The organism is Celerinatantimonas marina (assembly GCF_046054165.1).
GTDB lineage: Bacteria > Pseudomonadota > Gammaproteobacteria > Enterobacterales > Celerinatantimonadaceae > Celerinatantimonas.
Window position 1 is genome coordinate 115344 of sequence record NZ_JBFNXK010000002.1, and the last position, 57671, is coordinate 173014.

At 45.2% G+C, this 57671-nt stretch carries 49 protein-coding genes, 1 tRNA gene and 1 CRISPR repeat array (1 of these 51 only partly in view); of the genes, 25 read left to right on the forward strand and 25 right to left on the reverse strand.

All coding sequences use genetic code 11. From position 1 onward, the window contains the following. Window positions 1-352: 352 nt before the first annotated feature. On the reverse strand, window positions 353-1531 hold the full coding sequence (locus ABUE20_RS02940) for an ATP-grasp domain-containing protein (protein ID WP_408618338.1): 1179 nt from the start codon (window positions 1529-1531) through the stop codon (window positions 353-355). A gap of 165 nt (window positions 1532-1696) precedes the next feature. Between ABUE20_RS02940 and ABUE20_RS02945 the strand changes: the two genes are divergently transcribed. The 5 genes from ABUE20_RS02945 (at window position 1697) to ABUE20_RS02965 (ending at window position 3969) form a co-directional block, all read left to right on the forward strand. Then, window positions 1697-3088 carry an aminotransferase-like domain-containing protein gene (locus ABUE20_RS02945; protein WP_408618339.1) on the forward strand — a complete coding sequence of 464 codons (1392 nt, stop codon included), beginning with the start codon at window positions 1697-1699 and terminating at the stop codon, window positions 3086-3088. Window positions 3089-3176: 88 nt separating this feature from the next. Further along, window positions 3177-3419: a hypothetical protein gene (locus ABUE20_RS02950; protein ID WP_408618340.1), complete on the forward strand. Its 243-nt coding sequence runs from the start codon at window positions 3177-3179 to the stop codon at window positions 3417-3419. Window positions 3420-3443: 24 nt separating this feature from the next. Beyond that, window positions 3444-3647, forward strand: coding sequence for a hypothetical protein (locus tag ABUE20_RS02955; protein ID WP_408618341.1), 204 nt, complete (start codon window positions 3444-3446; stop codon window positions 3645-3647). Continuing rightward, window positions 3640-3777, forward strand: a complete 138-nt coding sequence (locus ABUE20_RS02960; protein WP_408618342.1) for a hypothetical protein — start codon at window positions 3640-3642, stop codon at window positions 3775-3777. Before ABUE20_RS02955 ends, ABUE20_RS02960 begins: the two co-directional genes overlap by 8 nt. Before the next feature lie 24 nt (window positions 3778-3801). Beyond that, window positions 3802-3969, forward strand: a complete 168-nt coding sequence (locus ABUE20_RS02965; RefSeq protein WP_408618343.1) for a hypothetical protein — start codon at window positions 3802-3804, stop codon at window positions 3967-3969. Here ABUE20_RS02965 and ABUE20_RS02970 read toward each other — a convergent pair. Continuing rightward, window positions 3932-4858 carry a LysR family transcriptional regulator gene (locus ABUE20_RS02970; RefSeq protein WP_408618344.1) on the reverse strand — a complete coding sequence of 309 codons (927 nt, stop codon included), beginning with the start codon at window positions 4856-4858 and terminating at the stop codon, window positions 3932-3934. The two genes, ABUE20_RS02965 and ABUE20_RS02970, sit on opposite strands and share 38 nt — an antisense overlap. 111 nt (window positions 4859-4969) lie before the next feature. Between ABUE20_RS02970 and ABUE20_RS02975 the strand changes: the two genes are divergently transcribed. From ABUE20_RS02975 to ABUE20_RS03000, 6 genes are all read left to right on the forward strand, one after another. Next, window positions 4970-6409 (forward strand): NAD-dependent succinate-semialdehyde dehydrogenase, encoded by a 1440-nt coding sequence (locus tag ABUE20_RS02975; protein WP_408618345.1) that lies wholly within the window; start codon window positions 4970-4972, stop codon window positions 6407-6409. Window positions 6410-6451: 42 nt separating this feature from the next. After that, window positions 6452-6784, forward strand: coding sequence for a carboxymuconolactone decarboxylase family protein (locus ABUE20_RS02980; protein ID WP_408618520.1), 333 nt, complete (start codon window positions 6452-6454; stop codon window positions 6782-6784). Between the two features lie 62 nt (window positions 6785-6846). Further along, a complete protein-coding gene (locus ABUE20_RS02985) occupies window positions 6847-7827 on the forward strand; it encodes an NAD(P)H-quinone oxidoreductase (protein WP_408618346.1) in 981 nt (326 codons plus the stop codon). 342 nt (window positions 7828-8169) lie between these two features. Further along, entirely contained in the window at window positions 8170-8700 is a 531-nt protein-coding gene (locus ABUE20_RS02990; protein WP_408618347.1) for a DinB family protein, read from the forward strand. Between the two features lie 49 nt (window positions 8701-8749). Next, entirely contained in the window at window positions 8750-9775 is a 1026-nt protein-coding gene (locus ABUE20_RS02995) for a hypothetical protein (protein WP_408618348.1), read from the forward strand. 37 nt (window positions 9776-9812) lie between these two features. Further along, window positions 9813-10178, forward strand: a complete 366-nt coding sequence (locus ABUE20_RS03000) for a hypothetical protein (protein ID WP_408618349.1) — start codon at window positions 9813-9815, stop codon at window positions 10176-10178. 227 nt (window positions 10179-10405) lie between these two features. Here ABUE20_RS03000 and ABUE20_RS03005 read toward each other — a convergent pair whose 3' ends face one another. The 7 genes from ABUE20_RS03005 to ABUE20_RS03035 form a co-directional block, all read right to left on the reverse strand. Continuing rightward, window positions 10406-10654: a hypothetical protein gene (locus ABUE20_RS03005; RefSeq protein ID WP_408618350.1), complete on the reverse strand. Its 249-nt coding sequence runs from the start codon at window positions 10652-10654 to the stop codon at window positions 10406-10408. A 27-nt stretch (window positions 10655-10681) separates the two neighbouring features. Further along, window positions 10682-13546 carry an aminomethyl-transferring glycine dehydrogenase gene (gene gcvP / locus ABUE20_RS03010; RefSeq protein WP_408618351.1) on the reverse strand — a complete coding sequence of 955 codons (2865 nt, stop codon included), beginning with the start codon at window positions 13544-13546 and terminating at the stop codon, window positions 10682-10684. A 68-nt stretch (window positions 13547-13614) separates the two neighbouring features. After that, complete coding sequence (gene gcvH / locus ABUE20_RS03015) at window positions 13615-14019, reverse strand: glycine cleavage system protein GcvH (RefSeq protein ID WP_408618352.1); 405 nt, start codon at window positions 14017-14019, stop codon at window positions 13615-13617. A 27-nt stretch (window positions 14020-14046) separates the two neighbouring features. Then, complete coding sequence (gene gcvT, locus ABUE20_RS03020; protein ID WP_408618353.1) at window positions 14047-15135, reverse strand: glycine cleavage system aminomethyltransferase GcvT; 1089 nt, start codon at window positions 15133-15135, stop codon at window positions 14047-14049. A 504-nt stretch (window positions 15136-15639) separates the two neighbouring features. Next, window positions 15640-15819, reverse strand: a complete 180-nt coding sequence (locus ABUE20_RS03025) for a hypothetical protein (RefSeq protein WP_408618354.1) — start codon at window positions 15817-15819, stop codon at window positions 15640-15642. Window positions 15820-15841: 22 nt separating this feature from the next. Further along, a complete protein-coding gene (locus ABUE20_RS03030; RefSeq protein WP_408618355.1) occupies window positions 15842-16345 on the reverse strand; it encodes an REP-associated tyrosine transposase in 504 nt (167 codons plus the stop codon). Window positions 16346-16556: 211 nt separating this feature from the next. Then, the gene (locus ABUE20_RS03035) at window positions 16557-17063 is read right to left on the reverse strand and encodes an REP-associated tyrosine transposase (RefSeq protein ID WP_408618356.1); all 507 of its coding nucleotides are present in this window, start codon (window positions 17061-17063) and stop codon (window positions 16557-16559) included. 90 nt (window positions 17064-17153) lie between these two features. Here ABUE20_RS03035 and ABUE20_RS03040 point away from each other — a divergent pair, with 90 nt between their 5' ends. Beyond that, window positions 17154-17375: a hypothetical protein gene (locus tag ABUE20_RS03040; RefSeq protein ID WP_408618357.1), complete on the forward strand. Its 222-nt coding sequence runs from the start codon at window positions 17154-17156 to the stop codon at window positions 17373-17375. A gap of 220 nt (window positions 17376-17595) precedes the next feature. Here the strand turns inward: ABUE20_RS03040 and ABUE20_RS03045 are convergent, their stop codons facing one another. From ABUE20_RS03045 to folB, 3 genes are read right to left on the reverse strand one after another with little or no spacing between them, the layout of a single operon-like run. After that, window positions 17596-18393 carry an undecaprenyl-diphosphate phosphatase gene (locus ABUE20_RS03045; protein WP_408618358.1) on the reverse strand — a complete coding sequence of 266 codons (798 nt, stop codon included), beginning with the start codon at window positions 18391-18393 and terminating at the stop codon, window positions 17596-17598. Next, window positions 18344-18898, reverse strand: a complete 555-nt coding sequence (folK, locus tag ABUE20_RS03050) for a 2-amino-4-hydroxy-6-hydroxymethyldihydropteridine diphosphokinase (protein WP_408618359.1) — start codon at window positions 18896-18898, stop codon at window positions 18344-18346. Before folK ends, ABUE20_RS03045 begins: the two co-directional genes overlap by 50 nt. Before the next feature lie 5 nt (window positions 18899-18903). Continuing rightward, window positions 18904-19257, reverse strand: a complete 354-nt coding sequence (folB, locus tag ABUE20_RS03055) for a dihydroneopterin aldolase (RefSeq protein WP_408618360.1) — start codon at window positions 19255-19257, stop codon at window positions 18904-18906. A gap of 153 nt (window positions 19258-19410) precedes the next feature. Here folB and plsY point away from each other — a divergent pair, with 153 nt between their 5' ends. Then, entirely contained in the window at window positions 19411-20016 is a 606-nt protein-coding gene (gene plsY, locus ABUE20_RS03060) for a glycerol-3-phosphate 1-O-acyltransferase PlsY (RefSeq protein ID WP_408618361.1), read from the forward strand. A gap of 698 nt (window positions 20017-20714) precedes the next feature. On the opposite strand, the gene tsaD is transcribed toward plsY, so the two are convergent. Beyond that, a complete protein-coding gene (tsaD, locus tag ABUE20_RS03065; protein WP_408618362.1) occupies window positions 20715-21734 on the reverse strand; it encodes a tRNA (adenosine(37)-N6)-threonylcarbamoyltransferase complex transferase subunit TsaD in 1020 nt (339 codons plus the stop codon). A 183-nt stretch (window positions 21735-21917) separates the two neighbouring features. Here tsaD and rpsU point away from each other — a divergent pair, with 183 nt between their 5' ends. The 7 genes from rpsU (at window position 21918) to ABUE20_RS03100 (ending at window position 28617) form a co-directional block, all read left to right on the forward strand. Continuing rightward, window positions 21918-22133 carry a 30S ribosomal protein S21 gene (rpsU, locus tag ABUE20_RS03070; RefSeq protein ID WP_408618363.1) on the forward strand — a complete coding sequence of 72 codons (216 nt, stop codon included), beginning with the start codon at window positions 21918-21920 and terminating at the stop codon, window positions 22131-22133. A 31-nt stretch (window positions 22134-22164) separates the two neighbouring features. Continuing rightward, window positions 22165-22608, forward strand: a complete 444-nt coding sequence (locus ABUE20_RS03075; protein WP_408618364.1) for a GatB/YqeY domain-containing protein — start codon at window positions 22165-22167, stop codon at window positions 22606-22608. Window positions 22609-22715: 107 nt separating this feature from the next. Then, on the forward strand, window positions 22716-24485 hold the full coding sequence (gene dnaG, locus ABUE20_RS03080) for a DNA primase (protein WP_408618365.1): 1770 nt from the start codon (window positions 22716-22718) through the stop codon (window positions 24483-24485). A gap of 165 nt (window positions 24486-24650) precedes the next feature. Further along, window positions 24651-26501 carry an RNA polymerase sigma factor RpoD gene (gene rpoD, locus ABUE20_RS03085; RefSeq protein WP_408618366.1) on the forward strand — a complete coding sequence of 617 codons (1851 nt, stop codon included), beginning with the start codon at window positions 24651-24653 and terminating at the stop codon, window positions 26499-26501. A 91-nt stretch (window positions 26502-26592) separates the two neighbouring features. Next, window positions 26593-26669 (forward strand) — tRNA-Ile (locus ABUE20_RS03090). 380 nt (window positions 26670-27049) lie between these two features. Beyond that, window positions 27050-27775: a HipA family kinase gene (locus tag ABUE20_RS03095; protein ID WP_408618367.1), complete on the forward strand. Its 726-nt coding sequence runs from the start codon at window positions 27050-27052 to the stop codon at window positions 27773-27775. Then, window positions 27772-28617, forward strand: a complete 846-nt coding sequence (locus tag ABUE20_RS03100; RefSeq protein ID WP_408618368.1) for a DUF3037 domain-containing protein — start codon at window positions 27772-27774, stop codon at window positions 28615-28617. The genes ABUE20_RS03095 and ABUE20_RS03100 overlap by 4 nt, the downstream gene beginning before the upstream one ends. 214 nt (window positions 28618-28831) lie before the next feature. Here ABUE20_RS03100 and ABUE20_RS03105 read toward each other — a convergent pair whose 3' ends face one another. The 4 genes from ABUE20_RS03105 to ABUE20_RS03120 all read right to left on the reverse strand — a co-directional run bounded on the left by ABUE20_RS03105 (window position 28832) and on the right by ABUE20_RS03120 (window position 31924). Beyond that, window positions 28832-30382 (reverse strand): replication endonuclease, encoded by a 1551-nt coding sequence (locus ABUE20_RS03105; RefSeq protein ID WP_408618369.1) that lies wholly within the window; start codon window positions 30380-30382, stop codon window positions 28832-28834. Continuing rightward, on the reverse strand, window positions 30363-30632 hold the full coding sequence (locus ABUE20_RS03110) for a hypothetical protein (protein WP_408618370.1): 270 nt from the start codon (window positions 30630-30632) through the stop codon (window positions 30363-30365). The genes ABUE20_RS03105 and ABUE20_RS03110 overlap by 20 nt, the downstream gene beginning before the upstream one ends. Further along, window positions 30625-30882 carry a helix-turn-helix transcriptional regulator gene (locus ABUE20_RS03115; RefSeq protein ID WP_408618371.1) on the reverse strand — a complete coding sequence of 86 codons (258 nt, stop codon included), beginning with the start codon at window positions 30880-30882 and terminating at the stop codon, window positions 30625-30627. Before ABUE20_RS03115 ends, ABUE20_RS03110 begins: the two co-directional genes overlap by 8 nt. 82 nt (window positions 30883-30964) lie before the next feature. Continuing rightward, window positions 30965-31924: a hypothetical protein gene (locus tag ABUE20_RS03120; protein WP_408618372.1), complete on the reverse strand. Its 960-nt coding sequence runs from the start codon at window positions 31922-31924 to the stop codon at window positions 30965-30967. A gap of 272 nt (window positions 31925-32196) precedes the next feature. Between ABUE20_RS03120 and ABUE20_RS03125 the strand changes: the two genes are divergently transcribed. Further along, the gene (locus ABUE20_RS03125; RefSeq protein WP_408618373.1) at window positions 32197-34185 is read left to right on the forward strand and encodes an STM2767 family DEAD/DEAH box helicase; all 1989 of its coding nucleotides are present in this window, start codon (window positions 32197-32199) and stop codon (window positions 34183-34185) included. Continuing rightward, window positions 34182-34838, forward strand: coding sequence for an STM2766 family helicase-associated protein (locus ABUE20_RS03130; RefSeq protein ID WP_408618374.1), 657 nt, complete (start codon window positions 34182-34184; stop codon window positions 34836-34838). Before ABUE20_RS03125 ends, ABUE20_RS03130 begins: the two co-directional genes overlap by 4 nt. 48 nt (window positions 34839-34886) lie before the next feature. Here ABUE20_RS03130 and ABUE20_RS03135 read toward each other — a convergent pair whose 3' ends face one another. The 8 genes from ABUE20_RS03135 to cas1f form a co-directional block, all read right to left on the reverse strand. Continuing rightward, the gene (locus tag ABUE20_RS03135; protein ID WP_408618375.1) at window positions 34887-35618 is read right to left on the reverse strand and encodes a hypothetical protein; all 732 of its coding nucleotides are present in this window, start codon (window positions 35616-35618) and stop codon (window positions 34887-34889) included. Between the two features lie 101 nt (window positions 35619-35719). Beyond that, window positions 35720-37012 carry a site-specific integrase gene (locus ABUE20_RS03140; RefSeq protein ID WP_408618376.1) on the reverse strand — a complete coding sequence of 431 codons (1293 nt, stop codon included), beginning with the start codon at window positions 37010-37012 and terminating at the stop codon, window positions 35720-35722. 536 nt (window positions 37013-37548) lie between these two features. After that, window positions 37549-38776: a CRISPR direct-repeat array (repeat unit 28 nt; unit sequence TTTCTAAGCTGCCTGTGCGGCAGTGAAC). A 151-nt stretch (window positions 38777-38927) separates the two neighbouring features. Further along, on the reverse strand, window positions 38928-39569 hold the full coding sequence (gene cas6f, locus ABUE20_RS03145) for a type I-F CRISPR-associated endoribonuclease Cas6/Csy4 (RefSeq protein ID WP_408618377.1): 642 nt from the start codon (window positions 39567-39569) through the stop codon (window positions 38928-38930). A 9-nt stretch (window positions 39570-39578) separates the two neighbouring features. After that, window positions 39579-40562, reverse strand: a complete 984-nt coding sequence (gene csy3 / locus ABUE20_RS03150; RefSeq protein WP_408618378.1) for a type I-F CRISPR-associated protein Csy3 — start codon at window positions 40560-40562, stop codon at window positions 39579-39581. Between the two features lie 18 nt (window positions 40563-40580). Beyond that, the gene (csy2, locus tag ABUE20_RS03155; RefSeq protein WP_408618379.1) at window positions 40581-41585 is read right to left on the reverse strand and encodes a type I-F CRISPR-associated protein Csy2; all 1005 of its coding nucleotides are present in this window, start codon (window positions 41583-41585) and stop codon (window positions 40581-40583) included. After that, window positions 41582-42931, reverse strand: a complete 1350-nt coding sequence (csy1, locus tag ABUE20_RS03160) for a type I-F CRISPR-associated protein Csy1 (RefSeq protein WP_408618380.1) — start codon at window positions 42929-42931, stop codon at window positions 41582-41584. The genes csy2 and csy1 overlap by 4 nt, the downstream gene beginning before the upstream one ends. 9 nt (window positions 42932-42940) lie before the next feature. Continuing rightward, window positions 42941-46342, reverse strand: coding sequence for a type I-F CRISPR-associated helicase Cas3f (gene cas3f / locus ABUE20_RS03165; RefSeq protein ID WP_408618381.1), 3402 nt, complete (start codon window positions 46340-46342; stop codon window positions 42941-42943). After that, complete coding sequence (cas1f, locus tag ABUE20_RS03170; protein ID WP_408618382.1) at window positions 46339-47310, reverse strand: type I-F CRISPR-associated endonuclease Cas1f; 972 nt, start codon at window positions 47308-47310, stop codon at window positions 46339-46341. Before cas1f ends, cas3f begins: the two co-directional genes overlap by 4 nt. Before the next feature lie 979 nt (window positions 47311-48289). Here cas1f and ABUE20_RS03175 point away from each other — a divergent pair. The 3 genes from ABUE20_RS03175 to ABUE20_RS03185 all read left to right on the forward strand — a co-directional run. Then, window positions 48290-48571, forward strand: coding sequence for a hypothetical protein (locus ABUE20_RS03175; RefSeq protein WP_408618383.1), 282 nt, complete (start codon window positions 48290-48292; stop codon window positions 48569-48571). Between the two features lie 149 nt (window positions 48572-48720). Continuing rightward, window positions 48721-56943, forward strand: a complete 8223-nt coding sequence (locus tag ABUE20_RS03180; RefSeq protein ID WP_408618384.1) for an RHS repeat domain-containing protein — start codon at window positions 48721-48723, stop codon at window positions 56941-56943. Window positions 56944-57013: 70 nt separating this feature from the next. After that, a protein-coding gene (locus tag ABUE20_RS03185) for a Ca2+-dependent phosphoinositide-specific phospholipase C (RefSeq protein ID WP_408618385.1) crosses the window boundary here: on the forward strand, window positions 57014-57671 show its 5' end (the start). Its footprint extends 818 nt past the window's final position; 658 of the gene's 1476 nt are visible here — the first part of the coding sequence; the start codon lies at window positions 57014-57016; its stop codon lies off the right edge, out of view.

The following is a 57671-nucleotide window of genomic DNA, read 5'->3' on the forward strand; positions in this document are numbered from 1 at the left end:
TTTTAATTGCCATTAATTATGTTATTGATTCCATATTAGGTTTATATTTAAATATAACTAAAAATATATTTACAAATATGGAATTATTTACATTTATTGGAACATATATTATATGCGTTCCTTTAGTCTGTATTTTTATCAAAAAATATCATGATTATTTAACATCTAAGTCAATTAAAACTACTATCTAAATTAGAAATATCCACCCTCTACATATAATACAAGCGTTATCCCATCATAAATGGGATAACGTAGACCCATTCAAATTATAATGGTCTCTTGCGAGCATAAGTACCAGCAATACTAAAGATAAACATCGATGGGTTCATTAAAGCTATCGACGCCAATCAAGTCATAAGTGATGTAATGTCACAAATTCTGTTAAATCAGATCGTAAAATAAACTCCAGCTCCGCTTTATTTTCAACGCACGTCTCGGTGAATAGAAATCCAAAAACAGGATATTGGGTATGATCGATCCGCCGCAGTTCCAGAGGATGTTCAAAACGACTCAGCAATTTTTCATAATCAAATGCCGCTATAGCCGCACCATCAATACCGGTTGAATTATCCAGCACGATGATGCTGTACAACTTACCGGCTTTATCTTGCAGAAGGCTCTCCCAATCCGGTCGCTGCTGTGAAAAATAGTAAAGGTAGGGATTAAAACCATAAGCCAGATGGGTCACATCCGCAGTTGTACACCATCCACCGAAGCGCATGGGGTTGACCTCTATCGGCATTAGCCCCCATTGTTCACTCCGCCTCAGCTCGACATGCATCGGGAAATTGCGCACCTGTGTGAACGCATTAATCTGATTTAAGAATTCCGTAAAAGGCTGCCGATAACGCTCAATGATCGCTTTTGATGTCACATACACCCGATCACTGACATCACTATCCGACGCAAACAAATGTTGAAACATCCCGACAATAACGGCCTCGCCGTTCGCATCAAAATAAGCATCAATGGCAAACTCTTCACCTTCAATACATTGTTCAATGATCCAGATACTCTCATTGACTACTTCGGCAGGATATAGCTGCTGACTTTGAGAACTTTCAGCTTGAATAGCAGCTTTTACAGCATTCCAATCGGCAGCCTTCGACACTTTATGAACCCCCAAGCTAAAAAAGCCAACCGCGGGTTTGATCATAAATGGCATCGGCAGAGCCTCGATATCCAGCTGCTCTAATTCAGCCAACGTGATCGCCTTAAAATAAAAGTCTGGGTACATCGGTTGTAATAATGACCGAAATTTAACTTTGTTTTTAAATCGTTCGATTTGCTGCGGCAGAGAGGTCGCCGTTAAGTGCTCTGCGATCCATCCGATGGAATTCTCAGAAATCGTATAAATCAGCTCTGGCTCAGGGGCCGTAGCCCGAGAAATGGCCTGTTCTTCACTGATCCTATTTAATGATTCCGGGAGTTTAAAGGCGTCTAATGCTGCCGTGTCCACCACGGCCAACGAGTTCTTTTGCAGCGTATCGATTAAAAAATCAGAAACATAGGGTTGATCTAAGAAAATCATTTACCAGTATCCTTACCATGATAGAAGAGAGCATATTCAGTACTAGAAGTATTTGAACTATAAATTGTATCGATACAATTTTAAAAAATAACGGTTTTATATTCCTTATCGCTATTTTTTATGCTATCAACAGATTTAAATAAGCACAAAAGGTTTATTGTCACCATGACAATTTCAAGAATAGAGGTTGAAAAACATTCACCCCAAGCGCTTTATAAACAGATCGCTGATCAATTGGCTCAGCAGATCGAACAGGGATTACTGCATCCTAATGAGAAATTGCCGACCCACCGGGCTCTGGCTGACATCTTGCGGGTGACCGTCGGAACGATCACCCGAGCCTATGCTGAAGCAGAACGACGAGGGTTAATCGAAGCCCGAGTTGGGGCCGGGACTTATGTCGTCGATAAACAAAAAGGCTACTGGGAATTTGAATACACGACTGGCGATCCTCAACAGGAGTGCCATTTTGGCTATAACATGCCACCACTGATAGACCAGAGCGATTATTTCAAAAAAGCCATGCAGGCTTTATCCGATACAACATTTTCGCTGGATCAATTTTTAACCTACCAACAACCGGTCGGCATTGAATCGCACCGCCGAATTGTTGCGCAATGGCTCCAGCAACAGGGGCGAGCAATCCAACCCGAACGAATGTTATTTACATCTGGAGTACAACACGGCATTCAGATGGTACTGGATACCTTCACTGATGTAGGCGATACCATCCTGACCGAAAAGCTCACCTATCCGGGACTCTTCAGTTTGGCCAGACATAAAAAATTGACACTCCGAGGCGTTGAAATGGACGATGATGGGATCCTTCCCGAATCGCTCGATGCGGCATGCCAGCACTATCATCCCCGATTGATCTATTTAATTCCCACGCTCCAAAATCCAACGACGGCCATCATGCCTCGCTCCAGACGACTCGAGGTGATTGCGATCTGTAAAAAACACGATGTATTAATTATCGAAGATGATGTCAGTGGATTACTGCCCGATCATCCCCCCGAACCATTCCTCAATCTGGCTCCGGAACAAGTGATCCATCTGGGGGCATTTTCTAAATGCTGTGCACCGGGGTTACGGGTTGGTTATATCCAATCCCCCGCCCGGCTCTATGCTCGTTTGGAAATCGCCTTAAAAAATCACAGTTGGATGATGAGCCCGTTGCTATCTGCGCTGGTCTGTGAACTGATTTGTTCAGGAAGTATGGATCAGATCGTCGCAAATATCCGCCACGAGATCGCAAAGCGCTCTCAGATGGTTCTCGATACACTCCAACCATTTACACCCCATTATCATCCCAATGGACTGCATTTCTGGTTGCCACTTCCCGACAGCTGGCGCTTAAGTGATTTTGTACAAGCGGCTCAAGAGCAAAATGTCATCGTCTCCTCGGCGGAGAATTTCACACTCCCCGCAGGCCATGTGCTCCCGGCGATCCGGATCTCTATCGGGTCAGTGAATGATCCAGAACAGATGCTTAGCGGCATCCGTTGTTTAAAACAGTTGCTAAGCACCCCCCCAATCGGCGATTTCAATGTATAACGAATATCCGAAACCCACCGGTGAATATGATTGACCAAGAGCCATCCAGCTACATGGTCCTACATTTGAACATGAATTTGAATGTGTAATGCCGGGATTAAACCATGCCCGAATATTCACTGTATCCACACCCCCCGGATTCCATTGCATTCCATCCGGGCTACAGGGTCCTACATTTGAACATGAATTTGAATGTGTAGCCCGGCAGCAGCAACGCGTATGCCGGGATAAAAGCATGCCCGAATATTCACTGTTTACCCACCTCCCCGGATTCCATGACATTGCATCCGGGCTACGTGGTCTTGAATGTGGATGTGTAGCCTGGCAGTAACAACGCGAATGCCGGGATTAAACCATGCCCGAATATTCACTGTATCCATCACCCCCCGGATTCCATTGCATTGCATCCGGGCTACAGGGTCATGAACGTGGATGTGTAGCCCGGCAGCAGCAACACGGATGCCGGGATAAAAGCATGCCCAAATATCCACCGTTTACTCCCCCCCCGGATTCCATGACATTCCATCCGGGCTACAGGGTCATGAACGTGAATGTGTAGCCCGGCAGCAGCGCAGCGAATGCCGGGATTAAAGTATGCCCGAATATTCACTGTTTACCCACCTCCCGGATTCCATGACATTGCATCCGGGCTACGTGGTCTTGAATGTGGATGTGTAGCCTGGCAGTAACAACGCGAATGCCGGGATTAAAGCATGCCTGAATATTCACCGTTTATCCAACTCCCCGGATTCCATGACATTGCATCCGGGCTACAGGGTCTTGAATGTGGATGTGTAGCCCGGCAGCAGCGCAGCGAATGCCGGGAAGAGTCGATCCCCGGGATTAATCGGCCACTGACCAAACAGCAGGATTACCAATAAAGGCCCGCAAAGCATCAAGAAATACAGTGACTCGAGCAGGCGGATGACGTAATGCTCGTAATGCATAAATCCCGGTAGATACAGGGATTTTAGCCGACCAAGGTGAAACTATCGGGGTTAACAGCCCAGCCTGAATATCTTCACCGACCACCCAGTCTGGTAAATAAGCCACGCCCACCCCTGCTATTGCGGCCTGACGCATTCCCTCAAAATCATCACAACCAAATCGAGGGAGCGCCAAACCGTCACCACGACCAGGATGACCTAAAACATCACTCCAGCCGAGCAAATCAGCACCATGCAATTTATCAATGAGGCGATGTTGTTGCATCTCTTCGAACGTTTCAGGAATCCCTGCGACAGCCAGATAATCCGAACTGGCACATAGCACCCTCGTTTGCACTGCAATACGACTCCCTATAAGAGTACTATCGTGCAGATCGCCAATTCGGATCACCAAATCCAATCGGTCTGCCACCGGCTCTGCAAGCCGTTCTGTCAAATCTAGATGAAAACTTAAATCCGGATATTGATGCGCTAACTGCGCCATCACCGGCAGCACATAACGCTTGCCAAAAGTCGGATAACAAGCCAATCGCAGCACCCCGGATACATCCCCTTTCATCGAGGCTAATTCCTGTTGTACATCCACCAGCGAATCGAGGATCTCCCGGGCACGAATCAGCAACGCTTCACCTGCATCGGTCAAAGTCAGGTGCCGAGTTGAGCGTAAAAAGAGGGGCGTATCCAAATGGGCTTCCAATGCATCGATCTGTCGTCCTATGGATGATGGGGAGCGACCTCGTCGGCGTCCGGCTGCGGAGAAGCTACTCTCACGAGCAACATCGACAAACACACCTAAGAATTCTGCGAATTTTTCTGATTGCATCTGTGCGTTTCTTGCAAAGCTGTTGTGGGTAGAAGCTATCTTATCAATAAAGTCCTCCAACCTTAAGATACATCCATCGCCAACGAACACGCTTACAACGAGGACAAAATCATGCAAACATTCACTTACGATCCACTTTACTTATTCATCAATGGACGCTGGTTAGAGGCCGATAATCGCGATACCGTCGCCGTACTCAATCCGGCCAATGGTCAGTCCTTAGGTCGCCTGCCTCTGGCCACCCAAACAGATCTTGAACACGCCCTTGATGTCGCCGCAAAAAGTTTCGATATCTGGCGCAATACCGTGCCAGCACAGCGGTCAGCCATTTTAAAAAAAGCCGCACAACTGATGAATGAACGCGCCGAACATATCGCTACGTTAATGACTCTAGAAGAAGGCAAACCACTTCACGAAAGCCGAGATGAAGTGTTACGCGCCGCCGAATATTTTGAATGGTTTGCCGAAGAAGCACGCCGCATCGATGGCCGTGTCGTTCCCGCTAATCGCCCCGGGGTCTTGCAATTGGTCAAACGTCAGGCGATTGGTCCAGTGGCAGCCTTTACTCCTTGGAACTTTCCAGCCATCACTCCCGCACGTAAACTTTCAGCAGCATTAGCCGCCGGTTGCAGTGTCATTTTAAAACCTGGAGAAGAAAGCCCAGCTACCGCTTTAGCATTAGCCCGCTGCCTTGATGATGCAGGCTTGCCCAAAGGCGTACTGCAAATTGTTTTCGGCATCCCCGATAGGGTATCTAAACAACTAATCGCTTCTCCGATTATTCGCAAAGTCGCATTCACCGGTTCAATTCCCGTTGGCCGATTACTGTCAGAACGGGCTGCAGCTGGCGTCAAACCGATTACCTTAGAACTGGGTGGTCATGGCCCGGTATTAGTATTTAATGATGCGGATATAGACGCGGCTGCCATCGGCGGAGCTGCCAATCGTTTTCGCGGAACCGGACAAGTCTGTATTTCATCGACCCGATTTTTGATCCAACGCGACGCCTACCAACGCTTTACCGAACAGTTCGTTGCGGCCACCAAGCAACTCGTCATTGGTGATGGTTTAGATGCAGGCACCCAAGTTGGCCCATTAGCCAACGAGCGTCAGCTCGATAAGATGACTGCACTGGTTGAGGATGCGCTAGCTCAGGGGGCAAGCTTGCTCACCGGCGGCCATCGAATCGAACGACCCGGTTATTTTTTTGAACCCACTGTACTTGCCGATGTTCCCATGAGTGCCCGTATCATGCATGAAGAACCATTTGGCCCTATTGCAGTGCTGCGCTCATTTAACACCTTAGAAGATGGTTTAGCCGAAGCCAACCGATTGCCCTATGCACTTTCAGCCTATGCATTTACCCGTGATGCCCGAACAGCCCAGGATCTTGGCGATGGTTTAGAGGCGGGCATGATCGGTATTAACCAATATCGCATCATCGCCACCGAACTTCCCTTTGGTGGCATGAAAGAAAGTGGCTACGGTTCTGAAGGGGGTGTGGAAGGGATCCATCACTACCTAACCAACAAATTTATTAGCCAAATCTAACTTTTAACCCAATTTTACTGATTTAAATTTGAGGAACGAATGATGAAACCGATCGATTTTACTAGCCCTCGAGCAGCCGCTCGCCCATTTACGCCGAAACTATCGGACTTTGTTGAACAGCCTTTATATTCAGATGTCTGGACTGATGCCGATTTACCCCCTCGAGATCGCAGCCTGATCACCATCGCCTGCCTGATCGCTTTAAATCATGCCAACGAACTGCCCGCACACCTGCGCCGTGGCATCGAAAACGGGCTAAACCAAACAGAAATTAGTGCAGTGATTACCCACTTAGCCTTTTATGCCGGATTTCCAGCAGCCATCACCGCATCAGCCTACGCCCATGCAACATTTAACGATAACGACGAGCAATAAATGACGTGACCGGCGACCACGGTCGCCGGTAAACCCACAATACAAAATTGAAGGATATAACCATGAAAGCAATTACATTTGAACAATTTGGCCCGAGCGACGTTTTAAACTTAACAGAAGTCGCAAACCCAGAACTTCGCCCCGATGATCTATTGGTCCGAACTCGTGCAGCAGGCGTCAACCGGGCGGACTTAACATTACGCCGCGGAGGATACGGCCGCCCCGACTTTGGAGATTCCAGTATTATGGGACTTGAAATCGCTGGCGATGTGATCGCCATCGGCAGCCATGTGACAGGTTTTAACATCGGCGATCGAGTCATGGGTATTGTGGGCGGCGGTGCTTATGCTGAACAAGCTCGTATTGATTATCGAATGGCCATGCCGATCCCTGAAAGCATGGACTATATTCACGCGGCCGCCATCACCGAAGTGTTTGTCACCGCTCACGAAGCATTAATTCATTTAGGAAAACTCAATGCAGATGAAACAGTATTGATCCACGCCGGAGCCGGTGGGGTCGGCGGCGCAGCGGTACAACTAGCCAGTGCCACCGGAGCCACAGTTATCACAACAGCGAAGGGATCCGCACACGACCTGGTCCGACGCATGGGGGCCGATTATGCTATCGACTATGAACATGAAGACTTTGCTGAAGTGATTAACAAACTTACCGATAATCGCGGCGTTGACTTGATCCTCGATTTTATTGGTGCCCCCTACTTTGAACGCAATGTCAATGCACTCAATTTTGGTGGACGATTGGTTCAAATTGGCATTATGGGCGGCGTAGAAAATGCGAAAATTCCATTGGAGCGTGTACTCTACCGCCACTTGCAAATTCTGGGAACAGTGATGAAATCACGTTCACAAGACGTTAAACATGCAATGTCACAACGCTTTAAACAGCGCTGGCTGGCTCATTTTGGAGAAGCAGGACTCAACCCAATTATCGATAGTGTTTTCCCATTAAAAGATGCCTGTGCAGCCCACCAACGCATGGAAGATGGCTTAAACGTCGGGAAAATCATATTAACGATGTAATCGTGTTCTCAATAGGCGCAGCCCGGCGACACCTTTGCGCTGCCGGGAACTGCCCAAAACATTTAAGCGCATATAAACAACCTAAGATGGGAAAAATCAGGCAAAATGCATTGTATTTCCCACAGCTAAAATCCGATTTTGCATGTTCAAGGCCATGTACGTCTTTAGCATTCATATGACTTAAGCACGTCAAAAGGTCATCATAAGGTTGTGTGTTGAGTCTTTAACTCACAGAGATCATGTTCATCACTCATTTTGAGTTAATCCCGCGTCATCGCGGAGCTGGAATGTAGATGAGTGCCCCTAGGTAGCCAAAATTTCTATTGATAGAGGGAAACAGCCATGAAACAGCAATTTATTCTGATGTCTGACTATAATCAGTGGATGAATAATTCATTTTTTTCACATCTTGCCAAAATGAATGACAATGATATCTACGGTGATAAAAAAGCATTTTGGGGCTCGGCTTTTAATACCGTGAGTCATATTTTTACCTGTGACTTGCTCTGGCTGAATCGTTTTAAAGAGGTGGAAAGCGACTTCAATTTATCTGAAGCACTGCTGCATTTCCCGAATCCGAAATCGAATCAAGAACATTGTTTCAGCACGCTAGCTGAATTGCACCAACATAGAATCGCTCTGGATGCGGTCATTATTGCTTGGGTTAAAACGATCACCGCCAGTGAACTGACGAAGCCCCTCATCTATCAAAACACGGCCGGTAAAAAGTTCAGCGAACCTTTTGCATCCGTCCTTTTGCATTTTTTTAATCATCAAACTCATCACCGAGGACAGGTATCCACCTTAATCAGCCAAAGTGGGGATAATTCATATTGCAGCGATTTAATAGTGCGCATGCGTGAACTGACATAATCCCTGTTGTTTAGGACAACTTAATAAGAAGGATCTTATGAAAAGCTCAATGATGACTTTATGCCTGGCATTCGGAGTTATCGGATGCCAATCCCAAATGCCCGAAGAAAACCAACGCCACAGGGCACCAGCCATCCCCACAAGCCAAGCCAATATGCAAACACCGTTTGACTTAAATGAGCTCATCAAGCAGGCCCGAAGCAGCCAATGTGTAGCCATCCCCGTGCCCGGGCGAGGAGATTACCCCAAAGGTTGGTTCAACGGCATGATCCTAGCCTTTGCTCGTTCAAGCTGCCGAGGAATCACCGCAGCCAATGGAGACATCATCTACTCCAGCATGGTCGGAGCTGTCACGGCCGATGAAACCTTGGGACGCCTCACTCCAAACAATATCAATCAACAAACATACACAAAATCTTATAACAAAGAACTGGCCCCCTATTCAGCGGCCAATCAGCCATCTGGCCAAAACCTACTCTACTTGCCCGTTTATCAAGGCTTAGCGCTAAACACCGAAAATAAACGGCTGGAAGTGCTGTATTCACTGCTTCTCACACTGGGCATGCGTGAATCGAGCGGAGGCATAGATAACGGGATTGATCCTAATGCTGCGTATTATTCAAGATGCATGCGCAAAACTCCCGGACAATGCGAAGCTGGCTCATTGCAGGCCTCTCAGGATTCATCGATATCCCTGAAAATGCAAAAACTGTACTCAGCATTGGCCAGCCAATACTGGATGGCTTTATCCAAAAATTATCAGTCGGCATGCCATTGGAATACTTTCAACGAGGGCATTAGCAATAGAGTAGAAGATCCGATCATGCAAAGTGAAACCCTGCGCAAATTCAACAATAAATATAGCGATTTTCGTAACCTGATGATTGGATGCCCAATGGCTAATGTAGAATACAATGCTATGCTACTCCGACAAACCTACGCACACCACGGGCCAATTAAGCGTTTCGAAGCACCATTGAACGGCGCCTGCATTGATATGTTTGCCGATATTCACGCCTTGATAGAAAAACACGCAGCCGCTATCTGTGATGCGGTTCAGATCCCGTCACCGTAGGCCCCCTACATGGTCATAAATTTGAACATGAATTTGAATGTGTAGCCCGGCAGCAGCGCAGCGGATGCCGGGACCAACCAATGCCAAATATTCACCGCTTATCCAACACTGCCCCGGATTCCATGGCATTCCATCCGGGCTACGTGATCCTAAATTTGAACATGAATTTGAATGTGTAGCCCGGCAGCAGTGCAGCGGATGCCGGGATAAAAGCATGCCCAAATATTCACTGTTTACCCACCTCCCCGGATTCCATGACATTCCATCCAGACTACGTGATCCTAAATTTGAATGTGTAGCCCGGCAGCAGCGCAGCGAATGCCGGGGCCAACCCATGCCAAATATTCACCGTTTATCCAACACCGCCCCGGATTCCATGACATTCCATCCGGCCACATGGTAATACATTTGAATATGTAGCCCGGCAGCAGCGCAGCGAATGCCGGGGCCAATCAATGCCGAATATTTACCGCTTTCCCAACACCGCCCCGGATCCCATGATATTCCATCCGGCCACATGGCCTTGTGGATATGTAGCCCGGCAGCAGCTCAGCGGATGCCGGGACCAACCAATGCCAATATTCACCGCTTATCCAACACTGCCCCGGATTCCATGGCATTCCATCCGGGCTACATGGCCTTGTGGATATGTAGCCCGGCAGCAGCAACGCGGATGCCGGCGCCAATCAATGCCGAATATTCACCGCTTTCCCAACACCGCCCCGGATCCCATGACATTCCATCCGGCCACAGGGTAATACATTTGAATACGTAGCCCGGCAGCAGCGCAGCGAATGCCGGGGTCAACCAATGCCCAATGCCCAATGCCGAATATTCACCACCCACAAAAAAGCGAACCTTTCGGTTCGCCTTTGTCATTCAATATCCATCTCGCTCATCAGAGCATTACTCTTGCTGATACGCTTCCATCGGCAGGCATGAGCAGAACAGGTGGCGATCACCATACACATCATCAATCCGGTTCACACTGGGCCAGAATTTATGCTCGCGTACGGCCGATGTCGGGAAAGCGGCTTCATCACGGCTATATGAATGATTCCACTCACCCATGATGTCATCAATGGTATGCGGCGCATTCACCAATGGATTATCTTCATGCGACCATCCGCCTGTTTCAACTTTCGCAATCTCGGCACGGATCAAGATCATCGCTTCGATAAAACGATCCAATTCACGTTTCGATTCACTTTCAGTCGGCTCAACCATTAAGGTCCCCGCAACCGGGAAGCTCATGGTCGGCGCATGAAAACCATAATCATTAAGGCGTTTGGCGATATCCAACTCGCTGATGCCACTACTTTCTTTCAGCGGCCGCAGGTCGATAATGCATTCATGTGCCACGCGACCATTACGGCCGGTGTACAACACGGGATAATGCCCGGAGAGTTGCGATGCAATGTAGTTAGCATTCAAAATCGCTCCTTCGCTGGCTTGGCGTAATCCTTCGCTGCCGAGCATGGCAATATACATCCACGAAATCGGCAAGATCGAGGCACTGCCATAAGGCGCGGCTGCCACGGCGCAATAGTCAGTCCCGGTGTTCACAACCGAGTGTCCCGCCATAAAGGGTGCTAAATGGCTTTTTACACCAATCGGCCCCATGCCCGGGCCACCACCGCCATGAGGAATGGCAAAGGTTTTATGCAAATTCAGATGCGAGACATCCGCACCGATAAAGCCCGGAGACGTAATTCCGACCTGCGCATTCATATTGGCGCCATCTAAATAAACCTGACCGCCATACTGATGGATCACATCACAAATCTCGCGGATGGCTTCTTCATAAACCCCATGTGTCGAGGGATAAGTCACCATCAGGCAGGAAAGCTGCTGCTGATATTTTTCGGCTTTGGCCTTAAGATCAGCGACATCAATGTTGCCCGATTTATCACAATCGACTACCACTACATTGAGCCCGGCCATATGCGCTGAAGCCGGATTAGTCCCATGCGCTGAGCTTGGGATCAAACAGATATCCCGATGCGCTTCTCCCAGACTTTTCTGATAATGGCGAATGGCCAACAGCCCAGCATACTCCCCTTGCGCCCCGGAGTTCGGTTGCATACAAATGGCATCATAACCGGTGATCTCAATCAGCCATTCACCAAGTTGCTCGATGAGTTTCGCATAACCCTGAGCCTGTTCGGCCGGACAGAATGGATGCAGATTCGCAAATTCTGGCCAGCTAATCGGGATCATCTCCGCCGTCGCATTCAGTTTCATGGTACAGGAGCCCAAAGCGATCATTGAATGGTTTAGTGCCAAATCGCGCCCTTCGAGCTTGCGAATATAACGCAACATATCGGTTTCACTGCGGTATTGATGGAAAACTGGATGGGTCAAAATAGGGTCTCGGCGACGCAACTGTTCATCCAAACGCGGGGCTTCGCTGCAAACACGCTGATCGAGTGCAGTGATATCAAGACGTTGGCCAAACAACACTTCCAGCAATACCGATAAATCATCAATAGTGGTGGTTTCGTCCAAACTCACGGCAACCGCGCCATCCAGATCGAGACGCACGTTGATTTTAGCGTGCTGCGCACGGGCCTGTATGGCGTCTTTATCAACACCATCCAACACCACCGTATCAAAAAATTGCGCATGGCGAACGGTAATCCCCTGCAATTGAGCCGCTGCAGCAACCATGCATGCCATCCGATGGATCCGCTCGGCAATCGTCGCCAATCCTTCCGGGCCATGATAAACCGCATAAAACGAGGCAATATTGGCCAGCAAAACTTGTGCAGTGCAGATGTTGGAATTGGCTTTTTCACGGCGGATATGTTGTTCGCGAGTTTGCAGCGCCATCCGCAGTGCCGGTTTGCCATGGGCATCTTTAGAGACCCCGATAATCCGCCCGGGCATCGAGCGTTTATAGGCATCGCGAGTCGCAAAAAACGCGGCATGAGGACCACCATAGCCCATTGGCACCCCAAAGCGCTGTGACGATCCTAGTACGATATCCGCTCCCATTTCACCGGGCGCTTTGAGCGCTACCAGAGCCATGATATCGGCGGCGACGGCCACAATCCCTTTTTTACTATGAACGGCTTCAATAGCCGTACTTAAGTCCCGGACTTCCCCGGTCGAACCGGGATACTGTAACAGTGCGCCAAAAACATCCATCGCCCCCAGCTGACCCAATGGAGCAATCACCACTTCAAAACCGAAAAATTCAGCCCGTTGACAGACGACATCTTGAGTCTGTGGATGCACATCATCGGCAATAAAAAACAGGTTCGATTTTTTATTTTTCGAAACCCGTTTAGCCATCGCCATCGCTTCGGCCGCTGCGGTGGCTTCATCCAATAATGAAGCACTCGCCAGCTCAAGCCCGGTCAAATCACAGGTCATCTGCTGGAAATTTAACAGTGCTTCGAGTCGGCCTTGAGCAATTTCAGGTTGATACGGCGTATAAGCGGTATACCAGCCCGGATTTTCCAGCACATTACGCAAGATGACATTCGGCAAATGCGTCGGGTAATATCCCATCCCGATGTATGAATGAAAAATCTGATTTAACCCAGCCATCGCTTTAAGTTCGGCTAAGGCCTGCGCTTCGGTTTTAGACTCACCAATCGCGAGAGGCTGCGGCAAACGAATACCGGCGGGGACCGTCTCATCGATCAATGCAGCCATCGATGATTCACCCATAGCCTCAAGCATTGCGATCTGCTCGTCGGTGCCCGGCCCCACATGGCGCCGGATAAAATCTTGTGATTGAGTCAGTTGTTGTAACGGCAACATCTCACTGTCCTGAATAGTTTGCTAAATGGGGGGAAATAAGCCCTGATCATGCATCAGGGCCATTTTGATTAGTCTTCTTCTTCGTCTTCTTCAGCCAAAATGTCATCGTAGGCATTGGCATCAAGCAGATCGTCATATTCGGCACTATCCGAGGTTTTTACCTGAAATAACCAGCCTTCGCTGTAAGGGTCTGAGTTGACTAACTCTGGGCTGTCTTCAAGTTCTTCATTGATAGCGACGACTTCACCGGTAATTGGTGAATAGATATCCGATGCCGCTTTGACAGATTCGGCCACCGCACAATCATCACCACCGGAAACGGCATCGCCCACATCCGGCAGATCAATAAATACCATATCACCAAGTAATTCCTGGGCATGATCACTGATCCCGATGGTATACACACCGTCACCTTCGGCACGCACCCATTCATGGGTATTGGTAAATTTTAAATCACTGGGAGTATTGCTCATGGAAGTATCCTTTTTAATCCTAAAAATTTAGCAAACTGATTGACCGTTACGAACAAATACCGGTTTCACCACTTTTACTGTAACTTGTTTTTTGCGCATTTCCACAATAGCGGTGTCACCGATATCGGCAGGAACTCGGGCCAATGCAATACTAACGCCCAATGTAGGTGAAAAACTGCCACTGGTGATCACACCTGTTGCATCGCTATCAGCAGAGGTTCGAACCGTCAACCCGGTTCGCATCACCCCTTTTTCCTGCATCACCAGCCCGACCAATTGTTCCGTGCCCTGCTGTTTTTGTTGGGTGAGAGCTTCACGGCCGATAAAATCACGAGAGGCCGGTTCCCACGCAATGGTCCAGCCCATATTAGCCGCCAAAGGTGACACCTGTTCGTCCATATCCTGACCATATAAATTCATTCCGGCTTCAAGGCGCAGCGTATCGCGAGCCCCCAAACCACAAGGCACTACACCGGCATCGAGCAACGCCTGCCACAGCGCGGGCGCTTCGCTTTCATCCACGACAATCTCATAACCTGCTTCGCCGGTATAACCGGTTGTCGCAATAAACAGATTGTCACTCTGCACCCCAAAAAACGGTTTCATCCCGGCCACAGCCGTGCGTTGTGCCTCAGAAAAAACGCTCTGGGCTTTAGCTTGCGCATTCGGTCCTTGCACGGCGATCATCGCCAGCTGTGGTTTTTCAATGACCTCAACCTCAAACGGTTCGCTCTGAGTATTGAGCCACGCCAGATCTTTATCATGCGTCGCCGAGTTCACGACCATCCGATACCAGGTTTCATTCATGTAATAAGTGATCAAATCATCTATCACACCGGCCTCTGGGGTCAGCATGGCACTATAAAGGGCTTTTCCGGGAGTTTTGAGTCGGGCGACATCGTTGGCGAGTAATTTCTGGAGAAAGACTTTGGCTTGTGGTCCCTGAATATCCACAATCGTCATATGAGAAACATCAAACATTCCGGCATCACGACGCACACAATGGTGCTCTTCGATTTGTGAACCATAGTGAATCGGCATATCCCAGCCATGAAAATCCACCATTTTGGCGCCGGCTTCCAGATGTTTTGAATAAAGCACCGTCTGATTGGCCATGTTTTTTCCTTGCTAAGTGGAGCTGAAGAACTCTAAAACCAACCTAAAGCCCTCAGAGAATAGCCCGATTATAAACACGGCCTGAGCACAATAAAAAGCACCCATCAACAAATTTAAATAATAGGTATTTAAAAACACCCGATTAGATGAAAATTTTAGATAACATTAAAAAACATTATTTTTGGCAGTTTTTTTCAAAACAAAGGGATTCAAACCTTCATATATAGCATATACACCTAAATTATCTCTTAATAAAAGTGTGAAAATTCAGTTTACCAAAAACAATAAGGATTAGTTTTTATAATGAATGAATCGAGTGAAATTAGAATAAATCATCTAACCTGAGGACAAAAATAGCAGTCTGTGTATGATCCAGCGAACAAAAGGATTGATACATTCCCTTCATCCCTAGCCCAGACACGCCCCGGATTCCATTGCATTCCATCCGGGCTACAATTCCCACACCCGCCGTAGCCCGGCAGCAGCGTAGCGGATGCCGGGATATCACCCGAGCAAAACCTTATCGCACCAAATGCCGCAGCCCCAGATTCCACGTTGTTGCATCCGAGCGACACAATCTAACCACACACCACTGTAGCCCGGCAGCAGCGCAGCGGATGCCGGGATATCACCAGAGCAAAACCCTATCCCGGATGACTCAACCCGGATTCCACGTTGTTGCATCCGGGCGACAATACCTTATAAATTATTCACCAAATAGCCCATCGGATGGATCATCACCTAACCAATTTTCGTCTAACCATCCCTCTGCTACATAACGATGAAAACTAGAATAGGGCCAATTTTTAACCTGAGAGACTTGGTGATGCTTCACAGGATTTCGGTGAATATATTCTAAATGCTGGAGCCAATCAGCCTCACCACGAATACAATGCTCCCAATATCGATCCTGCCAAATTTTATGATTTAAAGACCCACCCTGATGAAGTAAAAAACTAAAGCGGCTTTTAAACGATTGAACAAATTTAGGGTAATAAAGTTGCCCTTGCGGCAATTGCAACAGCATATGTAAATGTTCAGGAAGAACGACAATCGCTTGGAGATGACACGGATAGCGTTCCAAAGCGTATCGAAGCGCTAATTTGAATTCAGATATACATGTTGTCAGAAGAGTTGAATGCCGATTGGCCAGTGTGAGCGTCAAAAAATAGCAGCCACCCGCTTGATAAAAACGCCGATATGCAACCATGAATATCTATTGATTTTTAAATCATTAAAGAATGATGACGTTCCATAGACAAAAATTCAATAGCCTTGCCCCGGATTCCATTGCATTCCATCCGGGCTACAAATTTTCCCCATCATCTTTCCGTGGATATCACCCGCGCCCAACCTTACCACACCAAATTCCGCATCTCCGGATTCCACGTTGTTGCATCCGGGCGACAATACCTTATAAATTATTCACCAAATAGCCCATCGGATGGATCATCACCTAACCAATTTTCGTCTAACCATCCCTTTGCTGCATAACGATGAAAACTAGAATAGGGGCAATTTTTGACCTGAGAGACTTGATGATGCTTCACAGAATTTCGGTGAATATATTCTAAATGCCGGAGCCAATCAGCCTCACCACGAATACAATGTTCCCAATATCGATCCTGCCAAACTTTATGATTTAAAAAATCCCCACCCTGATGAAGCAAAAAACTAAACCGGCTTTTAAAAGATTGAACAAATTTAGGGTAATAAAGTTGCCCTTGCGGCAATTGCAACAACATATGTAAATGTTCGGGAAGAACGACAAGCGTTTGGAGATGACACGGATAGTGTTCCAAAGCGTATCGAAGCGCTAATTTGAATTCAGATATATATGTTGTCAGAAGAGTTGAATGCCGATTGGCCAGTGTGAGCGTCAAAAAATAGCAGCCACCCGCTTGATAAAAACGCCGATATGCAACCATGAATATCTATTGATTTTTAAATCATTAAAGAATGATGACGTTCCATAGACAAAAATTCAATAGCATCGTAGCCTTGCCCCGGATTCCACGTTGTTCCATCCGGGCTACAATCCTCACACATTCACCGTAGCCCGGCAAAAGCGAAGCGGATGCCGGGATATCACCAGAGCCCAACCCTATCGCGACAAATGCCGCATCCCCGGATTGCACGTTGCTCCATCCGGGCTACATAATTCCCGCACACCAACCGTAGCTCGGCAAAAGCGCAGCGGATGCCGGGATATCACCGATGCCAAACCCTATCCCGGATAACACAACCCCGGATTTCACGTTGTTGCATCCGAGTGACACAATCTAACCACACCCGCCGTAGCCCGGCAAAAGCGTAGCGGATGCCGGGATATCATCCGTGCCAACCCCTATTCCGGATAACACAACCCCGGATTTCACGTTGTTGCATCCGAGCGACATAATTCCCGCACACCTACCGTAGCCCGGCAGCAGCGCAGCGGATGCCGGGGATGAGGCTTATTTAAAACACCACTAATGCCAGCACGATTCCCAATAAAATCCGATAAATCACAAATGGAATCATGCCCACCTGCGTAACCCAACGCATGAAATAATGAATACATGCCAGAGCGCTGACAAATGACACCACCAATCCCAATCCTAATTGATGCCAAGGCACAGTGATCGGTGACTGGGCGACCTGCACTGCTAATAGACTTCCCGCGCCTAAAATAACCGGGATCGAGAGCAAAAACGAAAAACGAGCCGAGGCTTCACGGGTATATCCTAACTGCCGAGCGGCGGTCATGGTAATCCCAGAACGAGATGTTCCCGGGATCATTGCCAGAACCTGAGCAATACCTACATAAAGCGCATGTTTCCAACCCATATTATATTCGTCTTGACGCTGCGGCGCTTTAATATCAACCCATCCAAGCAACAACCCAAAAACAATGGTCGTCACCGCAATCACTTTGGCTGAACGAGCATAACTTTCAATCAAATCACTACAAAGCGCACCGACCAAAACCGCGGGGATTGTTGCCAAAATGATCATCCATGCGAGACGACTCTGTGGCGTTGCTTTTTTCCCGGTCAGTGAACCAAACCAAGCTTTAAGCAAACCAAACACATCTTTATAAAAATAAATAACAACCGCGAGCAATGTTCCCAAATGGACCGTCACATCAAAGACTTCCCCTTGATCCGTCCACCCCAGTAATTGAGAGGGCAAAATCAAATGAGCCGAACTGGAAATCGGAAGAAATTCAGTAAGCCCCTGAATGAGAGACAAGATAATTACGTGCATAGTCGTCATAAACAAGACTCGAATCGTTTAAAAAGGCATCGTCGATGCGGATTAAAGGAATAGCATTTTGTTTCATGGACTGCCACATCAGTGCCAGAGGCTGCTGTGTGACCGGATGAATCAACTCGCCAGCTAACTCAGACAAAGGCCTAAGTACATACGCATTAAAGACAATTTCGGCCCGAGGAAGTTCACAAGGTTGCTCACAGACCAAATCATCATAAAGTAAAATATCAATATCCAATGTTCGGGATGAACACTTTTTCGCATGGAGGGGACGGCCACAATCAAATTCAATTTGACGCAACACTGGTGCTAATTCAGCCAACTCTAAATCGGTTTCAAACTGCACCACGAAGTTATAAAAATCAGGTCCATTAAAACCAACGGCTTGCGAGCGATAAATTGCAGAACGACGCAAATGGCCAAACTGCTGCGATAATTTTATCACTCCCAGATGAATCGATTGTTCTCGGTTTATATTGCTGCCGACGCCGATAAAAACCACAGCCATGACATTTAGCTCCGGGTCCGTTCAATACTAACACCCACACACTTGGCATTAGCCACAGCGCCAGGTTTACGAACCGTTACGGCAACATGTTGGATCTGAAAGTCATTCAGTAGCAAAGCCGCAACTTCTTCAGCAACGGTTTCGATAAGCTCAAATGGTTTACCTGACACCAAAGACGTCACCGCCTCACTTACCGCGGCATAATTCAAAGCGTGACGCAGATCATCTGTTGCTGCTGCTGGGTGATTATCCCAATCCATCGATAAATCTAGCAATAACTTCTGTTTAATTTCTTTTTCCCAGTTATAAACACCAATTGTTGCCAGAATATAAAGTTCTTCGATGAATACCTTATCCATAACGTCCTAAACCTATCCCGATTCATCATAGCTTCAGACTCATAAAGTACGTATGATAAGAAGCGCTAAATATACGGATATAACAAGTGAGTGGGCGATAATAGCTCAAATCTGCTAGGTTAGGAATCAGTGAATGAAACTGGGTTATTCAAGATGGGCATAATCGTTTTTCTATTTATTGCCGGAGCCTATTTATTGGGATCGATTTCAAGCGCAGTATTGACCTGTCGTTTGTTTGGGATCGCCGATCCACGTCACCATGGTTCCGGTAACCCCGGAGCCACCAATGTCTACCGTCTGGGAGGACGATTTCCGGCTATTATTGTGCTCATTTTCGACATGCTCAAAGGGGTGATCCCAGTCTGGGGTGCTTATTTTGCTGGCCTTCCTCCGGTGATCCTTGGAGCCGTTGCTATCAGCGCCTGCTTTGGACACATGTTTCCAGTATTTTTTCATTTTGAAGGCGGCAAAGGTGTTGCCACCGCTTTTGGCTCGGTGCTGCCCATTGGCCTAGATTTAGGCGGATTACTCATTGCAACATGGATCGTGGTGTTATTAGTGACCGGGTATTCTTCAGCAGCAGCCCTGATCACAGCCTTATTAGCACCATTATTTACTTGGCTGATCAAACCCGAATATACACTTCCGGTATCGATGCTAGCCTGCTTAATTATTTTGCGTCATCACAGTAATATCACCCGATTATGGAATCAGACCGAATCCAAAATTCTACGTCGCCGTAATAGTCGCAATAAATAACACCCCCGGATTCCACGTTGTTTCATCCGGGCTACACAATTATCAACACCGTCGTCGCCGGATATCACCAGAGCCAAACATATATTTCCCGGACGACATATCCCCGGATTCCACGTTGTTTCATCCGGGCTACACAATTCTCAACACCGTCGTCGCCGGATATCACCGGTGCCAAACATATATTTCCCGGATGACGTATCCCCGGATTCCATGTCGTTCCATCCGGGCTACACAATTCTCAACACCGTCGTCGCCGGATATCACCAGAGCCAAACATATATTTCCCGGACGACATATCCCCGGATTCCACGTTGTTTCATCCGGGCTACACAATTCTCAACACCGTCGTCGCCGGATATCACCGGTGCCAAACATATATTTCTCAGATGACGTATCCCCGGATTCCACGTCGTTCCATCCGGGCGACACAATTCTCAACACCGTCGTCGCCGGATATCACCAGAGCCAAACATATATTTTCTGGATGACGTATCCCCGGATTCCACGTCGTTCAATCCGGGCGACACAATCTCACAACTCTCACCGTAGCCCGGATGTAATGCAATGGAATCCGGGATGGTCAGAAGTTAATTAACAGGTGGGAGGGAGAGCCTGCATCGATTTGCCCCGGCATTCACTTCGCTTTTTGCCAGGCTACAAATTCAATCACTCAAACTGTATCGGAAATATGACTAGGCCTACCGGCTTAATGGAGGCAATTGATCCAACGGCCAACGCGGAGTGGCTCCTATTGATAACCCTTGCGTTTGGCCTGCTTTAAAACGCTGCATCCCCGCATAAGCAATCATTGCACCGTTATCGGTACAAAACTCGGTCCGAGGGTAATAAACCTGCCCGCCACGACTGTGCATCAAATCACCTAACTGTGCCCGCAAGCGCTGATTTGCACTGACGCCACCGGCAATCACCAGCCGCTTAAATCCGGTTTCATCCAATGCCCGACGACATTTTATAATGAGGGTATCCACGACAGCCTGCTCAAAAGCTAAAGCAATATCCGCTTGCGTTTGCTCATCATTGCCATTATCGGCAATCGTATTGGCGGCAAAGGTTTTAAGCCCTGAGAAACTCATATCTAATCCGGGACGATCCGTCATCGGCCTTGGGAAGGTAAAGCGCCCTGGCGTCCCTTGGGTCGCCAATTTCGAGAGCCGAGGGCCTCCAGGATAGTCCAATCCCATCAGCTTGGCCGTTTTATCAAAGGCTTCACCGGCAGCATCATCAATTGACTCACCCATAATTTGATATTCGCCAATACCATCGACGCGAACGATCAACGTATGGCCACCGGAAACCAGCAGCGCTAAAAAAGGAAACTCCGGCGCGGGATCTTCCAACATCGGAGCCAACAAATGACCTTCCATATGATGAACGGCAACGGCTGGTTTTCCCCATGCCATCGCCAAGGCACGTCCGGTAGTTGCACCAACGAGTAATGCACCGACCAATCCCGGTCCAGCCGTATAGACTACCGCATCGATATCAGCTGGCGTCGAATTTGATTCGGCCATCGCTTGTTGGATCAATGGGATCACTTTACGAATATGATCCCGGGACGCTAACTCAGGCACCACCCCGCCGTAATCGGCATGTAATTTGATCTGACTATAAAGTTGGTGAGATAATAAGCCCTGCAGATCATCGTAAACGGCAATACCCGTTTCATCGCAGGAGGTCTCAATCCCGAGAACGCGCATCCTAAGCTCCGAATGTTAAAAATTCGCGACATATATTACCCGCGTTAGCTCGCAGAAACCAGATTCTCTTGAAAATCAGCTTTACAAGAGCACCTGCTTTTGATTAAAATTCTGCACCATTTTTAAACAATCAGGCTGACAGACAACATCAGCCGTTAACTAACCCCCTGAGGTGATCGGCATATGCCAGTAGTTAAAGTACGTGAAAACGAACCATTTGACGTAGCACTGCGTCGCTTTAAACGTTCTTGCGAGAAAGCAGGTATCCTTTCAGAAGTTCGCCGTCGTGAATTTTATGAAAAACCAACTACTGCTCGTAAACGTGCAAAAGCAGCTGCTGTTAAACGTCATGCTAAAAAATTGGCTCGTGATAACGCACGTCGCGTTCGTCTGTACTAATTTATAGACACAAATATTAAGCGAGTTTGATATGTCCCTGAAAGTTCAATTACAAGACGCTCAGAAGGACGCACTGCGGGCCAAAGATAAAGCCCGCTTAAGTACGTTGCGAATGGTTATGGCTGAAATCAAACAGATTGAAGTCGACCGTCGGATTGAAGTGAGCGATGAACAAATTATCGCTATTCTCACCAAAATGGTTAAACAGCGTCATGATGCTGCCGAGCAGTTCCAAAACGCCGGGCGAGATGATTTGGCAGAACATGAATTAGCAGAAATTCCTGTCCTGCAGGAATTTTTGCCACAACCGTTAACTAACGACGAGATAGCGAACTTAATTGATTCTGCTATAACTCAGGTGAGTGCTAGTGGTATCGGGGATATGGGCAAAGTCATGGGCGTGTTAAAACCACAGGTCCAGGGCCGTGCTGATATGGGAGCGATTAGCGGTTTAGTTCGTAGTAAACTGGGCTAATTGCTTCTGCATGCTTTGCGGATAAGCCGCCCACTCAATTGAGTGTGCGGCTTGTTTATTTGTGTCAATATGGCCAATGATACATAAACCGGCAATGTTGAGGGTGTATGGCAGGGCGAATTTCGCAGCAATTCATCGATGATCTTCTGGCTCGGGTTGATATTGTCAGCCTCATCGATCAGCGAGTTCGATTAAAAAAAGCAGGTAAAAACTATCAGGCGTGTTGTCCATTTCACAATGAAAAAACACCCTCTTTTACCGTAAGCCCTGACAAACAGTTTTACCATTGCTTTGGTTGTGGTGCACACGGCAACGCCATCGGGTTTCTGATGGAATATGAACGCTTTGAATTTGTTGAAGCCGTTGAAGAATTAGCTTCACTGATGGGCGTTGAAGTTCAACGTGAAGAAAGCGGCCATGGTGGCGCTCGCAGCTCCCAAACCATCGCGCAAAGTAGCGATTTATATGAATTAATGCAACATGTAAATCGTTTTTATCAATATCAGTTACGTAAAAATGTCCGTTCCCAGACGGTGATCGACTACCTAAAACAACGTGGATTAAACGGTGAAATCGCTAAAGATTTCGGAATCGGTTATTCCCCGGATGAATGGGATGCCGTGAGCCGTCAGTTTGGCCAAAATCGGGAGCAGAGTGATCAACTCCTCCGCTGTGGATTATTGATCGAAAATGAAAATGGCCGTCGTTATGACCGATTCCGGGATCGCCTGATGTTTCCGATTCGGGATCGCCGTGGTCGTTACATTGGTTTTGGAGGGCGCGTATTAGGCGATGGCACTCCAAAATATTTAAATTCGCCAGAAACGGATATTTTTCATAAAGGCCGAGAGCTTTACGGCTTTTACGAAGTCCGTCAAAAACATAAAAAAATCGACAAACTGCTCGTCGTCGAAGGCTATATGGATGTTGTATCTCTCGCCCAATTTGGTGTGGATTACGCCGTCGCGAGCCTAGGTACATCGACCACAGCCGAACATCTGCAAATGATGTTTCGTGCCAGTAACCGGATCATCTGCTGTTATGACGGTGATCGTGCCGGACGTGATGCGGCTTGGCGAGCCTTAATCAATGCGCTTCCCCAACTGCGGGATGGTGTCGAGATGCAGTTTATGTTTTTACCTGATGGTGAAGATCCGGATACATTGGTTCGTTCCATAGGCAAAGCCGCCTTTGAAGAGCAGCTGGAACAAGCCATGCCGCTCTCTGAGTTTATGTTTGACAAGCTCAGCCAGGAGATCGATACCCGGACTGATGCCGGATTAAGCCATATGGCGAACGAAGCACGACAATTAATTAATCAGGTTCAGGCGGGATTTTATCAGGATATGCTGAAAAGCACCCTAGCCCGTTGGTTACGCTGGGATGAACAACGTCTGGAACGTTTTTTTACATCTCCGGCCCCTAAAAATGCCTGGAAAACACAGCGTTCAGTTTTAAAACTAACACCGATGCGCCGGGCAATCGCAATTGTTCTACAATATCCAGAATGCGCTTTGGATGTTCCAAATTTAGAATATTTGCGAGCACTCCCCTTAAACGGGAGTCAACTACTTATCGAATTAGTCCAGCAAATCCGGCAGAAGCCGGATATAACGACAGCACAATTGCTGGAACGCTGGCGAGAACGCCCTGAAGCAACCGCGCTGAACAAAATGGCCAGTATTAATCTGGAAGGCAACGAGCTCATCGGCATTAGCGGATACAATCAGGAACTAAATGACATTCTCGCCAGTTTTATAGAACAGCTGTTACAACAACGCTACGACGCTCTACTACAGAAGTCGTTCAGTCAGGCTTTAAGCCGGGAGGAAAAGCAAGAGATGTTACAGCTACAGATAGAACTACGATCAAGTTGATTTCAGGTTTCGACCTGAATAAAAATCCGGCAATTTGGCTTGATTTAACAAATTTTGCCCATATGTATGCTATATTATGATGTTTCACTTCGAACAAGTGAAACATCACATGCGTGATAGTAACGGTATAGCGAAGCTTAACTTAACATTTAGCGGATGATCTTTATGGAGCCAACCCCACAGTCACAACTCAAAATCCTTTTAGCGAAGGGGAAAGAGCAAGGCTATCTCACCTATGCACAGGTGAACGATCATTTACCTGCAGATATCGTCGATTCTGATCAGGTTGAAGACATTATTCAGATGATCAACGACATGGGTATCACGGTCTACGAAAATGCACCGGATGCCGATGAGCTGATGCTGGCTGAAAACGCAACCGACGAAGATGCTGTCGAAGCCGCAGCACAGGCTCTGGCCTCGGTTGAATCAGAAATTGGCCGTACAACGGATCCAGTCCGGATGTACATGCGCGAGATGGGTACTGTCGAACTACTCACCCGAGAAGGTGAAATCGATATTGCCAAACGAATCGAAGATGGGATCAATCAGGTTCAATGTTCTGTTGCTGAATATCCTGATACCATCGCCATGCTACTGGACATGTATGACCAGTATCAGGCTGAAGAGCTTCGTATCGGTGATATCGTTTCCGGCTTTTTAGATGAGAGTGAAGTCGAAGATGCCGCCCCTACCGCCACTCATATTGGTTCAGAACTCTCAGAACGAGATCTGGATGATGATGACGATGACGACGATGATGACGATGACGACGATGTCGATTCCGATGATGATGCTGATGTAGGTATTGATCCCGAAGTTGCCAAAGAACGGTTTGAAGCACTACGTGAAGTCTATGAAAAATCACTTGTTGCCATCAATAAGAATGGCCGTAGTAGCGGTGCAGCACGGCAAAGCATCGCAGAGCTGAGCGAAGTTTTCCATACCTTCCGTCTGGTCCCTAAAGTATTTGATCGCGTCGTCACCCGGATGCGTGACATGATGGATCGCGTTCGTACTCAGGAACGACTGGTGATGAAGCTTTGTGTAGAACAAAGCAAAATGCCGAAAAAGGCCTTTGTCAATGCTTTCGCCGGTAATGAATCATCCGCCGCATGGTTTGATGAACACCTCGGTTCAGCTAAATCTTACGCACCAGCCTTACAGGATGTCGAAGAAGAAGTTCGGCGCTGCATTAACAAACTGGCGCAAATTGAAGAAGAAACCGGTCTGACCATTCAAGGTATCAAAGATATCAACCGCCGAATGAGCATTGGCGAAGCCAAAGCCCGCCGAGCTAAAAAAGAGATGGTTGAAGCCAACTTACGTTTGGTGATTTCGATTGCGAAAAAATACACCAACCGTGGTTTGCAATTCCTCGACCTGATTCAGGAAGGGAACATCGGTTTGATGAAAGCCGTTGATAAATTTGAATACCGTCGGGGTTACAAATTCTCGACCTATGCAACATGGTGGATCCGTCAGGCAATTACTCGTTCCATTGCCGATCAGGCGCGGACCATTCGTATTCCGGTTCACATGATTGAAACCATCAACAAACTGAACCGAATCAGTCGCCAGATGCTGCAGGAAATGGGTCGGGAACCGAACCCGGACGAATTAGCAGAACGGATGATGATGCCTGAAGATAAAATTCGTAAAGTGCTGAAAATCGCTAAAGAACCTATTTCGATGGAAACACCGATTGGGGATGATGAAGATTCGCACTTAGGGGACTTTATCGAGGATACCACCCTTTCCCTACCAGTAGATGCAGCAACTAACGACAACCTGAAGTTTGCTACTCAGGAAGTATTAGCGGGCTTAACACCTCGTGAAGCGAAAGTTCTGCGGATGCGGTTTGGTATTGGTATGAACACTGACCATACCTTAGAAGAAGTCGGCAAACAGTTTGACGTTACCCGTGAACGTATTCGCCAGATTGAAGCCAAAGCACTACGCAAGCTGCGCCATCCAAGTCGTAGTGAGCAACTTCGCAGCTTCTTAGATGAATAGACTAATTATTGTGCAAACAGTACGTTAGCCAATAGACACAGCAGGCAGGATTACATATAATCCTGCCTGTTTTCAATAAACGCCATCACATGGCCCTATAGCTCAGTTGGTTAGAGCAGTCGACTCATAATCGATTGGTCACTGGTTCAAGTCCAGTTGGGGCCACCAATCCTACCAAGGCTTTCAGCCGTAGTATTTACTTACTTTTTAACCTAAAATAATTCCTGTGTAGCAAATATGTAGCAGCGTTTAGCAACGTTTTTGTCTATAAAAACTCTCATTTCGACATTTTAAGGGCATTTAGGGCAGCCATGTTCCTACAACGATATCTGAATTTTTTAGAGTGCTTTTAACTTTTATCACTAGATATAACACCTAGTTTTAGGTCATCCCTTGTTCGAAAAGCTTACGACTACAGATTTTGAATACTTTGGACTAATTGCTGATTTTATCGGCAGTATTGAGAAATGCAGATTTTGATAGCTAACATAGTTAGTTACATCGAGTTCTGATATGGTAATACGACTAATATTCAACATTGGGATGTCATGGCCTTTATCACAAGTATCATCAGACAAATGAATCAGGGTTATACTGCGCCCTATCTTTGCCAAGCTGATGATGGTCATAAGTATATTGTCAAAGGGCTTAGCACGACCTATAAAGGGCTCATTTATGAATGGGTCTGCGGCAAATTAGGCCAAAGCATTGGCCTTCCAATCCCAGATTGTGAGATTGTATACATCGATAGCGCACTACTTGAATATGATAATTATGCGCTAACTGAAGGTGAATGGTTTGCATCTCAATATATTGAAAATATTCAGGATATTACATTCAACCTATTAGATAACGTAGATTCTGAGCAACTCAAACTATTATTTTTGTTCGATTACTGGATCAAGAATGCAGATCGCACTTTAACAAACAAGGGAGGAAACCCGAACCTGTTCATTAAAGGAGATCTAGAAACGTGTATTGTGTTAGATCACAATTTGGCGTTCGATCCTGACTATGATGACCTATACGATCAAACAAAAATGTTGCACGTTGGCTCAACTGCTTGGTTCTCCACACAAACAAAATTACTAACGCCACTGGATAAAGAAAAATATCAAACTCTTCTTGAAAACAGCTTAGATCAGCTTGAATACATAACATCTTTTATTCCTGAAGAATGGCTAGCAAACTGCGAAGATAATGGTATTCTAAATTATATTCGTGCTACATTGTCGCGCATTAATGCGCCTGATTTTTGGGAGGGCATAAGATGAAAAATTTAGTTCGTTATTCTGTAATCCGTTTTATGCCTTTTGCGGAAACGCAAGAATTTGCAAACGTAGGTATTGTTCTGCATGCCCCGAATTCAGAGACAGTATTATTTAAATTAGCTAACAAACGGTTCAGCCGGGTATCGCAGTTTTTCGATGATCTCGATGGACAACTCTATAGCAATGCTATTGATATGTTTGATGCTGAGTTGCGTCGGATCCAAAATCTAGCTCATGACATGCATGGTAAAAATCTTGTCATGTTTATGAATGAAGCTACCCGTCCGCGCGAAGGTTTTTTAACTTTTAGTGAAACAGCCGTACTCCTCACTCAAAATACTTTGACGGATGTACTTGAACAATTATTTCTGCAATATGTTGGCCGCAACTTTAATACAAAAGAACACAGAGAGATTTTGTTAGCCCAAGAACTCAAAAGACAATTGAATAGTGTAAGCCAATATAAATATAAAAAACAAACGCTTGATACTGGGTATATGTCTTTCGATTTACCTCTAGTTGCTAGAGACAGTATACAGACCAAAGCTGTCAAGCCAATGAGTTTTAACCAAAGTGATTCTCTAAGACTAATTGATCATGGTGCCCGTTGGATTTTACGCGTGAAAAACCTAATTGATTCTAATGTCATAAAATCTGAAGATTTTCTATTTGCTGTTGAACATCCTGAGTTTGAAACTTCAAGATTAGAAAATGCATTTCAGAAAGTTGAAGATGATATGAATGAGTTAGGCGTCAAAGTATATAGAGCTGATGACCTAGATAGAATCAATACTTTTGCTCGTTTCCAGTCTGAAGACATCAACAACTTCCGACTTCTCAATTAAGTCTTCCCATACACTTATTCACAGAACTCCAAGGTGAGGCGATGCCTCACTGACGGAGTTTTGAGTGCATTATTTTTTCAGAGAATTTCAGAATGGATTTTCGGAAAAAGTTCCGAAACTAAAACTTGAAAGAGGCCAGTAAAATCAATGGTTCGTCGGAAAATCGCAGGGTGAGGTTTTGAAGGTTCAGAAAGCCCTTCGGAAAGCTTCCAAATTAAGCCGGATGACGTTCGATTTGCCAGTTCCAAATCCGGGTAATCACTTCCCGACCACCGTCCAGAATTCCTTTGAGCCGAGTCATAAAAGCGTCCCGATATTGGTTGAGGTGACACTCCCCTGTTTCAGAATCAAATACCAGTTGATAGAACGGCTGAATCGGACGGTCAGAACGTTTGCACCAAATCCCGCCCATCTGTTCGGTGTAATCCTGCCAGTTGCCACAATCGGCTGCGCGGTGGATTTTCCGGCAGGTTTCCGACAAACTTTCCGAACTTTTCAGGCGGCGCAGTTCTCGCCAGACGGTGACAGATGCCCCGCCGATTTGCTGGAACTGCCGGATGCGCCAACAGGAAGCCCAGGCATCCACCCGAGCCGCTGCTTCTAATGGGTCTTCTCCGTATATTCCCGAATCCAGCCCCTGCCCGTTAATGTTCTTCGACACATATTTAGCAATATATCCGGTAGCACTACCTCGGGAGGAGTCTATCTCCACCACTTTGAGTCGGGAGTTTTCCGCGCCCTTTTCCGAACCATCTTCCTGTAAGCAATAATCCCGAAAGATTTCTATCAGCCGGTCTTTCTGATATTCCGGAACAAATAGCAATAGATGCCAGTGAGGTGTCCCATCATGATGCGGTTCAGCTACCCGAAAACCATAGGGGTGGATTTCTTCCCGTCCGAGTTTGGAACGGATACGGGCAAAAGTAGTACAGAGGTATTGCTGACCATCTAAGGCGGTAAGGTTTTGCCATTTGGGATTGCGTTCACCGGAACGGTTCAGCACCGAATGGTAACGGCTCGGACAGGTCATGGTCAGGAACACGCCCCGATGGCCGAAATGTTCGGAGATATCTTCAAAGCCGCGCATACGAACCATCAGTTCGGCTTTGCGTAGTTCCGGATTTGAAACATTCTTTTCACACAGTTCCTGAAGGGTATAGCGCTGCCCTGCCTGATTGATAACTACGGTATGGGAAAGCATCTGGGATTGATGCCACAGCTGCATCCGGCGGCGATGCAGCATAAAGTCCGAACAATAGATGGCTTTATGCTTATGCACCATGCCTAACATCTGCGCCAGTGTTTCCACATCCTGCGCATTTTTCCGGCGCAGTCCGGTTAACCACCAGAACTCATTTTCCATCCGCCCGATAGCGCCCTGTAAGCTCATCTGAAACTTCGGGTCACTTTCGGAAAGATTCTCGGGGATTTTCGGGAAATTAAGCCGATGCGCCAGTACGATTTGGCACTGTTGCTGATACTTCAATTCCGCGCTAGCCGCTGATTTTCCGGCGGCTCGGCAGAAATACGCTCCCGTGCAGGCTAACTGTTTTAGCCCGTCATCGGAAAAGTCCAGATTCAGCTCCGAGGCATGAACTCCAATTTTTTGGGCAATGTCCCGCCGCAGATGCCGAATATAGGTATTGGCATCAAAGCGGGTTTTACATCGGGTATATCCGGCCATAATGACCGGATGAAAGGCGATTGGGAATCCGAGCAATTGCCCTTTTACAAATTGCTTATCATCAGGATGCACAGCAGGCATTGAACACCTCCCATCCCAGAGTCCCGATAAAGTAAGTTTCCCAACGCACGCCGAAATATTGGACTCGTTTACGGGTGATTAATCCGGCACTTTTCAGGGCTTCAAACGTCCGGCGGTCAAAGCGTTTGCGCAGTTTGCCCCGAACCTGCATTTTGCCCAAGGCCACGCCCGGTTCGACACAGAATGAAATTTCGGTGTTATTGGCAAAATCAGCCAACATGCGGAACTGTTCGGCAGAAAGACTAAGCATGAGCACGCCCTCCGACTTCAACTTGCTGGAGGTGTTCTAAGCGTTGGAACTGGTCGAGCCAGTCATCTAAATCTTCCCGCAGATAACGAACCGAACGGCCAATTTTAATAAAGGGTGGTGCTGGTGTGTGGTTAAGGCGATTGCCGCTCATCCGAGCCTGTCGGAGAAACGAACGGCTCATACCGATATAGTAAGAAGTTTCCTGTTCTGTCAGGACTCGTTTATCAAAGGTAGTTGTGAGTGATTCCATAATATGAACCTTGGTTGTTTAACATCGAGGTTCACTTTGAAATCTCCCGCTTCTCCCGGGAGGCTAACCGGGAGAAAATAATTTAAACTTTTTTGAGTCTTAGTCGTTTCCTAATATCAGAGACATGATTATCAAAGGTTTTTCGGGACATAGTGCGTTCATTTTTGTAGCCATCAATCCACACAAGTGCCTTCTCATCCATATCGCGGATATCTTCGTTTTTATCATAGGCAAAGGTTTCAGACTCGATATCCTCCTGAAGCGTTAACCAGAGTTTTCCTGCGGTTGCGGCTAAATGGTTAGCAACCAAGCGCTCTAAGATTTGGTTGATAATATGATTTCGATTAACGGGATTACCAAAGGCAATTGGTTCAGGTTGAAGCGGCTCAGCGCTAGCTTCAGATTCGCCATTCACTTCTCTATCCAACGTATCGAGCGCTTCCCGACTAATACCTAAATCAGAGAATTTGACCTGAAAGGATTGCGGTTCGATGTGGTAAACCTTTTTAACCCCGTTTTGCTGATAGAGACTTTCTAGCTTGCCGGGATGACTGAGTTCGCCTGAGATCAGTGATTCAAATAATTGCGTAGAAAACGAATCAATATTGTTGGGGGTTGTTGTCTCTTCAACCTCTTTGAAGTCAGGATACGCTAACCAATATTCAGGTTCGGTATCTTCAATATAGTAATCATGACCCCAATAGCCAATATAGCGATTGGGCGGCTCTTGGCCTTTGTAAGGGTATGGAACCCATTTACATTGGATCCCATCCAGATCAAGCGGGCATCCTTCATCAACACTGGCCTGATTATCCCGGATGATAGTCATCGCATCATAACGACGAATCCCCATCCAACCACGATACTCGTAAACAGCAAATCCCCGATAAAGGCCATCGTCTTCGATTCGCCCAATGATGACACGAAGCGCATTACTATAGAACGCCCAGCCAGCAGACACTAAGTGAGCATTTTGGAAAAATTGAGAGGATGTAAGACGGGAGAATTTTTCAACATCGTTAACACTGACATAATCGTTCAAAATAAACTCCTGAGAAAAATACTTCTACCACAGCCCGATTTTAACTCAAATTCAAAGCTAATAACCTGTCATCCTGTTGTGAACTGTACTGCTACTCCTCCACATCATGTTAAACAAGTATTTTTTATCTGATATATAACCTTCTAGAAACTTAAAGAAGTTTGTAACATTTTACATCTAATCAGATGACTAAAAGACTATTTTTGAATATGCTTGTTAAAAACAATTTACGTAGTACACTATACGTAGTATTAATTTGCTAAGGAAATCAAATGTCTGAATATTGCTTTTTTACTCCAGATTCACAAAGTCTAGCTGAATCAGCCCACTTAAAAGAATATTTAGAAAACTATGCAGAAAATAAAAAAAAGCAAATATATGTACTATCATGCCCTCTTTCAAAAGAAGATTTAAATTATGAATATCATAGTGCATTTGTAATTTTCACATCTGGATATAACCCTTGTTTTATAGATATAGGCAACAACCAAGAAGACTTTAATGAATATGTAGATGACTTCATTGATGACATTGCATTCCTTTCCGAAAAATTCGAATACCGAAAAAAAATAGGTAGAAAAAAACGTTGGAAAGAATTATTTAAAGTCAAAAAATATAAAGATTTAGATTTAGACAATTTTTATATAGAAAACCCTATAGATAAGAGAATTGTAGATCTTTTAACCTCTTTAGTAATTGGCAGTATTAACGATGTAAATAAAATAGATTTAGATGCTGAAAACCTATTAGATATGATTAAATCAAAAATCGTTCTATTTGATACTGACCAAACTAGTTTTGTATTTAAAACTGGCGGGCATAAGAAATTTTTAATCCAAGGTTTAGCTGGTTCAGGAAAAACAGAATTATTATTACACAAATTAAAAGAAATATATTCGAATGAACAGGATTCTAGAATAGCATTTACATGCTTTAATAAAATTTTAGCATCTAATATGAAAGAAAGAATCCCACAATTTTTCGATTTTATGAAAGTTGAAAAACAAATTGACTGGGAAAATAAACTTTTTTGTTTTCATTCATGGGGAAGTGGAAAAAACCCTACTTCTGGGATGTATCGATATATATGCCATAAATATCAAATACCATTTGGCACATTAGCGGCCGGACCATTTGATGATCTCTGTAAAAGAGCTGTTGATGACATTAATGCACTAAATACATCCAAAGAAAAAAATTATATTTTTGACTATGTTTTTATTGATGAAAGCCAAGATTTTGGAGAGAACTTCATAGCTCTTTGCGAGCTAGTTACAAAGAAAAAGGTATTTGTTGCCGGGGATGTTTTCCAAAATATTTTTAGGACAATTGATGACTCTGTACACCATGCAGATCTAATTTTGAAAAAATGCTATCGAACAGATCCAAAAAATCTAATGTTTTCTCACGCTTTGGGTATGGGTCTATATGAAAATCCTGTTTTAAGATGGCTGAAAGACGATGAATGGAATGCTTGTGGATATAATTACCAAGAAAAGAATGGTCGAGCTATTATCAGCAGAGATCCATTACGTAGATTTGAAGATATTCCACAAAAATTTCAATCCACAACTATTCATTCAAATCCCTCCAACAAGGATATTCCTACATTTATCCTTGAAGTTATAAATGAAATTAAGCAGAGGCATGCAACTGTTGAAGCTGGAGATATAGCTATACTATTTTTAGACAAGGGAAATTATATTTATGATGTTATACCTCAAGTTGCAATGATTATTGAAGAAAATTTAGATTGGGAAGTCAATATTTCATATGAAACTAAAGTAAGCGATCCAACAAAATGCTTTATCTCAAATATAAATAATGCAAAAGGTCTAGAATTTCCTTTTGTTATCTGTTTTGCTAAAGATTTACGTTCTAATCCTGCTTTTAGAAATGGTCTTTATACCATGATGGCAAGGTCTTTCTTAGAAAGCCATTTAATTTTGGGTAGCAATACAAATACAGCTCTTTTAGCTGATTTAAATCATGGTTTAGATTGCATTAATTCAAATGGCTATATGGATGTAAGGGTTCCTTCATTAGAAGAAATTGAACATCAAAATGCGATGATTATTTGGGATCAAGAGCCATCTCTTGAAGAGAGAATAGTAGACTTTTGTGATAAAAAGAAAGCAACACCTCGATTAAGAGCAAAATTAATTCAACGTTTAACAGAAATAATGGGAGATGTTGAATTCGAAGAGGATTATTTTAACAGTGTTATTGAAGCAGAATATAAGCGATTTAAAAAACTATGAATATATTTTATTATAATGATTTCCCTCATTATGCATGGAAAAAATATATTCCAGTGAGGGATCCTATTGATAATTTAAGTAATATCTTAACCACTATAGAATTGATCGTTAATTATCCAGAAAAACAAGTATCTAATGCAGATAATGGTTTTGATATTATCGTTTTTACAAAAGATTCTCATCGTTTTTTAGTAAAAAGTGATTGTGGATACTTTTCAATGACAAATCCTTTTCAAGTTAATCTAGTAGGAGATAACAGCATATCTTTTTCTTTGGATCCACTGGAAGGGCCTGTTGATGGGAAATTTATATCGGCTATGAGAAACGCTATAAAAACCATTCAAAATAAATATTATTCACATGATGATATTGTGTTATCTCTTTCTGAAACTATGCATATGGATTTCCCAGAGGCTAATCAATATACAGATACTTTTGTGACACTTTTATCCGAAGATCATGGCTATTTTAGATTTGATGATGACCCTGATCATGAAAATAAAAATATTCATCCTAGATATCATTTTGATGTTTTTTTTAAAAATACCAACTCAATAAAAATTGGATATGACCAAATTTCTGACATCAATTGCTTCTTATCATTAACAGATAAAAATAAGCCTAAAAAATATTTATATAATTACAAAAAATAAAATGGTAAATTTACCACAATAAAAAGGCTCGAATAAAAATATAACATATTACTGAACACTCAATGATTCTCGATATTTATTTTTCAGAAAATCATATTTCATACTAAACTCTTTTCTAAATTTATCTGACATATCAGATAACATCTGATATGCCTTATCAGGATAGATATATTTATTTTTATCACTATTTGATATTTTTATTGGAAATAGATTATTAGGATTAAAATTCACTATAAAATTAAATTCAACTAAGCCTTCCATTGATGTAAGAAATTCATCTGTTGACTTGGAAACACTATCCGATAGAAAAACAGAATTAGATTTAACAATTACCATTGTTTTTTTATGTAACTTCATATATTCATCAAACATATACATATTTAACGAATTCTTTCTAAAATCCGAAAGTAATTGGCCATTGTCAAGATCTCTATACATACTTTTCTTTAAATCATATTCGATGAAATTACTTAATTTAGACAACGCCTCCATATTTTCTTTTGTTGCTTTCATTCTACTTTCCCAAACTATACTAGATTTCGCATTATGTAACTCGATCTGCTTCATATCTATATCTACTTTCCAAGTAAATATTATAACAAGGGCAGCAGCCAAAATTGATACGCTTATATCTCTTAGAATATACTGAAAGTATTTAATTAATTTATTATCTTTACTTGAAAATAAAATTTCATGTTTAACACCAACTAAACATTCATAAATAAAATTTATTTTATTATTTATATCAACTACTTCTTTTTTTCTTAAAAAAGGTGACATATTTAGACCATTTATAAAGTGATTTTAATCATTATGCACTTTTTTCATTAATAAAAAAGATTAGGTAATATTAAAATCACAATTTATTATATTCTAATTTTCTAGAGCAAATTCACCGCTGCCGCTTTATGCTCTGGTGCTAGATGCGAGTATCGGATCGTCATCGATAAGTCTGCATGCCCCAGCAGTTCACGTACTGTATTTAGATCTACGCCTTTCATCACTAATTTGCTAGCGAAGTGATGGCGCAGATCATGAAAGTGAAAATCAACTAACCCCGCCATCTCGACCACCGTTTCCCAGCTGCGCTTTATCTCGGTCAGAGGTTTGTCATTTCGTCCGACAAACACATACTGCTTACTAGGCCGCTGTCGGAACCATGCTTTCATCGTATCCACAGCTACCGCATTCATGGGAATATAGCGGCGATGCCCTGATTTTGCTTTGCTCCCCCTCACAAGAATCTGCTGCAAGCTAAAATCTACGTCCTTCCATTCAAGGCTTAAGATCTCGCCGCGCCGCATTCCGGTATTCATGGCGATCAACACAATCGGCTCAATGTGATCGGCAAAGCGTTTGTCTTTTAAATCGTCTAAAAGCTCATAGTGACGAACTCGGCGAAACTCATTACCACTAGCTCGTTTATCTCTTAACTCTTGGTCACGTTCGCGCAGGGCATTGAGCAGCGCTTGTTCTTCCTCTTGGTTCAGGTAACGAACACGGCTGTTATCTAATTTGTAAGCTTTTACCTTGCCAAGCTGATGCGCTTCTAAAAAGCCCCAATCCACTGCTCGGCTCAGAGCGCCTTTTAAGGTACTCACGTAGTAGTTAAGCGTGGCATCGGCACAGCCCTCTTCTCGTTTTTCCTTACGCCATTTTTCAACTGCCCAAGGGGTGATCTCATCCAACTGGCTTTCACCGAATTGCTCAAAGGTATTGAGCAACACACTTTTGATTTGGTCGGCTGTGCGAACATTGTTGGTGATCAGAAAGGGATAATAACGGTCGACGACGAACGTTTTAAATTCGGAGAGTTTTTTACGGCGGGTTTCTTCGATGGCTTCGCGTTTTTCGGTTTGAACATCAACACCCGTTGCAACCTCCCCCGCTTTCAGCCGGGCAAAGTCTCGCGCCTGTACCGGAGTAATGTTTCCGTGACGTCCGAGTAGAAAATTGCATTGCTTACCATTGTGGCGATAGAAGAAGTAGTAACAGATATTCCCCGATTTAGAGATCCGAGCATGAAAGCCTTTTATCTCTGTATCGTTCATCCGTTTGTCTTCAATCTTGAAATTCTTAATGGTTGAAGCACTGATTTTTGCCTTAATTGCCATCAAAAACCCCCTTTTCTGACGATTAGGCCAAAATTGCCGCTCCTGTGTAGCAGACTGCATTTTTGGCTCAAGTCAAAGTGTAGTCATGAGAGGGGCTAGAGAGCGATTTTGATCGAAATCCTGTGTAGCAAATATGTAGCAGATCTAAGATAAAACAGTGGATCTCAGTAAACAACAATAAACTCAATTAAATTTGTAACTATATGATTAAAATCACCTATTTTGTTTATTGAGTAATATCACTGTTCACTGTAAAACCCTGAATTTAGGCCAAAATCCCACTCATAATCGATTGGTCACTGGTTCAAGTCCAGTTGGGGCCACCAATCCTACCAAGGCTTTCAGACGTAGTATTCACTCACAACAAAATCTCTAGTTAAGTGCGATTAGAACAACTTTTATATCATTCCTAGAACACTCTAGTATAGGCCACATATGCCAATCGACATTAGATGGTTAAGAGAATGAGACGCGATTAGTAACAATGCTCATCCTACTTCTTAGTAAATAAACGTTATACGATCCTCCCGATAATATTTAACAACTGCTTGTGCGACAGTGAACTTGAAGTGACTGCTTCTGTTGAAGAGCTAGCATTTCTAAGCTGCCTATGCGGCAGTGAACGCACAGGTGAAAAAATCCAGCTGGCCACCTATTTTCTAAGCTGCCTATGCGGCAGTGAATTGCGACGCTTTCGGCTTATAGTCAATAGTCGCTTTCTAAGCTGCCTGTGCGGCAGTGAACAGAGAATTAATAGAAGAGTTGGCGTGTCAACTTTTCTAAGCTGCCTGTGCGGCAGTGAACAGATTCAGCCGCGACCCGTTTTAACGTGAAATTTTCTAAGCTGCCTGTGCGGCAGTGAACAATACCAATTTTTTTCATATTCAAGATGCATCTTTCTAAGCTGCCTGTGCGGCAGTGAACATTATTTAGTTCATTTTTAACTTTTGTATATCTTTCTAAGCTGCCTGTGCGGCAGTGAACACAGTGATGAGTGTATCAATATAACGGAAGTTTTTCTAAGCTGCCTGTGCGGCAGTGAACCTACCGATTATAATTATTCTCACTTTTGAGAATTTCTAAGCTGCCTGTGCGGCAGTGAACGGAATAAAAAAGCCCAATATAAAGCCCTAGGATTTCTAAGCTGCCTGTGCGGCAGTGAACACGCAAAACCTATCGAAAATTTTTCCATTAAATTTCTAAGCTGCCTGTGCGGCAGTGAACAACAGATTAAAAGTTGTGAGCGCGGACAAACTTTTCTAAGCTGCCTGTGCGGCAGTGAACAAAATTGTTAACGCTGTTAAAATTGTTGGATCTTTCTAAGCTGCCTGTGCGGCAGTGAACTTAAAAAATCAGATCGCTAGCTTTTCTGGTGCTTTCTAAGCTGCCTGTGCGGCAGTGAACATCGGCATTTTATTCGCATTAGCTGTTTTATTTTTCTAAGCTGCCTGTGCGGCAGTGAACCTATGGGTATGTTTTGCTTATGACATTTTTCATTTCTAAGCTGCCTGTGCGGCAGTGAACTTTTGAGCTTATGGCTGTGCGGTCTCTGGCGATTTCTAAGCTGCCTGTGCGGCAGTGAACTGCCTGATAGCGGTAATGGTGTGATTGAAGTTTTTCTAAGCTGCCTGTGCGGCAGTGAACTGAAGACGGCAATGTTACGCTGGTGACCCACTTTTCTAAGCTGCCTGTGCGGCAGTGAACGAGGTGATAAGTTAAATGATTTGATTTATACATTTCTAAGCTGCCTGTGCGGCAGTGAACAGTTATCAAGGCAGTATTGACGAAACAGTTAATTTCTAAGCTGCCTGTGCGGCAGTGAACAATAAAATTATCACAGAAAACTAAGCAACAACAAAAGATTAATGAGAAAAACCCTTTTTTACCTTGTTAAAACCATCCGTTCTTAACTTATTGTTTTTAAATTAATTTTTAAAGAGCTAAAAATAAAGGGTCTAAAGACCCTTTTATAAGGTTAAAAACAAGGAACAAATGCTTTCTTATCTTTATCCAGGGGACTTAGTCCATAACAGGTAAATACGTTGCTATTTTCGGTGCAAGTGTTCGCTTTTTCACAACCAACAAACAGCATAAACTTATGGCGTTGCTCACTCGTTGCTGAAGACAGGCTTTGCACATTGATGTATGGCAATTTGCTTTCCTCAGAGCGTTGTTCAATGGATGCCAATAGTTGTGCGTGCATTTCCTCTTCTGCAACCCCATGTTTTTGCGCTAACACCGTCACTCGGCGATCAAGTTGTTTGATACGACGCTGTTGGGATTTCGGATTCACACGATAAAAACACGCAAACTCATTGACCTCACTCGGCACGGCTTTGATGGTTTTCACATGCACATAATCACTTAATCGTTGCAGCCACTGGTTGACATTCGCTTGAATCAGTTGCGCTTCACTTTCCGCTAACAATCTGAGTTGATTACCTAATGGAAAGGTTTTATCGCCATACGTTGGGAAGCTCAAACCTATTTGAGATTGGTTTTCCGCGCGCTTATGTTCCACCAGCAACAAATGGATTTGTTGATAAACCTTTTCCCAAATAAACCCCAGTGACACTTCGATATCAGGCAGTAAGGTAATATCTTGATAATATTTCATATCTCGTCCTTATTCGCCGAAGACTCCACCACGAATCAACATTGCCATAATGTAATGCTGCTGTTCTAACGCAGGGGTTTGATCTTTTAACATCCAGCTATCAAGCAGTTTGTAGAAATCCATTTTCTCTTTGGGTTGACGATAAGCCGCACCACGGTTAGTCACCGAGCCATAAGGTTCAACGGCAATCGGGCCCACTTCTTCTACTGCTGGATGCCATGTATCAATGGTGCGCAGCGCATTACCGATTTTTTGGGAGTGCATCGCCGCTTGACCATCCAATTGATACAGGAATTTACTTTTATCGCCTTTACCACCACCCATAACGAGTTCTTGTGATGGGAATACGGCTTGACCTTCACCGAGCTTGGCGAAAGCAGAGACTTTAAGAAAAACGGCTTTGCCTTTTAAGCCCTGCTGAATTAACGCCGCCAATTCAGCCACTTGTTGTTTTTCATCAAAAGAGCGCAAATCAAATTCGTAGCTGTTGAATGTAAACTGTTTATCAGCTGCTTGTACTTCGACACGTACATTTTCTGCACCGACACGGTTACGCCACAAGAAGCGAGCATTGGCAATGTTTTGCGCATAACGTTGAGCCAATTCAGCGAACCCCGTTTCTTCCTGATAAGCATGAATTTTTTCAGCAAGCGCCTGTTGATATTCAGGGCTATTACAGGTTGACGGTACATCCAAATCACCCAAAATACGCAGTGAAAAGTCTACTCTTAATGTATCGGTGCTATGAGACAACGCTGCGGTATCAACCGTTTGTAGGTTGGCTTTCGATACTTCGGCATCCAGTTTTGCCGGATCACTGGCAATCGCATTTTTAAGGCGGTTTGAAATCGTACCACGCACGGATTTTTCACCCACTAGGATGGGCGACCATTGGTTTTCTTCCCAATTACCCGCAAACATCAAGGCATCCGATGGGATCAATTTTGCTTCAAAAGCCAGTACAGACGGTGTTGTTAATTTTTTATCAGCCATTATTCAAGTCCTTTAAAATTATAAAAAGTCGGGATCAAAACCGTTGTCTTCGGCTTCATCCAGCAAATCAGGTTCAGGTATTTCATTTAGTGACGGTTCAATTTCAGGTACATATCCTTGCGCAACGTACCAAGGAAAATCGTGGTGGTAATGCCAAATACCACGTTGGATATTTTCCAATCGATGGACACTCAGCCATTCACCGACGGTATAAGCGGTTTCAGCAAAAGTGACAGGAACGGTAGTATCACGCACATTGGCGACGTTCCCTGGCTGGTAACACTCTGAAATGGCGCAATAACCACTCGCCAAAGGCACTAAATAACCCGCATGAGGTTTCGATTGATAATCCCACTGCGCTTTGGTTTTCCCTTCACCCTCTTCACTCACCTCTTCCTCATCAAGCGGCGTGGCTTTGTAAGTTAAAGTGGCAAAATCACACCACGCATCCATTAATGTGGTTTGAGGATTAAGTTGTTGTAAGGTGGTGAAGTGCTCTGCCAAATAATTGCGACGATCAATTAAGGCAAAACCGGGCATTAAACGACGCAGTTCTTTACCCTGCTGATCTTCATCCGTTAGCACTAAATAATCCTGCACATGGGTAATTTGCCCGCCTGCCAAGCGCATGGCCGGAACCATGTTGCGTAGTTCAGCAACCAGTTGGGCTTTTTTCTGCTCATCGCCTGATGTCATCCCTTCAAGTTCAATCAATAAAGAGACTTGCATCGACATACGCCCCTCTTCATTAATGGGTGCGGTATTCCCTTGTTGAGTAAGCGGGTTTCGGGTTAATGCGAACACATAATCCCCCCAACCACTCGGTTGACGGGCATGCACTGCATTTTTATGGCTGATCACCGCCACACCGCCGAGCGTCACATCCACTTTGGGTGCTAACTTACGAGATAAAGCATGAGCAAAGCCCAAAAAGTTAGTGATGGCAGGAAAACCATAGGTTAACCCAGCGATGGCGTTGGCATTTTGCACATCGATTTTTTTCAATAAGAGGTAAGACTTCATGCGTGATACTCCTCTTGCAAACTGCCCATGCGTTCAAAAGCACGCAGCTCATTCAAACATAGTTTTTTGAAATAGCGTTGCTCTACATCGCCCAGTAGGTAGTGCTCTTTGTTTTCCAATTTATGCAGTAACCAGTTCGCAAAATCACCGGCAACCACCTCAAGCCAATCGCCTTTATCACGCTCGTGTTGAAACGCTTCATCAGGATTATCGAGATCCAAAAACAGCTGGTGTGCTCGTTTCATATTGCACTCAGGCGCACTCGACCAACCGGCACATTCTGGAATGGTTTGGATTTCGGATGCGAAGTTCAGCAGGCTATCGATTAAGGGCTTAACGTAAAAATAATCGCGTTGATAACGGGTTTTAAAATTGCGATCTTTTTCAGTTAACCCGGTTAGAAACGCCTTAAATTCACGCACGAGTTGGCTGGTGCGCCAACTGAATTGGCGATTAAACAACGTCTTGCTAGAAACCGGCGGTTTGGTTTGCGCTTGATAACTTGGCGGGGCGCAATTTAAAAGGAAACCTTGTCCATGGCGCTCACTGTTTAATTGCGAAATATTTTGTGGTTTAGAGCCACCAAACATTTGCACAGCCGTTGCAGGAAATCGAACGTCAACACGTTCATCGTAAATCCCTTTCTTATGAGCATCGCGGATCTCTTTGGATTCACCAAAACGTGACTCTCGAATTTTTTCATATAACTCATTGGCTAAAGCGGATGAATACAACGGGCACAATAAGTGGTATTCGTCTTCACCATCAAAAATAGGGAAATAAAGCTGTTTAGTTAAGGTATGAGCCGACAACTTTTCATCGCCTAGCGCTAACGTCAGCCCCTTGCGCCATTCTTCTAGCAACTCTTTGTCTTTGGTAAACCCGCTTAATGCCGCCACACTCTTTTGTTGCAATTGATCAACGAGCGTTTCTCCATTCACTTCCAATTTCAGTAGTCTGGCAACATCCAATGCTGCCGCATTGCCAACGGCATCAATCGCAGGATTAGGCAAGTGCTGGGTGACCAGATAACTAGAATCACTCATTTGATAATGGTTGATCAGCATACTGCTGGCTTTGGCATCACTGTGCGTAAATTTTGCTGCATGAGTCGCTAAGCTAATTTGTTTGGCTCGCTTGGCTGCATCGGTTAACCACACCACTGGATCATATGTTGTATCTATAGGATCTGCTTGTTCATGGTATTCCGCTTTGGCTGTCGCAATAGCAACGGGATCGTCACTTTTTTCCAGCACTTTATTGAGCGCTTTTTGCAACGGTTCTAACTTTGCTTGTTTGCGCTGGTTAATGTACTCCGCGATTGCGGCTCTTAATGTTCCGTCCATTCGCCTTCCTTATTGATTATTTTGTTGAAACACACCCAGTTGCTCATGCCAAGCCCACTCGATGGTTTGATCTTGTTTTTCAGCCCGAAGTTGGATTTCACCCAAACGCTCACTGGTGCGACTCAAGGTTTGCCCAAACTGCTCGGCAAAATGGCTGTAAATCTCCATCGGATTATCGTTAAACCACCACTGGCAACCAGCGGCCAATTTAATGCCTACTGATTTAAATCGATGGGTCGTTTTAAATTCATAGGGTTTACGAGAGGTATCAAGTTGACACCACTCCAACTGTTCATCTTCGTCACAGCGCAATAGAAAGGGTTCTTGTGGATCGGATTGGCGAAATGCCGTTTGCTCAATAAACTCCGCATTCCACACTGCATGTTGCCCATATGCTTCAGACCACCAGCGATTGGCCTCTCGTCCACTGTGGTAAAACTTAGGATCAGGCATGCTTTCTAAGGCAAACCGTAAGGCTCGATGTTCTTGCACTAAAAACGATTGAACTGGATAGGCATGTTGACTGCCTGAATTAGGATTACTTAGAAAATCTCGACCCGTTTTGTGGTAAATGGGTTCTTTGACGCGCGTAATCGCTGAGATATTTGCCAATTCATCACCCAATAATTCACTGATATCGTGGCTATTTAATGGCAAAGCGCCACTCTCAAAACCGGGATGACAATACGCAATCGAGTCTCCTTTTAGGGCTTTGATATTCTGATTGAGCACCACTAAATTGGCTTGGTTAGGCACTTGCTGGCGATGACGCTGAATACGCCCAGCGAGCTGGATCAGCGCGCGCATCGAGCTTGGCTCAGCAATTGCCCAGTCGTAATCGTGGTCGCGTCCCACTTCAATGACGGACGTACCCAACACCACAAACACAATGTTCTTTTCTTTGGCACTCTCTAACACCGCTTTGATTTCAGGTTGTTGCCAAAGCTTATCGGGATCGTGTCTATCTAATAACCGATCCAATTTGTGCTCTTTAAAAGAACGCAGTGCGAGCGGAAATTGGGAGTGATAAACGCAATAACAAATGCGCACATTCTCCTGCGGTGCTAATTGTGAGAGGACTTGCGCCACAGCAACCATGGGATTGATATTCGCCATGCGCACCACACCTAAAGAGACTTTTTTGCCATTAGGTGAAGTCACAGCATGGGCTTGATGCAATAGATGAATTTGCTCGTAAATGGTTTGAGCGACGGCTTGATAGACACTGATTTCACGCGCAGTTTTATTTGCCGTGTTATCAATTTGGTCATCATCTACTGACACGATAGCGCCTTTACGCAGTGGCTGATCGTTTTGTTTCAGCTTAGCCACTCGCTTGTCCACAAATTTGCGGTGAACCGCAACAAAGTCGGACACGTTAGACAGCGGCTCCGTTTGCGTCGTGAATTCATCAATCCACGCACACAAAATGGGTGGCTGTTTTGGCTCCGCAAATTGCGCTTGATTAAACTGCTCTCGCCCTGCTTTGTAGGCATCAAACAAGGTTTTTATCAGTGACGGCGGCAAAGTCGCCGAAGAAAGCAACACTCGTGAACCGAGCATCCCCGCCGAATTGACCAAACGACAAAGCGCTGGCATATCCTCTAAACCAAAATCATCGGGTTCATCGAGTACTAAATCCGAAGTGAGCAAGCGCAACATTGGCGCAATCTGTTTTCCCCCGCGTTGGCTTTCGGTGGCAGGCATTAAATGATCAATGGTGCTGACTAAAATCGGCGCACTGACGAGCTGTTCCAATTTTGGACTGGCGCTTAACCAATGCTTGAGACGACCATCGTATATTTGCCCTTCGTAGCTGATAAACAGCTGCTCAAACCAATCTTCTGCCGATTCACTGCCCTGCTCTTCCTGAGTGCTATTCAGTTCATGCAAGGCTTTGACGGCTTGCGAGCCAATCAATACCGCCAGTTCATCATCACCTAATTTCAATAACTCGCGATAAGCATCACCGGTTTGCAACGTTAGGGTACGTAGCCCTAACGCAACCGAGAAACGACACCCCTCACGCTCATCAGCCAAACCATACATAAACCGCGCATTAGCGATGGTTTTGCCACAACCGGTCGATGCCATATTCACCCCAAAGAATCCTTGGCGTTCTGTCTCTTTGGCAATCGCTTTGGCTTTCGCAAAGGCTTTATCTTGCCATTGATATTTTGCAATACCCGAACTTTTGGTAAACAAACGGTGCTGAGCAATGGCGGGCAGTGTAGTTTTTAAGGCGGGTAGATTGTGCGCAAAACGCTGCGCATTCACTGCCACACCGATGTTGTGTTCATCCAGCTTTTGTTTAGGCGTGATGCTTTTATCGTGCGCAGAATGACGATCAGTATTAGCAATGGCTTGATAGCGAGGATCTTGCCATACCGTTTTCCCCTCTCGAATTGAAAGTGAAGAATAATAGTGGTCAGCTAACATCAGCGACAATCTTGCCATATGAGCGACAAAACGTTGATCAAACCAACTGATAGAATCCTTGGCTAGCAGCGGATTGTTTTTCATCCGTAATCCAAGTTTGGCAGCTTTATGCTGCCAAGTGCGGCTTAATAACGGCGTGCCGTTGGGAAATGACCAGTTGTCTTTAATGGCTTGAGCGGTATATTGGCTTAAATCCAGCGCATTCGGTGAGTTCCAGTGGCAATCAAAACATTGGGTGAGCCACTGGTCCATCTGTTCAATATTGACGCCAATCTTATTATTGTTTTTCGGTAAGCGGTGGTGAGACACCACTAACCACGCAATCAATTTAGCAAATGGCGCAAGATGTCCTTCGGCAAACGGGTTTTGCCATACGTTGGAAGCATCTTGAAATACCGCTGCCAGCATTTGTTGGTTACACGCTTCGGCCACTTTGGGCTCTGACAGTTGTGCTAATTTAGAAATCCATTCTTGGTCAGTTTTATCACGCACAAAGGCTTCAAACAGGCGCAAAGAAACCCATTCATGGCGATAGGGTTCGCCTTTGGTTGCTGATTTCCCTTGCAGCTTTTTCTGAAACAATGCATTGGCTTTACCAAAATCATGAAACAGCCCAGCAACGGAACTGGCTAACACGATCATTTCATTGAGATGCCAGCCCGATTCCCATTCTCGATGCTCTAAATTGAGTGAAGTTCGATTCACTGCCACCACGCCTTCTAAGTTAAACTTCGAACGATTACCCACTACCCATAGCAATTGGCTACGCGAGCGACTGCGGATCCAATGACAACTCACCGCCGTACTGCGGCTCGCCGTTTGTTTGAGCATTTTCTTCACGGTTTGTAAGCCGTCTTCGGTGATTAACGTTTGCCACGTATTGTTGCCAATCCGATCGGCAAAAGCATCCAGCACTCGACGGGTTTTCTTCAGTGCATTCTTCTCACACTCGGAAACAAACGTGACCATCATTGGGCGCGGTCCTCCGTATCTTTCGGCTCATTTAATGCAATCGCTTTGATGGTATTAAACATAAATTCCATGGAGTGATGTTCGATAAAGGCTTGTAACACTTGCTGACGAAATTCTTGCTCGGAGGCGCTTTCTTTCGCGCAGACGAAGGCCCATGGCAGAACGACGGCATCCTTAATCAGATCCGCCACATCAAACACCAACGCCCCACGGCGGGTTTTGCCATGCATCACCGCAAAGCCATGTGGAATCCCCAACACCCACAAACAACTCGCGGCTAATCCGTAAGCTAAGTAATTGCCGTGATTGAGAAAGTCATTAGCGAGTGTGGTGGAATCGTGTTGACGAGTAAAATTGTCTAAACCGGTGTTATTGGCAGCGTATTTGTAGAGCACTTTGGTGAGTTGCGCTTCGGTGAGAAGTAATTCAGAGGTTTTGGTCGCGGCATCAGTGCGGGAATGAAAAGTCTCTAAAGCTTGTTGAATCACATCATCTTTAAAGATAAAACCTTGGGTCTCTAATTCTCGGTCTTTGCCCCATACCGTTTGTAAGTAATCAATACGGGCATTTTGAAATTGTTTAGCCACATCAAGGCGCTTGGAATCATCAAACCAGAAAGAGAGCCATCCTTGCAGATATTCTGTGGGACGGTATTCACTTTGCGGGGTAAACCATTCCACTTCTGTTGCCATATGCAATGGTGTGCCGCCCCCGCCACAAAATCCAACGAGAACGCCCGCCTGAGATAACATCCGCATCGCGGCTTGAGTAATGGATGTGCCATTGCCCAGTAACAAGACGGTGGTGTTCGCTATCGGAATGTTGTAGTAGAGATTTTCTTTTTTCGACTCGGTCAGGTACAGTACCCGCCCCTCTTTTTGCATCACGCGGCAATATTCCAAGTAGTACATATTGGCTCGCTTGGAGTGCAGTATGGTTTTCAAATCTGAAGGTGAAAAATCATCCATATCATTTTTTCATTTTGTAGAAGAATCAGTTCAGGCCAATTTATCAATATACAAATCAACGTCGCATTCAGGCATATTTAAAATCCAGTCATTTTTTAATGAAGGACTCATTCAATTACAAAATACGACACTCATTAATGCCAAATAGCCATTATCTTTTTTATTAATAATAAACTTATGCGCCTTTACTTTTCAATCACTCAAAAAGGCTAGTCCGATGCAGCTTGATAGCTATATGGGATTGACACGCTTAGATGATTAAGACCTTTGTCTATTTTTAAAAATACAATCATTAGGAATCAATAAATTACAACGAGATTCAAAAAGGTTAAAATATTTTGTAAGTTAATAGATTGTTATAACTGGATTTTTAACTAAAAAACCTTATTCATTACTGCATAAGCGGCTTAAAAAGCTCAACGCGGTACCGATTCCTTTAAGCTTTAATTTTTGTCATCTATCGCATTTCTACCGATTATCATTTCTGATTCCAACTGATATTAGAATCTGGATATTTCTATACAACATTCCAATATCAGCTGAAGATTAATCAGAAAACGCCAGATAGTGATCTAATTATAAAGGGTTATCATATATGTACTTTATTTTTATTAACGCTCCTTACTTAATCATTCTACTTATTCATATTTTAACTAAAATATTTATTTTATTATGATTAAATATCATTTGGATAAATACTTATTTTATATGTTTGGCTATCCACATAGCACTTCTATTTATCATCAAACATCATTGATATAACTATATGAATAATAAATAATTAATATAGGATTATTATCTGTATTTATTATTTTTATATATACCTATGTATCATATATAAGAGATTAGTCATATAGAAGATTCAAATAAATTTAATTATCAATTAAAACAATTGTTTATTTTACATTTACAAAAAATAACAAAAATAATAATAACAACTGCTATCTTTAACCAGTACCCATTGATAAGGAGATTAATTATGGCTATTACAAAATTTAGTGTCGCTTCAGTTAACTCAGGTGATACCCAAGTGATTGATTTAGGTTCAACGATTCTAAATGCTTCCGTCGCTGTTCAGGGCTACTCGGTCTCTTATGGTGGAGACGATCACCATGTAAAAGCATTAAATGTCAAAGCATCGCTGGCGGGTCTTAGTGGTAGTCAAGTGACTGTTTCTGCTACATGTACAATGGAAGATGATTCAAACCATAAAGCAAATGGGAAAGTCGATGTGTTAGTGATTGCTGAATGCGATTCTTAATTTTTGAATTATAAATAATGATTATTATCGGGATATTACCGGCCCGATAATAATTCCATTTTGTCTTATATCCTATACCCAGCTGTTCTTTCACCATAAGACACTCACTAAATCACATTTTTGAAGGTGATGAAGAGAGGATACACATTATGAGCAGTAAAACTCAAAGCCAGCTCCCGCAGGTTCGCCCAACTCAATTTGAAGATACTATCCATGATATTTTCAATAAAAGCGTTAATTTATTTCGAGGGGATGTCAATTTTTCGTTCGATCTCATATCACTAAAAGGTCGAAATGGACTCGATCTAAAAGTCACGGCCTGTTATGGCAGCCATGTCAAAAGTCAGGTCAATCGCTCGAATGTAACCGCACCCACCAGTATTCTCGGTCTTGGCTGGCAACTGCCTTTTGACCGGATTGAAGTCAGTGATCACGACAATGCCTCAATCAACGATAACCAATATTATTTATATCAAAACAATACATCGATCGAATTGGTCGTTACGCTCCAGCCGTGGTGCCGCCTCACCTTACCTTCTAGTGCCGCGTCAACGTTAAGTCAGGGCCAACTCGATGCCGCAATTTGTGCCGATTTTCTCAGCGCCGGATTAAATCTAGATCCAGCGTCGAGTATCGTGACGGTCACCGCCAATCAGCGCTGGCAAATCCGCGATGACATCAACCAACGTCTGTTTGATGTACAACGACAAAATGATGAACTGCTCGTTTACCCCGGAGGTCTGGCCTTTGAGTCGTTTCAGTACAACTTTAGCCATATTCTTTATTATCCGGCTTATGAACGCTGGGAATTAGTCAAAGATGACGGCACTAGTTATTTTTTTGGAGGACAGCAAACCGCTAACAGTGTGCAATGGAAAGTGAAATGGGGAAACTGGTCCGGACATTCGGCTCTTACCGAAAACGATCAACGTCAGCCATTACAAAGCCGCTACCCCATTATTTGGAACCTAGTTACTGTTGAAGATGTTTGGGGGGATCGCATTCATTTTGAATACGAAACCGTTGAGCAAGCCGTCGGGAAAGGTGGGCTTGCGTTCACCAAAGCCTGTTACCTCTCCCGAATTACCGACATGCTAGGGCGTACGGTTTGTTTTCAGTATGCTGAAAAAGAATATCATATCAATGCGCCGGCTCAAGCCCGAGAGTATCTTAGCCCGCACTGGGATCATCCCTATACCGAACAACCCGACAATGAACCTAGTGCTTACCAGGATCGCTACGAAACCCGCTATCTGGACCACATTGAGGTCAATAATCCCCAGCAGCAACAGCTCTATACCATTCAACTGAGCTACGCGACGGCTCATTTTAGCCAATACCATGATGATGATCCGTTATATGGCGATACGATCAAACGAACTCTTACCGGGATCCAACGGATCTTTGCCAATCACTGTGCATCACCCGGATTACGATTTGAATACGCACCCGCCGATGCGATTCACCCCGGAGCACTCTGTCGAGCTATTACGCCCAACGGGGCTATCATTGATTATCAGTATAAAAAACAATCTATTCCTCGATGTGAACGACAGTTTACCATCGATAATCCCTGGCCAAATACAGCCAAACCCCGAGTCTGGTTCGGTTCTGACTATGTGGTAAATCTCTGGCTAAATGAATCAACCGATCAGATCCAACTATCGCTCTACACTTGGCTCGGACGCTGGCAAGCATGGTCAGAGGATCCTTTACTAATTCAATCTTCTTTTGATATTCAAAGTGTTAATGCCGTTACGACCGAAGATTTTGCCTGTGTGAGTTATACCGTCCCGCAACATCAAAAATCATACGTGTACATCTATCATAAAGATAATCTGCGCTGGGGAGAGTGGATACAAGCAGCGCCAATCACCCTCAACAGTACGAATTTACAGGTCGTCGCCGGAGATAACTTTGTGCTCATCTGTGATCAAAGCCAGCGACAACTCCTGCGCTATACCTGGGATTGTTTTAACAAAATATGGCAAATTGAAGATGTCTCTACTGAAGTAGCCAATGGTGATCCCAACGGCAAACTCTATGTGACGGCTACCAGTAAACACTACGCAGTGCTCGACTACGCCCCATCCCATGGTGGAGAACATCACAACCAGCTCAGTCTCTATTATCAAGATAACCAATACCGCTGGCATGCCGGAGACTCGCAGGAGATGGTCTTTACCATTGGTGGTGATCATCCAGAACAATCATTTGGTTTTTACAGCAGTGCATCGTTTATGGTACTCACATACATCACCCATGAAGTATCACTGCAATTTAACTACACCGTGAAAGTCATCAGTTGGGATGAAATCTTCAGCTCTCTTGATAGCCACGATTTCACTTATCAGCTGCCTAAAAGTGCGCCATCGAAAGTCATCACCATTCCATTTATCGCTCGTTTTGTAAACAATAGTCTGATTGCTTCCGGCCCTAACTTACTGCGTTATAACGGCGAAAAATGGTTGCAAAATAACAGTCTGGATATTCGGGATACTTGCAGAGATACCGATATCAACTGGTTTGCTTATGGTGAAGATTACGCCATCCTGACCAGCAACCGAGAATATGCCGTTGATGCCCGGTTAGTGGCCTATGATGCCACGACCGAAATACGTCAATGGAACAGTCAAGGGGTGGTTTTATACAGCAAAGATGGATCGACATCGGATCGTAAACGCCGTTATTTTCCAACGGCTGGTGCGGATATAGCCACAATGGACAACCGGGTCTATCACCGTGACTCTCAGTGTAACTGGCAAAATGCCGTTGCTCATTATCAACCCCTACCGGATGCGATCGACAGCACAACGATGATTAATCAGGGGCCTCGTTTCATTGCCTATCTCAATATGCAGGGAGAATCGGCCCAAAATAGCGCGGTATATCCCTTCGAGAACCAGTATCTGTGCCAAGAGACACTATTGGATCAACGCTTTTTCACCTATATCAATGCCGATGGTTCTATCAGTAGCCAGGTCAATGGGCAATACCCTTCGGGTTTATCAACCTTTGTAACCTACCTACCGCTGCATAAAGATTTTGATGATGCCACCCACATCACCCTCAATCGTTATTTGGATGATACCTTGCAAGGGGAGCTGATTGACTACTGCGTGGCCTCCATGCAGATCAATAACGGCTACACCACCAGCAGCACCCAATATCTATTTGATATCAACTCTGCGACCTGTGATCCGACTGGCAGCATTTTTAAATATTATAAAACCATTGATTATCCCGGTACCGAAAGCATTGACGATCCATGCTTCGGCTACACTGAACACTACTATTTTAATGGGCTCAGCGATCCCAACCCATCATCCAATCTGATCGAAACTGAACCCGCTACCGCGTTACTGGATGGTCAACAGATCGAACAAAAAGTCTTTAACCAGCAGGGACAACTACTGCGCCACGAACAGCAGCAACTTCAGAGTTTTACCCAAATATCCGGCAACACTGTCCACCAAAATCTGTTTGGGGGATATGTGCGTTGCCTTAAAAACACGGTGTATAACGAAGAACTAGTCGTCACCACTCACTATCAGTATGAAACGCAATTTGGCAAATTATCGCAGGAGTATTTTGAAAATATCACCCCCGAAGGCACCACAGAAACTCTTTATAAATCATATCAATACGCGTTTCAGGCCTACCCATGGTTTCTGTATAAAAACATCATCGATGTCCCGTTCAGTCAGTTCGATTCCGTACTCGTCTCAGGCAGTGCTTCTTCGCAGCTTACCGCTGGGAGCTTACAACAATATGCACCGCAACAGCGAACTCAAAACGGGATGCCAGCTCCAACCGTATGGGCCAGTTCAACAGCCTATGTACTGCAACAACAAACCCAATTAGCCGATTTGGATATCGCCCATCTGATCCAGAAAGATCCGGGAAGTTATTGGCAACAAGTCCATCAAATCTTAGAGCGGACTTTTTATGGATCCATTGTGACCCAGAGTGATGTCTCCGGGCTAACTGAAAAAATCTTCTGGGATCGCAATCAGATCCTGCCGATCGCCACCTTTTCACTCAAGGATCCCCTAAGCTGTGATTTTATCGGCTTTGAGCCTTATGAAGATACGCAGGATCGCTGGCGCATGCACAATACCCAGCTAAAATTAAGCGACTATCTGCGCTCTGGCGATGCTTATACCGGTAGTTGCTGTTTCCAGTTACAACCGCAGCACACTCTTGAAAAAATCAGTCCGGTCCAACAAAACGGAACCCTAATCGTCTCCGGTTGGATCAAAGCACCTCAAGGATTTCTCAGCGACACCGGTGATGTATATCTGATCACCGAAGCGGAGAATCCGCAAAAAATTGCGATTACGCCCACCCACGAAGATCGCTGGGAATATTGGCATGCTGTTATCGAAACCAGCCAAAGCCACTCCCTGATGCTCTCAATGGCTATCACAAACACCAAACACAGTAGCTCCCTGCTGTTTAACAATATCAGCACCTTTCCCCTCAGCTGTAATATGGATGCGAAATTTTATGATCTAATTTATAGCGATGAAATCGCCGCGATCCGTAACGATGCCGGAACTCTCCGCTATGCCTATAACCCGCTACGCCAGAAATTTGCCGAAACCGGTCCGTGGGGAAATAGCCAAAAAGGGGTGGTGAACTATGCGCCCCGTAGCTGGCATGATCCTATTCCTTATCAATATCCACAATCCACGCCATCCAGTGAACTAGCGATTATGGCGGCCGAGGGTGGGATCTATGAAACTTTCACCGAGGGTGACCAAATATGGGCCAGTTGGCAACGGGAGGATCCCAGCGTCTGGCAGATCCAAAACGGACAGCTTTACCATAATGGTTCTTCAAGCGATACCATTCGCTGGTTAACCACGAGCACCCAGAGCCACTATGCACTCGGCTTTACACTCAGCTCCCCCAAAACGGAGCAACTGTCATTCTCTATTGCAATAGGTGATCGGCTGGAAGCCAGTTGGGATCTACAAAGCGGCTGGAGCATGGCACTTGATGGCACCCGCCATAGCGATCCGACCATTAATGGCAAGGTGCCGACATCGGTGCTACTGATCCCGGTCAACGGGGCCTTGCTGTTACTCGCCGATGGCCGCATCGTATTCTCGCTATGGAACACGACGCCACTGACGGGGTCATTCCAATTATCGGCAAAAGGGGCATTGCAATTTGCTAATTTTATCACTTATCAAGCCCCGCAATTGTCGCTGAACTACAAAGGCGGTACTGGCCAAATCCTGCAAACACAAGTACTTAATAACGGCACGACGCTAGCGAAAGGCACCGTCTATGATGCTCTGGGCCATAGCATTGCTCAGACTAAAATCGCCGGTTTTGAACACACGCTATTCGGCTATCGCCAGCAACTGATCACCGCACTGGATCCCGAAACCGGCATCATGAGCGGCGAGATCAGCCAAGCATATCCTAAAGATGAAGGCTACCCCTATCACGGAACACAATATGAATCGGCTCCGCTAGGCCGCCCAGTCCAACAAGGACTACCTGGAAAAACCTTTGCTATCACTCCAGATAATCCGCATACCACCCGCTTTGATTATCATGTGACCGATCAAACGAGCATTGCCGGAATTACGCCGCACAACGGCCAATTTACAGTCTCTGCGATTACCGATCCAAACGGGACTATGATATACACTCTCACCGATCGCAAAGGACAGCTTCTAGGGCGGCAAACCAACCGGGGCAATCAGGTCTTAAAGGCGGTACAACAGATCTTTAATCCGGCGGGTCAGATCATTCGAGTGTTACATCCGAACTCGTTTAATGCCCCGACTCCAGAGCAAGACTTTATCACGCAAAGCCAATACAACTTTTTAGGACAGCTCACGGCCCGTACCACGACCGATAGCGGAACAACGCAATATATCTACGATCCAACCGGGCGGATCCGTTTTAGCACTACCGCCCAGACCAACGCTCAAGGTGTCATTTTATATAAAAAGTATGATGCTCTGGGACGGATCATCGAAGAGGGACAAATCGCTCAAACCTGGGATCCAGAACAGTTACAAACCATTGCGGATCACCAACCGGAATATCCACAGAATAACAACTGGGATACCTTCAACAGCTATGACGGAACCGGCAAAGAAAGCACTTTGCTGGGCCGACTATGGAAAACCCAGAAACGTAATCCCGGTGCGATCATTATCGAAAACAGCTATCAGTATGATCACTTCGGCCATACCACTGAAAATCAGCTGTCAGTGAGCGGTCAGTCACCCCAGCGCAGCCAATATAGCTATGACAATCTGGGAAATATTATTGCAATTGACTACCCTGTTGGTGCTCCGGTCGCAAAAGTCTGTTATCGCTATAACGAAATGGGCCAAAATATTGCCATCGGTACGCCGTCCGAACCTGACAAATTTGCAGCCTATACCTACCACGCTGACGGTAGTCTGGCGAATGAGCGATTAAACACCCAAGGCGCTCAACCGTTGGAGCGCAGTTTTACTTATAACTCTCCCGGCTGGCTCACTGAACTAGACAATCACTATCAGGATCAACGCCCCATTCTAGCGCAAACATTCCATTACACTGACGATGGCTATAACGGGGCCGGATACTTCAATGGCAATCTGGCTCAGGTCAGTCACCACAATGCGATAACCCCCGCCCATTCATTCGATTACCGTTATCAATATGATGGCAGTGGTCAGTTGCTGGTGGCACAACACAGCCGTAACCCACTCTATAGTCTCGGAACACAGACCCCATTAAGCTTTGATGCCAACGGCAACATTCTGGATCTGCAACAGGGCTCGCAGCAACAGCACTATGACTATCTAAATCAAAGCAACCGGATACTCACCGTGCAAACCGATCAGGGAATATCTCAGACCTTCGCTTATGATGTCGGTGGTAACATCACCGGAGCCTCAGCGCATCAGATCAGTGATATCGCCTACAACTTGTTAAATAACTTACCGATGACGGTCAAAACTGAAAATCAGGAAATACTCAGTTTACTTTATAACGGTCTGAACCAACGGGTGCTCAAACGCCATCAAGATGGAACGCAGACACTGTATGTCCATGGTCTGAACGATGAACCGCTGCTCGAACAAGGTCAACAGCTGCGTCAATATATTTATGGGGTTGGTGGATTATCAGTAATGATCCTCGATCAACAGCCGCTCTATGTCTTAAAAGATCAGCAGGGTTCTGTTCGGGTGGTTGTCGCGGACGATGGCGAAATCCGGGCAATGCTAGATTATATGCCGTTTGGTCAGCTCATCACTGCAACCGCCTTACATCCGGAGCTGACCCCCTACCGATTCACCGGGCAAGAGTTTGACAGCGAACTGGGATTGTATAATTACCGGGCCCGGTTTTACGATCCGGATCTGGGACGTTTTTACTCCTGCGATCCAAAATTTCAGTATGGAAGCCCCTACGCTTACTGTGATAACAATGCGATCAACCGCACCGACCCATCCGGTGAAATTGCATCACTGTTAATTATTCTGGCGGTTGGAGCCCTCATTGGTGCTGGCGTTGGTGCAGCGGCGGCCACTTATACCGGAATTAAATCTGGCTTAAGTGGCGGACAACTTGCGGGTTATATTCTAGCCGGAGCCGGAATTGGCGCTGTCGCGGGAGCCCTTTCATCACTAGCAGGGGTTGGGGCATTTGCGGTGGGCTCTGCCGCGGCGGCTGCAACGGCGACAGCGGCCGGAGGAGTTTCAGCTGCCATTGCCGGTGTCGCAGGTGTAGCGGCTGGTGCTGCCGTTGGGGCAACTGCCGGGGCAGCTATCGGTGCTTCACAAGGCGTCAGTCAGCATTTTGTCAACGATCTATTCGGTGTTGAAAACACCAGCAGCTGGCAGCAATCTTTGCTGACCGGGGCCATTACCGGAGCCGTTGGTGGCGCGATTGCTGGTGGGATAGCTGGAGCAGGTGGGGCAATGGCCACACTGCAGTCACTACGCTATGCAGAAATTACCGGCAATAACGGTTGGGCTTTCAGCCCCCGCTCTATCACGCAGGTCAGCGATGCTTACAGCTCTTTCAGTTCAATGGGCGTCGTTCCATTACCTTCGGTTGTCAGCCGGATCCCAAATGTCAATGTTCCGGTTATCGGCAGGCTTCAAACTTTTGTACTCAGTAAATTCAGCCTGCCAACGTTAGGGAGTGGCGTGAAAGCACTGGCTCAAAAAGCTATCACACCTCTACTGCCGTCATCAACGACCCAAAATGGAAACGCCATGCAAGCTTCACAAAGTGTTGCCAATATCTATGCTCAGCAAGCGTATAACTCGTCGATGAGCGCTAACATCGGGCTGGAAACAGCCTTGATCCTAAATCCATCCATGTGGAAAGACGGACAGGCATAATCCGTTCATCGCAGCCACAACAGAGAGTGCCATCGGCACTCTCCATTTCAGTCATCATCGGAGAATGATCATGAATGATAATGATGTACGATATAATCAGGTCCGACAGAAAAGTTCACATAACTCCTACCAGCGAACCGAAGGGTATCCGGATCAGGCGCTCTACTGGCGCATCCGCTCTATGGAAATTGATATTCATAATAGTAACGACGGTGCCGGATGGCCGAAACTTGCTGGGAATTGGTATGTATATCATGCCTCTGTCGTCGATCAAGATAGTTCGGTCAATACCTTAGCGGACGCACTAGATGTGCTGTGGGCCTTTCATCAGGCCGTGCCAGATCATGAAGTCATCAGTCTCTGGTTAGATTTAAAAGATAGTTTCGATGCCAGTGCCGATCAAACACCGGCTTCACTGGATCAATTACTCATCCATAAATTAGGACGGGAGCAAATTTGGGGCGCGCCGGATCTCATTGCTGACTATCCTAATCTTCAGGCTGCCGTCGACGCTCAAGGTTGGCCAACACTGGCACAGCTACGCGGTAAATTTATTTTTGGTTGCACCACCGGAAATTTATCCTCCACCTCATCCGTGCTGAATCAATATGTGGAAAATGGTGCCACCGCCAATCAACGGCTTTGCTTTGTCACCCCAGAGATTACCAGTACTCATGATATCACCGCCCATAACTATGCGGTCATGTTCAACCTTTCTGCCAGCCATA

Bases quoted from the DNA above. Each gene is read 5' to 3' on its own strand.
- ABUE20_RS03110 (WP_408618370.1), bottom strand. From the start codon at position 30,632: ATGCTTAGTCTTTCTGCCGAACAGTTCCGCATGTTGGCTGATTTTGCC.
- ABUE20_RS03180 (WP_408618384.1), top strand. From the start codon at position 48,721: ATGAGCAGTAAAACTCAAAGCCAGCTCCCGCAGGTTCGCCCAACTCAA.
- ABUE20_RS03105 (WP_408618369.1), bottom strand. From the start codon at position 30,382: ATGCCTGCTGTGCATCCTGATGATAAGCAATTTGTAAAAGGGCAATTG.
- ABUE20_RS02965 (WP_408618343.1), top strand. From the start codon at position 3,802: ATGCCTGAATATTCACCGTTTATCCAACTCCCCGGATTCCATGACATT.
- rpsU (WP_408618363.1), top strand. From the start codon at position 21,918: ATGCCAGTAGTTAAAGTACGTGAAAACGAACCATTTGACGTAGCACTG.
- ABUE20_RS02970 (WP_408618344.1), bottom strand. From the start codon at position 4,858: ATGCAATCAGAAAAATTCGCAGAATTCTTAGGTGTGTTTGTCGATGTT.
- ABUE20_RS03135 (WP_408618375.1), bottom strand. From the start codon at position 35,618: ATGTCACCTTTTTTAAGAAAAAAAGAAGTAGTTGATATAAATAATAAA.
- ABUE20_RS03140 (WP_408618376.1), bottom strand. From the start codon at position 37,012: ATGCAGTCTGCTACACAGGAGCGGCAATTTTGGCCTAATCGTCAGAAA.
- ABUE20_RS02945 (WP_408618339.1), top strand. From the start codon at position 1,697: ATGACAATTTCAAGAATAGAGGTTGAAAAACATTCACCCCAAGCGCTT.
- ABUE20_RS03035 (WP_408618356.1), bottom strand. From the start codon at position 17,063: ATGGTTGCATATCGGCGTTTTTATCAAGCGGGTGGCTGCTATTTTTTG.
- tsaD (WP_408618362.1), bottom strand. From the start codon at position 21,734: ATGCGCGTTCTCGGGATTGAGACCTCCTGCGATGAAACGGGTATTGCC.
- ABUE20_RS02985 (WP_408618346.1), top strand. From the start codon at position 6,847: ATGAAAGCAATTACATTTGAACAATTTGGCCCGAGCGACGTTTTAAAC.
- rpoD (WP_408618366.1), top strand. From the start codon at position 24,651: ATGGAGCCAACCCCACAGTCACAACTCAAAATCCTTTTAGCGAAGGGG.
- ABUE20_RS02980 (WP_408618520.1), top strand. From the start codon at position 6,452: ATGAAACCGATCGATTTTACTAGCCCTCGAGCAGCCGCTCGCCCATTT.
- cas6f (WP_408618377.1), bottom strand. From the start codon at position 39,569: ATGAAATATTATCAAGATATTACCTTACTGCCTGATATCGAAGTGTCA.
- ABUE20_RS03095 (WP_408618367.1), top strand. From the start codon at position 27,050: ATGGCCTTTATCACAAGTATCATCAGACAAATGAATCAGGGTTATACT.
- gcvP (WP_408618351.1), bottom strand. From the start codon at position 13,546: ATGTTGCCGTTACAACAACTGACTCAATCACAAGATTTTATCCGGCGC.
- dnaG (WP_408618365.1), top strand. From the start codon at position 22,716: ATGGCAGGGCGAATTTCGCAGCAATTCATCGATGATCTTCTGGCTCGG.
- csy1 (WP_408618380.1), bottom strand. From the start codon at position 42,931: ATGGACGGAACATTAAGAGCCGCAATCGCGGAGTACATTAACCAGCGC.
- cas1f (WP_408618382.1), bottom strand. From the start codon at position 47,310: ATGGATGATTTTTCACCTTCAGATTTGAAAACCATACTGCACTCCAAG.
- ABUE20_RS03025 (WP_408618354.1), bottom strand. From the start codon at position 15,819: ATGCAACAACGTGGAATCCGGGTTGAGTCATCCGGGATAGGGTTTTGC.
- gcvH (WP_408618352.1), bottom strand. From the start codon at position 14,019: ATGAGCAATACTCCCAGTGATTTAAAATTTACCAATACCCATGAATGG.
- ABUE20_RS02975 (WP_408618345.1), top strand. From the start codon at position 4,970: ATGCAAACATTCACTTACGATCCACTTTACTTATTCATCAATGGACGC.
- ABUE20_RS02995 (WP_408618348.1), top strand. From the start codon at position 8,750: ATGATGACTTTATGCCTGGCATTCGGAGTTATCGGATGCCAATCCCAA.
- ABUE20_RS02960 (WP_408618342.1), top strand. From the start codon at position 3,640: ATGTGTAGCCCGGCAGCAGCGCAGCGAATGCCGGGATTAAAGTATGCC.
- ABUE20_RS02955 (WP_408618341.1), top strand. From the start codon at position 3,444: ATGCCCGAATATTCACTGTATCCATCACCCCCCGGATTCCATTGCATT.
- ABUE20_RS02990 (WP_408618347.1), top strand. From the start codon at position 8,170: ATGAAACAGCAATTTATTCTGATGTCTGACTATAATCAGTGGATGAAT.
- ABUE20_RS03125 (WP_408618373.1), top strand. From the start codon at position 32,197: ATGTCTGAATATTGCTTTTTTACTCCAGATTCACAAAGTCTAGCTGAA.
- folK (WP_408618359.1), bottom strand. From the start codon at position 18,898: ATGGCTGTGGTTTTTATCGGCGTCGGCAGCAATATAAACCGAGAACAA.
- plsY (WP_408618361.1), top strand. From the start codon at position 19,411: ATGGGCATAATCGTTTTTCTATTTATTGCCGGAGCCTATTTATTGGGA.
- gcvT (WP_408618353.1), bottom strand. From the start codon at position 15,135: ATGGCCAATCAGACGGTGCTTTATTCAAAACATCTGGAAGCCGGCGCC.
- ABUE20_RS03115 (WP_408618371.1), bottom strand. From the start codon at position 30,882: ATGGAATCACTCACAACTACCTTTGATAAACGAGTCCTGACAGAACAG.
- ABUE20_RS03030 (WP_408618355.1), bottom strand. From the start codon at position 16,345: ATGGTTGCATATCGGCGTTTTTATCAAGCGGGTGGCTGCTATTTTTTG.
- folB (WP_408618360.1), bottom strand. From the start codon at position 19,257: ATGGATAAGGTATTCATCGAAGAACTTTATATTCTGGCAACAATTGGT.
- cas3f (WP_408618381.1), bottom strand. From the start codon at position 46,342: ATGATGGTCACGTTTGTTTCCGAGTGTGAGAAGAATGCACTGAAGAAA.
- csy2 (WP_408618379.1), bottom strand. From the start codon at position 41,585: ATGAAGTCTTACCTCTTATTGAAAAAAATCGATGTGCAAAATGCCAAC.
- ABUE20_RS03000 (WP_408618349.1), top strand. From the start codon at position 9,813: ATGTGTAGCCCGGCAGCAGCGCAGCGGATGCCGGGACCAACCAATGCC.
- ABUE20_RS03175 (WP_408618383.1), top strand. From the start codon at position 48,290: ATGGCTATTACAAAATTTAGTGTCGCTTCAGTTAACTCAGGTGATACC.
- ABUE20_RS03100 (WP_408618368.1), top strand. From the start codon at position 27,772: ATGAAAAATTTAGTTCGTTATTCTGTAATCCGTTTTATGCCTTTTGCG.
- ABUE20_RS03130 (WP_408618374.1), top strand. From the start codon at position 34,182: ATGAATATATTTTATTATAATGATTTCCCTCATTATGCATGGAAAAAA.
- ABUE20_RS03045 (WP_408618358.1), bottom strand. From the start codon at position 18,393: ATGACGACTATGCACGTAATTATCTTGTCTCTCATTCAGGGGCTTACT.
- csy3 (WP_408618378.1), bottom strand. From the start codon at position 40,562: ATGGCTGATAAAAAATTAACAACACCGTCTGTACTGGCTTTTGAAGCA.
- ABUE20_RS02950 (WP_408618340.1), top strand. From the start codon at position 3,177: ATGCCGGGATTAAACCATGCCCGAATATTCACTGTATCCACACCCCCC.
- ABUE20_RS03075 (WP_408618364.1), top strand. From the start codon at position 22,165: ATGTCCCTGAAAGTTCAATTACAAGACGCTCAGAAGGACGCACTGCGG.
- ABUE20_RS03005 (WP_408618350.1), bottom strand. From the start codon at position 10,654: ATGACAAAGGCGAACCGAAAGGTTCGCTTTTTTGTGGGTGGTGAATAT.
- ABUE20_RS02940 (WP_408618338.1), bottom strand. From the start codon at position 1,531: ATGATTTTCTTAGATCAACCCTATGTTTCTGATTTTTTAATCGATACG.